We start from the raw sequence: 56080 nt of genomic DNA, 5'->3' as shown, positions 1-56080 counted from the left end.
CAGGGCGGGCGTGCTGCCGGAATTGCTGCAGGCGGCGAGCGCGCCCGCGCCCGCGGCGCCGAGTCCGGCCAGCAGGACGGAGCGGCGGTTCATGGTGTTCACAGAGGTGTCCTTCTTCTCGGTATCGCTTGTGCTGGACGCGCGTGTGGACGGCTGAGCGCACGAGTGAGTGCGCACAGCCGCAGGCGCGGCCTACAGCAGCAATCGAGAGAGGAAGGAGAGATCGGGCGGGGCCCGTCCCGTGGTTCCCGGGATGTCCCGGCTGACCGCGGCGCCGGCGCACAAGGCCGGGGCGCAGTCCACGGAAGGCTGGTGGGGAGGGACGAGCTTCATGCCGTCGGCCACGGCGGCGGAGCAGTGCTGCATCGCTGTGCCCGAGCACGCCCCGCCATCGTCGTGGGCCGAGGCCGGCGTGGTGACGCCAGGGGGCATGGCGTGCCCGCCCGCGTGGACGGACACCGTCGTCGTGGACGTATGGTGCATGCCCGCCATCGCCCCGGCAGGCGGCACGTGTGTGACGGCGGCGGCCGTTTCGTGGTGGACGAGAACCGCGAGCACCGCCGTCAGCGCGATGACGGCAGCATGCGTCCACCGCAGCACGGCGCCGCGAGGGCCGTCTGTCGGGTGGTCGGCTGTCGTCATGGCTTCCATCCGCGCTCGGGGTAGGAACGGCTGATCATCCGCCAATATACCCCGTAGGGGTAAGGCGGCAACTGAAACGGAAAGCGTGAGGGACCACCGCATGGTGGCTACAGACGCAGGCGCGGGCCGATGAGCAGGAGCCCGGCGCGACGGTAAGTACGGCAGGGGTACGGACAGCGACGGTTCGAGGGCGCCACGCGCGGCTCGCCTCCTTTGTCGGCTCACTCTCCAGCCTGTGTCCGACTATGCGCACCTGGTATGGGCGCAATGGCCCAATGGTCGTGGACCATCCGGCCCCAGACCGCCACGGTCGGCGAAGGGATGATGGAAACGAAGGCAAGAAGCCGCCGGGTGCCCCTCCGCATCTGGCCACGGAACAACGCCGAAGCAGGTGAGTGGCGATGCTGTTCTGGTACGACCATGGCGTCAGCGGCTGGGGTTGGTTCGCGATGTCGATCAGCATGATCCTTTTCTGGGCGCTGATCATCACAATCGCCGTGCTTCTCTTCCGAGCCATCAACCGGCCCCAAGAACACACCGCCACCCCGGCGACGACCTCGTCCGAGGAGATCCTCCGCGAGCGGCTGGCACGCGGGGAGATCGACGAGGACGAATACCTGCGCCGCTTGAACACCCTGCGCTCCGGGCCCCTGACAAAACACTGAAACCCGCGGGCCGCACCGGCTGCGGCCCTGCGCCCTCCGTGAAGGAGGCCAGTCATGAACCAGCGCAACTACGGCATGTACGCGCTCGCCGCCGCGATCGTCGTGGTCGGCACTGTGATGCTCGGCGCGTCGCTGGAATCCCTGGTCTGGCTCGCACTCGTCGCTGCATGCCCGCTGATGATGTTCTTCATGATGCGCAGCATGCACGGCCAGGACGCGCACAGTGGCCACGATCAACACCGTGACGACCGGGACGAGGACCCGCTGCACAAGCACGACCACCCCACCGGGCGCAGCCGGTCCTGACCATTCCGGGGCCGGGTGGGACGTGAGTGCCGTGATCGCCTTGTTCGCATGTGGACGACGCCCGCCCGCCCGTTCCCACTTCACCGCGGGAGGTCGCCATGGATGACGGCGCGTACGGGCTATGGCCGCTGGTGGTCCTCAACACCCTGCTCTTCATCGCGTTCGCCGCCAGCTTCTTCCATCCCACAACCCAACGGGACTGGCGTGCGATGGGCGCCTACAGCGCGTTTCTGGTCGCCCTGTTCACCGAGATGTACGGCATCCCGCTGACCGTCTATCTGCTGGGCAGCTGGCTCGGCTCCCGATTCCCGCTGCTGAAGGACACGCACGCCGGCGGGCACCTGTGGAACGACCTGGCCGGCTGGTCCGGCGATCCGCATCTGAGCCCCTTCCATCTGGCCAGCTACGTTGCCATCGGCACCGGCTTCTGGCTGATCGCCGCCGCCTGGAAACGCCTCCACGAAGCCGCCCAGCACGACGAGCTGGCCATCACCGGCCCCTACGCGTGGGTGCGTCACCCGCAGTACGACGGCTTCCTCCTCATTATGATCGGCTTTCTGCTGCAGTGGCCGACCGTCCCGACCCTGATCATGTTCCCGGCCCTGGTGTACGTGTACCTGCGCCTGGCCCGCAGCGAGGAACACGAAGTCGCCGCCCGCTTCGACGCACAGTGGACCGCGTACGCGGAGCGCACCCCGGCGTTCTGGCCGAAGCTGCGCCACAGGCCGACCCACGCCGACCGGTCGTCGAGGGATGCCCGCGTGCCGCACCGGACGGTCGCCAGGTGAGTGGTGGTGACGGCACTGACGTAGGTACTGACTGCTGCTGGCCTCGTGACCGGCGTGCGGGCGCACCACGTGGGAGATGTGTCGCGAGAATCGGCGATCGCCCTGGCGGTGGGTGCTGCGCTTGCTGGCGGGGCGCTCAGGGCCAGGTACATGCCGGCCATCGCACCTTTGAAGTGCCCGCAATGCGGCGGGAGCTACCCGGTCTGCCGTGGGCTGCGGCGGTGCACACGACGACCTAGGAGTGCCACAGCCGCGACCTTCAGGACCACGGCGCCCAGGACAGCGCCGACGGCCCAATTCGTCCAGCCTGGCGCGGACAACACCGCACCGACCGCGCCGAGGTGCACGGCCACCGCAAGGATGCCCAGGACCGTGACGCCTGCCCAGGTGAGGTGCCTGCGTCGCGCTGAAGCTGATGCTGCGGGTACGGCCGCTCCGCCGGTGGCCTCAATACGCTGGGCAGCAGGCTCCGACTCCTGCCACTTCACCCGCAGCTCTTCGCGTCGGCCGAACCTCCCGATATGTGCGGCCAGGAGATCTTGGACTCGACGCAGCCCCTGTTCGTCGTCGCCCTCGGCGCGCAGGATCAGCGCATCCGGCGTGGCGTCCAGGGTGCACCGCCCCCACGGCAGAGTCAGGACTCCACGGGTCTCGGTCCATTCGACATGGAGCTGATCCAGCCTGAGATCGGGCGGCATGTGCGTGGCGCCATCGCCATGATGTGGACGCGCGTTGCGGCCGAGGTGACGGCCCTTGTTACTGAAGTGCTTGCACAGCTGGACGAGATACCGGCTGGGCCGGTTGGTGGGTATACGGGCTTCGGCGCTCGGCATGGCGATCCTCGTGTCGGTGGTGCGCGAAGGGGTTCAGATCCTGGTTGTTGCGACGAGCCAGGCCTCGACATGGCCTGGGTCGGTGCTGATCTGGATGGCGGACGATCCGACGGAGTCGATCTGCCAGCCGTCGGCGAACACCGCATTGATGTCGTCACGCGTCACGTTGTGCACCGGCCCCCACGCGCCGCGCTCCCGGTCGCTGATGCAGAGCATGAAGTAACGCCCGCCCGGCCGCAGGACCGACCGCAGACCGTCCACGTACGCGATGCGCTCCTCGCCTGCGAAGACGTGGAAGAGCCCGCAGTCGAGGACGGTGTCGAACTGCTCGCCGAGACCGTCGAGTTCGAGGGCGTCATGGCACAGGAACCGCACTTTCCGGCCTCGGGCGCGCGCCTTCTCCTCGGCGATGTCCAGGGCTCGGACGGCAAGGTCGATACCGGTGGCGTCAAGGCCGAGAGCGCTCGCCATCAGCGTGTGCTCCCCCGTGCCGCAGCCGGCATCCAACACTCGACCCCGGATGACACCGGAGTCACCGAGCGAGACGAAGGCCCGCTGCGGACGGCCGATATCCCACGGCGGTGGAATGACGTACAGGTCATCGGGCGTGGATGGAGCTGTTGCTCCCGGGTGATGCGGTGAGACGGACATGGGTCCTCCCGTGTGCCGGTGGTCCAGATCTCTTGCCGGGATTCGGATCCGAGTGACGCGATCAGATTTATCGATACACGGTGTCTACGTCAAGTCATGGTGTATTCAATGGGGCGCTGCGTACACTGCTGGGGTGCCCAAGCTGTGGAACGAAACGATCGAGGAGCACCGTCGCGCGGTGCGTGACACGGTGCTGGAAGTGACCGCGGCCCTGGTGACCGAGCACGGGCTGCGCGGTGTGACGATGTCCCGCATCGCGGAGGGGACCGGGATCGGCCGCGCCACGCTCTACAAGTACTTCCCGGACGTCGAGTCGATCATGAAGGCCTGGCACGAGCGCCAGATCACCGCCCATCTTCAGCAACTGGCGGCGCTGCGAGACCAGCCCGGCAGTCCTGGCGAGCGGCTGGCGGCGGTCCTCTATGCCTACGCCTCCATACAGCGGCAGCGCCGGGGGCACGATGCGGAGATCGCTGCCGTGCTGCACCGAGGGGAGCACGTCGCCCACGCCGAACAGCATTTGCTCCAGTTCGTCACCGAGCTGCTCACCGAGAGCGCGGAGGCCGGCGAAGTGCGCAATGACATCGCGCCGCACGAACTCGCCGCGTACTGCCTGCACGCCCTGGACGCGGCAGGCGGTATGCCGTCCCCGGAAGCGGTGCGCAGACTCGTCCAAGTCACGGTGGATGGCCTGCGCGCCTCCCGCTGACTGCCCCGTTCACCACGACGCCCAGCGACCGGCCAGACGTGCGGTCCGGAAACTCGAAGAGCTCCCGGACCGCTCCGGGCGGCTTCAGCCTTGGATGTTGGCGGACAACCCGGCGGCCAATCGGGGTGCGGCGAAGCGGGTACCGCAGGTGAAGCGCATCAGCGGGCCGAAGGTGGCCGCTGCTTTGATGCCGGTGAAGTAGAGGCCCGGCACGGAGGACTGGAATCCCGCGTCAAGCGCTGGGGATCCTCCGGTACGGACCAGATCGGAACGCAACTCCGGGGCGAGGAAGCCCAAAGCGTCCAGTTGGACCCGGTAGCCCGTGGCGGCGAGGACGTGTCCGGCATCGATTGTCTGAACCGTCCCGTCGCCCCTCCGAGTTGTCAGACGAACGCCGTCGCCGTAGCGCTGGGCGCCGACGACGGTCTCTTCCAGGCGTACAGGGACGCCGTCCAACCGCGGCTTGAGCCACCAGGAACCGAAGGGCCCCAGCACTCGTTTGACCAGGCGCAACCGGGTCGACGCAGGCAGGAAGCGGAAGAGGGCTGCCTGATGGACGATCGCGTACAGGCCCCACGAGCGCCCCAACGGCGTGTCCGGCTGCCAGTGCGGTGGCGGTGTCGGCTCGGCGCCGAACACCAACTGCCGATCTCGGACGAGTAGCTGGACCTGCGCCCCTGCCTCCTTCAGCAGCGCGGTGCTCTCCTGAGCCGACTGCCCGGCCCCCACCACGACCAGGTCACGTCCCGCGAACTTCGCGAGGTCGGCGTGCTGCGAAGCGTGCGACACCAGCCCTTCCGGCACGAGCGGCGCCAGCACTCGGGGGACATGCGCCAATCCGTCCATACCGCTGGCCACGACCACGGCCGGCGCGAGCAGTTCCTCTCCGGAGGCCAGCTTGACGTGAAAGCCGTCGGTCTGACGGTCGACGCCGAGGACCCTGACGTCTTCCACCTCAGGCACCAACTGCTCGGCGAACCAACGCCCATACCGGACGAACATCTCCACGGGCACCGGCTCATGGCCGGTCAACCAGGCCTCGCCGGCCTCTCGGCAGTAGACGTCCAGGGTGAACCCGGCCCGTGGGGCCGACAGCACCGACGCACTCGGCGGCGACTTCAACAGCATGCCCGCGGGCATGTTCTCGTCCCAGCTCGCCATCGGCGAGCCGAAGACCCTCACGTGCAGGCCGCGCGCCATCAGATGCGCGGCGGTGGACAGGCCGTACGGGCCCGCCCCGATGACGACGACTGGCGCCATGGCAGTACCACGCGACACGTTGTTTCCCCCCTGACGCGGCACTCTCCTCGGAGCCCGCGCCCCGGCATGGTTGGGCACAGAACTTGTGATCGAGCACACCGGAGCCGCCCGAAGGCCGAAGTCAGGCCGCGAGCAGCAGGGAGAAGAAGGGCGGACCGCGCCGCACTACAGCGTCGGCCAAGAGGTCCACGGCAGGGGACGTACGGTCCTCGCCGTATCTGGGGCACCGCTCTGGGTCCGTGCTTGCGGCCAGTTCGAGCGGTGTGCACACGGGCGCGAACAGCCGTCGCAGCAGCTCCCGTCCGGCTGCCCTCAGTACACGTCGCCGGCACGTGTCCATGCCGTGCAACAGCACCGCAGACCATGCCGTCAGCACGACGTGCGCGATCGCGACCGGCCAGCTCGCGTGCACGGAGGACGGCCACACAGCATGGGCCGGCACGGAAACAGCGTCGTCCGCCCGCACGAACCAGTAGCCGATGACCACCTGAGCTCCGGCGGCGAGTGTCACCTGCCAGGCCAGTGGCTTCTCTCGTCCTGCCCCCGGTGCCCCCGGAAGAGCGATGGCGAAGAACACGAGCGCAGCGACGGCCCGCACCCCCCACGAGGGGCTGGAGTCGAATGCCAAGTGATGCATCGTGCTTGCAACCGCGGTACCGAGCACCGAGAACAACCCTGCCCGGACAGCCGCCACCGGCACCATACGCGGCACCCTGCCACGTCGGCACACACGGGACACATCCACCGAACCCCCCATGCCTCACCCATGATGGGGGCTTGGAACACGCCTGTGTCATCACCACGCTTCCCGCAGCCGTAGCGCGACGCCCAGGTCGCCGCTCAGCAACAGCAGGTACTGCGGTTCGCCACAGGTCGGCAAGATCGGCTTCGTGGGTGAAGACCCGATGCAAATTCCATCAACCTCATTTGATGTACTGTGGATGCCATGGCGTCTTTGGGCCAAGCCGTCCCTCCGTTCGTGCACCTGGCCGCTCACCCGGTGCGCTGGCGGTTGCTGGCCACACTCGCCCACAGCGATTACCGAGTACGTGAACTCGTGACACTCGTCGGCGAGCCGCAGAACCTGATCTCGTACCACCTGCGGCTCCTACGCAACGCCGGGCTGCTCACAGCGACCCGCAGCACCTTCGACGGCCGCGACACCTACTACCACCTGAATCTGGATCGCTGCGCGCAAGCCCTCTCCGACACGGGTGCTGCCCTGCACCCGAGGCTGCGCGCAGAACCGGCGCCACCACAGCTCGCCACTGGCCTCTCACGCCGTCCGTCGGTGCTGTTTCTCTGCACCGGCAACAGCGCCCGGTCACCGATGGCCGAAGCCATGCTGAACCACCGTGCCGCCGGTTCCGTCGAGGTCATCAGCGCCGGCAGTCATCCGAAATCCCGCCTGCACCCCAATGCGATACGCGTACTGCGCGACGACTTCGGCACCAACATCGCTGACCAGCAACCGCGACATATGAACACGGTGATCAAGCATCGGTTCGACCACGTGATCAGCCTGTGCGACAAGGTCCGGGAGATCTGCCCCGAGTTCCCGGAACGCCCGCGCCGAGTGCACTGGAGCATCTCCGACCCGGCCACCGCCGGAGACACGGACCAGGCCGGCTACCCCGCCTTCAAGCGCACAGCGGCCGACATCGACACCCGCATCCGTTACCTGCTGCCAGTCCTCACCCAGACACAGGAGGCCAAGCCGTGACGACCACCAGCGAATTCGCCGGCGTCCGCTACATCGTTGACGACGTCCAAGCGGCCATCGACTTCTATACGACGCATCTCGGCTTCACCCTGCGCACCAGCGCCGCACCAGCCTTCGCCGACGTCACGCGCGGGCCCTTGCGACTACTGCTCTCCGGCGCAGCCAGCTCCGGCGCCCGCGCCACCCCCGACGACTCCGCCACCGCCGGCCGTAACCGAATTCACCTGATCGTCGACAACCTCGACAACACCATCGCCCAGCTGCGCGCCGCCGGATTGACCTTCCGCAGCGACGTCGTCTCCGGCCCTGGCGGGCGCCAAGTCCTCATCGCCGACCCTGCCGGAAACCTCGTCGAACTGTTCCAGCCCGCCGATTCCTCGATCACAACCGCACAGACCAGGCCCTGACGCTCCACCATCGACCAAGTCACGATGGAGGGGGCGCGCAGCACCGACCGGCGCAGGGGGTGCTTCACCATGAGTCTGTCCGGGCGAGCAAACGTGTGCTGCTGCCAAGCCCGGCATCGGGATCGGTGTTCCGGCCACCGCGCCCCTGCCGATCTCGCGAGTCAGCCTTCGGAGGGACGCGGGGCGCGCAGGTGTGCCCGTTCCTTCAGCTCCTCCTCGTCGACCAACCTGAGCATCGGCTGACCCGGAGCGCACACCATGGTCACCACGAACTTGGTCGATGCGTCCGACAGGGCGTTGCCGTCCTGGTAGTGGATCACGTCACCGCCCGGTTCCCAGAACGTCCCACCGGCCTCGACCACACGCTCCGGCTCACCCTCGAGCTCGAACCGGAGAGCGCCCTCCATCACGTAGCCGAAGGACGGGCCCGAGTGGCGATGTGGAGGGAGCCCGGGGTGACCGGGAGGCCACTCGACGAGAATTGTCATCCCCGAACCACCTTCGGGAAAGAAGGGCGGTGTGACCTCCTGCAGCAACTTGACTTCGGGCGGCAAGGAGACCTCGTGGGCGGTCCCGTGCTCTGAGTTCTTCTCCGACATGTACCACACCTCCGTAGCCCTGCTCGGAATGGGCGATCTCGCGTCGGCCACCACATCCCGGACCCGTGTACCGACCCGCTCGTTCGGTGACCAAGTTCGCCAGTTTCCGGTCCACACAACTTGCTTCGCGATGAGGACAAGCCACGGGCCACATCGGTGAGGGGCCGTGCGCCTTACTCCTCGCCCAATCGCTCTCAAGACCACCCTGCCTCCCGTCGGCGGCCGTCACAATCCGAGAGTCAACGTTCGAGAACGCCTCACACCATGTCATCGACGGGCAGCTAAGCCAGGCAACGTCCGCCCTGCTCACGGCTGCGACTGCCGACAGCACGCCCGCCGATGGCTGGGCACGCATGACCCTCGCCGATGGTCACGCAAGCGTGTCTGTGGGGAGCTCGTCTGCATGTTCGCCTGTCACCAGGTAGACCACACGCTGGTCCACCGAAACCGCATGGTCGGCGAACCGCTCGTTGGCCGCTTGAGCCTGAGTCCATTGTCGATTCTGTGCACCCCACCTGACATGCATCGGCTACCGGTCACGCCCACGCGCAGCGGCGGATCCCGCGGCTGGCTCAGCCTGATGAGTCACGTCGGTCTGCCAAGCTCCGCATAGTTCGTGCGGTCCCTCGCTGGTGATCGCGACTGGACGTCGGCCATCGCGTCACCGGGCGGAATAACTTGTAGACCGGGATTGACCCAGGCCATCACGATGCCGCTGTTCTTCGGCTCCAACGCGCTCTACCCGGTCGCCGTCATGCCCGGCTGGCTCCAGGGCGTCAGCATGGTCAACCCGCTGAGCTACCAGGTCGACGCCCTGCGAGGACTGCTGCTCGGCACGCACGCCCACCTAGCCCTGGACTACGGCGTCCTGGTCGTGGCCGCGGCGCTCGGCATCCTGTCCGCCTCGTCCCTGCTCGGCCGGCTGGCCCGCTGAGCGGGTCCGCACCGCGTACCCGGCGCACGCCACGGCGCCGGGTCACGGCAGCGGCTGCTCGGCCCAGATCACCTTCCCGTCGGGCGTGTAGCGGGTGCCCCAGCGTTCGGCGAGCTGCGCGACCAGGAACAGGCCGCGTCCGCCCTCGTCCATGGACGCCGCGTAGCGCAGATGGGGTGAGGTGCTGCTCCCGTCGGAGACCTCGCAGATCAACGTGCGGTCGAGCAGCACACGGACCCGGATCGGGCCGTCGCTGTAGCGGATCGCGTTGGTGACCAGCTCGCTCAGGACTAGCTCGGTGGTGAACTCCATCTCCTGCAGCCCCCACTCCGCCAGTCGGCGGGTCACCGAGGCGCGCACCTCGCCGACGGCCGCCGGGTCGGAGGGGACCTGCCAGTCGGCGATCCGGTCCTCGCCCAGGGCGTGGGTACGGGCGACGATCAGCGCGATGTCGTCGCTCGGCCGGGCGGGCAGCAGCGCGTGGAGCACGGCGCGGCAGGTCTCCTCGGGCGAGCGGTCCGCGCCGGCCAGGGAGGTGCGCAGCAGTTCCAGGCCCTCGTCGATGTCCCGTTCCCGGTCCTCGACGAGGCCGTCCGTGTAGAGGACCAGCCGGCTGCCCTCCTCCAGGTCGAGCTCGGCCGTCTCGAACGGCAGGCCGCCGAGGCCGAGCGGCGGACCTGCCGGCACGTCCGGGAACTCCACACTGCCGTCCGGGCGCACCACCGCGGGCGGCGGGTGCCCGGCCCGCGCCACCGTGCACCGCCGGGACGTCGGGTCGTAGATGGCGTACAGGCAGGTGGCGCCGGTGACGGCGGACCTGCCCTCCTCGGACAGTTCGTCCTGGTCGATCCGGCCGACCAGCTCGTCCAGGAGGCCGAGGAGCTCGTCCGGCGGCAGATCCAGGGCGGAGAAGTTGTGGACCGCGGTCCGCAGGCGCCCCATCGTCGCCGCGGCCAGCAGCCCATGGCCGACCACGTCCCCCACCACGACGGCGACCCGGGCGCCGGGCAGCGGCAGCACGTCGAACCAGTCCCCGCCCACCCCGGCCTGGGCGGGGAGGTAGCGGTAGGCGATGTCGAGCGCGTTCTGCTCGGGCAGGTTGCGCGGCAGCAGGCTGCGCTGGAGCGTCACCGCCATCGTGTGCTCGCGGGTGTAGCGGCGCGCATTGTCGATGGAGACCGCCGCCCGCGCGACCAGTTCCTCGGCGAGGGCCAGGTCCTCCGAGTCGAAGGGCTCGGGCTTCTCCGAGCGCCAGAAGTTGACCACGCCCATCATCAGCGGGCCCACGCGCAGGGGTACGGCGATCAGCGAGTGGATTCCGTAGTCCACGACCCGCGCGGTGCGCTGGAGGTCCTGTGCGAGCCACCCGGGGGCGTCGCCGAGGGCGGGTTCGATGACCGCCTGCCCGGTGCGCAGGCTGTGGGCCTGGGGGGAGGAGGCCACGAAGCCGATGTGGTGGCCCACCGGATACAGCGGTGCGTCCCCGCGGATCCCGCCCGACGCCGTGCGGCGCAGACCGTTGACGGGGTCCGGCTCCTGCCCGCTCAGGACGGCTTCGGCGAGGTCCACGGTCACGAAGTCGGCGAAGCGCGGGACGGCCACCTCGGCGAGCTCTTCGGCGGTCCGCCGCACGTCCAGGCTCGTGCCGATGCCCACTCCGGCGTCGTACAGCAGCTTCAGGCGCTCGCGTGCCACCTCCGCCCGTCCGGACAGCGCGCGCAGCTCCGTAGAGTCGCGCAGGGTCGCGACGCTGCCCGGCGGGCCGCCCTGGAGGTCCGTGGGCCGCTGGTTGACGGCGAGCAGCCGGTCGCCGACCAGGTGCACCTCGTCGGTGACGACCTGGCCCGAGGCCAGCAGGTCCGCGGTGTCCGCGTCGAGGCCCAGGTCGAGCACGTGCCGGCCCTCGGCGTCCTCGGGCAGGTCGAGCAGCCGGTTGGCCTCGTCGTTGGCGAGCACGAGCCGTCCCTCGCCGCTGACGATGATCACTCCCTCCCGGACGGCGTGCAGCACCGCGTCGTGGTGCTCGTACATCCGGGTCATCTCGTACGGGCCCAGGCCGCGCGTCTGGCGCAGCAGCCGCCGGCTCACGAGCGCGGTACCCGCGGTCGCCAGGGCGAGTGCGACGCCCGCGGAGGCCAGGACGAGCGGCAGCTGCCGCTCGGCCACGCCGCCCACGTTCGCCGTGGTGATGCCGGCCGACACCAGGCCCACGACCTTGCCCCCCGGGTCCTCGACGGGCACCGTCGCCTGCACCAGCGGACCGATGGTGCCGTTGACCTCCTCGACGACCGATCTGCCGGCCACCGCGGGCGCGATCGTGCCGACGAACTTCTTGCCGATCCGGTCGGGCTTGGGATGGGTGTAGCGGATGCCGTCGGTGTTCATCACGACGATGAAGTCGACGTTCGAGGCCTTGCGGGCCGCCTCCGCGCTCGGCTGGAGGATGGCGGTGGGGTCGGGAGAGCTCAGCGCCGCCCGGGTGCCCGGAGCGTTGGCGAACGTCTCGGCCACCGCGAGGGAGCGGTTGCGGGCCTCCTGGGTGCTGTCGTGCCGCACCTGAAGCACCAGGGCCACCACTGCGGACACCACCAGCAGCAGCACGATCACGACCTGAAGGACGAACACCTGTCCGGCGACACTGCGCACACTGAGTGCCGACCGGGGCCCGGCGGACGCGCCGCGACGGTGCTTGCCCTCGTTCGACCCACGCTGAGGGAGCGGTGTGGTGGTGCGGCGGGTCGACTGAGCCCGGGTTCGACCCAATAGTCCGACCATGTGCTATGTCTACACTGCCCGGCGCCCGGAGGCGAGAGGCGTCACACTACGTGAGGGGTGGCGGATGCCGGTCCGCGCAACGGGCCCGGCCCTCCGTCGCGGGGGCGGAACTGCTGTTGCCGCCGGGGCGGGGCTGCCTTCACGAGGATCTGGCCGCATGATGGAGAAGGAAGTTTTTGCCCGCATTTGTGGCTTGAGCGCGGGAGGTCGTCATGAAGAACCCGGACCGTTTCCGGCTGTCCTTCACCCATCCGGGATCGGGCGGTGCCAGCGTCGTGACCGACGAGGTGGTCGTCGAGCGGACCGAGAGTCTCGGGCCGGGTGGCCACCCGGTGTACAGCGATCCCACAGGCATACTCCGTGCCGAGATCACCCCGGCGGGTGAGGTGCGCATGCTGGCGAGCGGCGCCTATCAGTCGCCGCGCAACCCGTCCGCCGAACCGATTCCCTGAATCTGCCGGAGGCTTCGGGGTGCCGAGGAGCCGGCGTCCCGAAGCTTTCGCACGTAACGAATCCCGGGGCGACCGCTCAACTCGACGTCGCCGACGGACACGAATCCCGTACGGGCGAGGACGGATCGTGAACCGGCGTTGTCGACGGTGGTCCTGGCCCGCAGTTCGCGCAGACCGTACTCCGCGACGGCCAGGGAGCAGACCGCGTGCACCGCGGCCGTCGCCAGGCCCCGCCCGGCCGCGCGTTCGGCGATGCGGTATCCCAGTTCGGCCGAACCGTCCGCCACGTCGACCAGGTTGACCCGCCCCAGGACCTCGCCGCCGTCGCCCACGACCAGGTGGTAGATGTCCAGGCCCGCCGCTTGCGTGGCGAGCAACTCGGCGTGGCGTGCGTCGAAGCGGGCGAAGTAGTCGTCGCCGCGGTCGGGGATCGACGCGGCGAAATACGCCCTGTTCTCCCGCTCGAACTCCAGGAGAGCCGGGGCGTGTTCGGGGCGGAGGCGTTCGAGTTCGGGCATCCGGTCATGCTAGGCAGCGGCGGACCCACCGGGCGACCGGATTTGTGCCGGCCGGCTCCACGCGGCGGGAACCTGTCGATTCCGCCGGTGCGCGTTCGTTCAGAGGGTGAGACGCCGGCGCCGTGCCGGTGGCGGACGAGGGCTGTGGTGAGGATGCGCGAGGTACGGACGCTGCTCGACGGGCGAGGACTTCTCGAATCGCCGCGCTGGCACGGCGACCGGCTGTACTTCTCCGACTGGACGGCGGGGGAGGTGGTCTGCGTCGACCTGGCCGGGCATGCCGAGGTGTTCGCCCGTGTGGCGTCGCTGCCGCTGTGCACCGCCTGGCATCCCGACGGCCGGATGGTGCTCGTCTCCTCGCCGGAGGGGCGGCTGCTGCGCCGCGAGGCCGACGGCTCGCTGACCACGTACGCGGAACTGGGCAGGTCCGGCTGGAACGACATCGTGATCGACGGGCGCGGCACCGCCTACGTGAACCGTGCGGACTTCGCCCCGATGGCGGGGGAGGACTTCAGGCCGGGCTGGGTCTCGGCGGTCGCCCCGGACGGCTCGGTGCGCAGGGTCGCCGACGACGTCGCGTTCCCCAACGGGATGGCGGTGACGTCCGACGACGCCACGCTCGTCGTCGCGGACTCGTACCGGCACTGCCTGCTGGCCTTCGACATCGCCCCGGACGGCGGCTTGTCCGGACGGCGCGTCTGGGCCGACCTGGGCGACGGCACCCCGGACGGCATCTGCGTCGACGCGCAGCGGGCGGTCTGGTACGCCGATGTGCCGAACCGCTGCTGCGTGCGCGTCGCGGAGGGAGGCAAGGTGCTGGATCGCGTCGACCTCGATCGCGGCGGCTTCGCCTGCGCGCTGGGCGGACCGGACGGCACGACCCTGTTCGTCGTGGCCGCGGAATGGCGGGGGATGACGGAGTCCGAGATGGTCACGCCCGGAAGCGGCCAGGTGCTGGCCGTCGAGGTCGAGGTGCCGGGGGCGGGCCGGCCGTGACCCTTGCGGGGTACGGCGGGGGAGCGGCGCGCTTCCAGGCGGCTTCCCGCGCCCCGGACCGCCGCGTGCCTACGGGAGCCGCGCCAGGGATGCGCCGGGCAGCGAGGGGCTGCGCGCCGACACGCTGTCGTCCCCCGCGGATCAGCCACCCTGCCCGGCAGGGGGACGGACGTCCACGACGACCGCGGTCCCGGCCGCGACCCGGGTCTCGTACATCGTGATCTCCTGACCCGGCTCGACGTGCAGCCAGCCTGACGGCACCAGCGGCACGAGCCGGACCCGGCCCTGTCCGCCCGGTTCCAGGAGGGCGGTGCGCTCCACCCACATCCCGGCGATGCGGACCGCCGGCTCACCATCGGCGGTCCGCTCTCCGAGGTCCCACATCGGGCGGAGTACGCCCGCGCCGGGGACGGGCCCGGTGCGTGGCCCCTCCGCGGCCGGACGCAGCGTCAGATCGGCCAGCACCACGCCGTTGCGGAGCTCGGAGCACCGCCAGTGGCACCAGGCGGCGCTCCGCTCCAGCCGCAGCCCGTCGGCGGCAGCGGCGAGCGATTCCCAGAACGGCACAGGAAGCGGCCCGGTGCCCGTCAGCTCCTCCAGCAGACCGACGGCGAGCTCCCAATCGTCGGCCGCGAGGTACTCCCACACGTCGCTCATCGTGACGTCGTTCCCGGACGCCCGGTCCTCGGGCACCAACAGCGCGGCGGATTCGAGCAGTTCGAGGACGTCCATGTGCCGATTGTCGGCCATCGCGCGGGTGTCCTGCCCCGGCGGGCGGTGGCGGAGAGAGGGTCCCTGAGGGGTGGGGCGTAGGGATAACCCTCGATCGCCCCTCGATCGACCGCAAGGCCATGTCATGCATCGGTCAACAGTGCAATCCTTCCCCCACCTGTCGCGCAGGCCTCACCCGGCCTGCCCACGGTCGCGTTCCCGCACGCCCCAGCTCAGCTCGTCCGGACAGCACAACCCCGTCTGCCCGGTCTGTCAGCGGCCGCCCCTACGCGGCCGAAGCAGTAGGAGTACGAGTGAGACGTATCCCCCGTCAGGCGACCGCGGCCGGAGCCCTGGTGGCCACCGCCGCTTTCCTGGCCGTCGGCATACAGACGGTCCCGGCAGCCGCCAAGCCCGCCCCCCACACCAGCCCCCTGCGCACCGGGGGACTGGAGGCCGCACTCACCCCGGCCCAGCACACCGCGCTGTTGAAGAACGCAACGCAGCGGACCGCGGCGACCGCCGACTCCCTCGGCCTCGGCGCCAAGGAGAAACTGGTCGTCAAGGACGTCGTCAAGGACAAGGACGGCACCCTCCACACCCGCTACGAACGCACCTACGCCGGCCTTCCGGTGCTGGGCGGCGACCTGGTCGTCCACACCCCGCCCGCCTCCCTGGCCTCCGGCACGGTGAGCACCACCTTCAACAACAAGCGCGCCATCAAGGTCGCCTCCACCACGGCGAAGGTCACCAAGTCGGCCGCCGCGGGCAAGGCGCTGAAGGCCGCAAAGGCCCTCGACGCGCACAAGCCCGCCGCGGACAGCGCCCGCAAGGTGATCTGGGCCGGTACCGGCACCCCGCGGCTCGCCTGGGAGACCGTCGTCAGCGGCCTCCAGGACGACGGGACACCGAGCAAACTGCACGTCGTCACCGACGCCACCACCGGCAAGGAGCTGCACCGCTACGAGGGCGTCCAGACCGGCACCGGCAACACGCAGTACAGCGGCACGGTGACCCTGAACACCACGCTGTCCGGGTCGACGTACCAGCTGACCGACGGCACACGCGGCGGGCACAAGACGTACAGCCTCAACAACGGCACGTCCGGCACCGGCACGCTGATGACCGACGCCGACGACACCTGGGGCACCGGGTCCGGCTCCAACACCCAGACCGCCGGAGCCGACGCCGCCTATGGCGCCCAGATGACCTGGGACTTCTACAAGAACACCTTCGGCCGCAGCGGCATCAAGAACGACGGGGTCGCGGCCTACTCGCGCGTCCACTACAGCACGGCGTACGTGAACGCCTTCTGGGACGACGACTGCTTCTGCATGACCTACGGCGACGGATCGGGCGGCACCCACGCCCTCACCTCGCTCGACGTGGCCGGCCACGAGATGAGCCACGGCGTCACCTCCAACACCGCGGGCCTGGAGTACTCCGGTGAGTCCGGCGGCCTGAACGAGGCGACCTCCGACATCTTCGGCACCGGCGTGGAGTTCTACTCCAACAACAGCAGCGACGTCGGTGACTACCTCATCGGCGAGAAGATCGACATCAACGGCGACGGCACCCCGCTGCGCTACATGGACAAGCCCAGCAAGGACGGCGGCTCCGCCGACAGCTGGTACTCCGGTGTCGGCAACCTCGACGTGCACTACTCCTCGGGCCCGGCGAACCACATGTTCTACCTGCTCTCCGAGGGCAGTGGCACCAAGGTCATCAACGGCGTCACCTACAACTCGCCGACGTCCGACGGTGTCGCCGTCACGGGCATCGGCCGGGCCGCGGCGCTGCAGATCTGGTACAAGGCGCTGACGACGTACATGACGTCCAGCACCAACTACGCGGGCGCCCGCACCGCTGCGCTCAACGCCGCCGCCGCGCTGTACGGCACCAACTCCACGCAGTACGCCGGCGTGGGCAACGCCTTCGCGGGCATCAACGTCGGCAGCCACATCACACCGCCGTCCTCGGGCGTGACGGTCACCAACCCGGGCAGCCAGTCCTCCACCGTCGGAACCGCGGTGAGCCTGCAGATCTCGGCCAGCAGCACCAACAGCGGCGCACTGTCGTACGCCGCGTCCGGCCTGCCCACGGGGCTGTCCATCAACAGCTCCACCGGCGTGATCTCCGGCACCCCCACCACGGCCGGCACGTCCAGCACGACCGTCACGGTGACCGACAGCACGGGCGCCACCGGCACCGCGTCCTTCACCTGGACCGTCAGCTCCTCCGGCGGTGGCACCTGCACCTCGACGCAGCTGCTCGGCAACCCCGGCTTCGAGTCCGGCAACACCACCTGGACCGCGACCAGCGGCGTCATCACCAACTCCAGCAGCCAGGCGGCGCACGGCGGTTCCTACAAGGCCTGGTTGGACGGCTACGGCACCACCAACACCGACACGCTGTCCCAGTCGGTGACCATCCCGAGCGGCTGCAAGGCCACGCTCACCTTCTACCTGCACATCGACTCCGCGGAGACCACGACCAGCACCCAGTACGACAAGCTGACGGTCACTGCCGGGTCGAAGACGCTGGCGACCTACTCCAACCTCAACAAGGCCTCGGGGTACAGCCTGAAGACCTTCGACCTGTCCTCGCTCGCCGGCTCCACCGTCACGCTGAAGTTCAGCGGCGTCGAGGACTCCTCCCTGCAGACCAGCTTCGTCGTCGACGACACCGCCCTGACGACCAGCTGACCGGCACCGCCTGAACCACCGCGCATCCGCCGCGGCGTGGGTCCTCCGTGCGGACGGCCCACGCCGCGGCTCTGCGTTGTCGGCCCGGGAGCGCCGGCTGCCGAGCCGTCACCCGCGAGCCCTGAGGCTCACTCGAAGCGGGAGGGGTCCCCCGCACCCAGGCGGACGATCTCCGGCCCCCCGCCGGAGAAGTCGATGACGGTCGTCGGTTCGGTGCCGCAGTCCCCGGAGTCGATGACCGCGTCCACCACGTGGTCGAGCTCCTCCTTGATCTCCCAGCCCTGGGTGAGGGGCTTCTCCTCGTCCGGCAGGAGCAGGGTGCTCGACAGCAGCGGCTCGCCGAGCTCGGCGAGAATCTCCTGGGCGACGACATGGTCGGGAATCCTGACCCCGACCGTCCGCTTCTTCGGGTGCAGCATCCGGCGCGGCGCCTCCTTCGTCGCCGGGAGGATGAAGGTGTAACTGCCCGGCGTCGCCGCCTTGATGGTGCGGAACGTGGTGTTGTCGAGGCGTACGAAGTGGCCCAGTTGCGCGAAGTCCTGGCACATCAGGGTGAAGTGGTGACGCTCGTCGAGCCGGCGGATCGAGCGGATGCGGTCGATCCCCTCCCGGTTGCCCAGCTGGCACCCGAGCGCGAAGCAGGAGTCCGTCGGGTAGGCGATGAGCCCTCCGGAACGGACGATCTCGGCCACTTGGCCGATGATGCGCCGTTGCGGGTTCTCCGGGTGCACGTCGAAGTACTTGGCCATACACCGAGCTTAGATCCGCCGCCGAGCCGCCAGGACGACCGGCGCACGGCCCGGACGCACCGGCCGCGCACAGCCCGGGACATTTCACCGCTCACGGCTCTATGAACCTCGAGGTCCTGTGGCTACCCTCCGCGCATGATTTCCACGGTGGTGTGGGGTACCGGAAATGTCGGCCGCGCGGCCATCCGCGCCGTCGAGGCGCACCCGGCTCTGAAACTCGCGGCGGTGCTCGTCCACAACCCCGGCAAGGTCGGCCGCGACGCGGGCGAACTCGCCGGACTCGACCACGGTCTGGGGGTCGCGGCGACCGATGACGTCGACGCCGTCCTGGCCGGCTCACCGGGGGCCGTGGTGTACGCGGCGACCGGCGACATCCGTCCCGACGAAGCCCTCGCCGACATCGGCAGGGCGATCCGCGCCGGCGCGGTGGTCGTCACCCCGGCTCTCTATCCGCTCTACGACCAGCGCAACGCCCCGCCGGAGTTCAGGGACCCGATGCTCGCCGCCGTCGCCGAGGGCGGCGGCTCCCTCTTCGTCTCCGGTGTCGATCCCGGGTGGGGCAACGACGTCCTGCCCCTGCTGATCAGCGGACTCGGCACCACGGTGGACGCCGTCCGCTGCCAGGAGATCTTCGACTACTCGACGTACGACCAGGAGGATTCCGTCCGTCAGCTCATCGGCATGGGGCACCCGATGGACTACGAGCCGCTGATGCTCGCGCCGTCCGTTCCCACCATGGTGTGGGGCGGGCAGATCCGGCTGATGGCCCGGGCGCTCGGCGTCGAACTCGACGAGATCCGGGAGACCACGGACCGGCGGGCGCTCACCGACACCGTGCGCACCCGGACGATGGGCGAGTTCGAGGCGGGCACCCAGGGTGCGGTGCGGTTCGAGGTGCAGGGGATCGTCGGGGGAGAACCGAGGATCGTCATCGAGCACGTGACCCGCATCCATCCGTCCTGCGCACCGGACTGGCCGATGCCGCCCGACGGCGACGGCGCCCATCGCGTGATCATCGAAGGCCGGCCGCGCATCCAGGTGACCGTCGAGTCCACCGACGAGGGCGAGAACCGCTCCGCCGGCGGCAATGCCACCGCCGTCGGACGGCTGGTGGGCGCCATCGACTGGCTGGTGGACGCGGACCCCGGACTCTACGACGCGCTCGACGTCCCGCTGCGTCCCGCAGTCGGCCGACTCGGAAGGAAGTGACCACGACCATGCACATCGACATTCCCGAGGGCCAGGAACCGATCGGCTACGTGTGGGGCGAGATGGTCCCCGGCATCGGTATGGCCGCCGCGAACTTCTCGCTGTCGGTGTACGAGCACACGACCCTGGGGCTGCGTGAGTTCGAGGCGGCGCGGCTGCGCATCGCACAGATCAACGGGTGTCTGTTCTGTCTCGACTGGCGCACCGAGCGGGACGGGCAGAAGGTCGAGGAGGAGTTCGCCGACGCGGTGACCCAGTGGCGTACCACCGACGCCTTCGACGACCGCACCCGGCTGGCCGCGGAGTACGCCGAGCGGTACGCACTGGATCACCACGGTCTGGACGACGAGTTCTGGACCCGGATGACCGCGCATTACAGCCAGCACGAGATCGTGGAGCTGAGCATGAGCATCGGCTCCTGGCTGGCGTTCGGCCGGCTCAACCATGTGCTGGGCCTGGACGCCGTGTGCGTGCTGCCCACCCACTGACGGGTCCGGGCCGCTCGGTCGGCCCGGTCACCGCTACAGGTCGGTGGCGATGATCTTCTCGATGTTGCGTTCGGCGAGCGCCGTGATGGTGACGAACGGGTTGACGCTGGTGTTGCCCGGGATGAGCGCGCCGTCGATGACGTACAGGCCCGGATGGCCGTGCAGACGGCCGTAGTTGTCGGTGGCCTTGTCGAGGACCGCGCCGCCCAGCGGGTGGTACGTGAGGTGGTCGCCCCAGATCTTGTACGTGCCGAAGAGATCGGTGCGGTAGATCGTCCCCTCCTTCGCGTTGATCTTGTCGAAGATCGACTTGGCCATGTCGATGGACGGCTGCTTCCAGGCGGTCTGCCAGTTCAGGCCGACGGTGCCCGTGCCGGCGTTCCACGAGAACTCGGCGCGGTTCGGGTTCTTGGTGATGGACAGGTAGAACGACGCGAAGGTCTCGATGCCGGTGGGCAGTGGTGCGACCTCGGCGAACGCGCCCCCTGCGGTCCAGTTGTCGATGCCGCCGCACGGAATGCTGGCCTGGAGCGCACCGGTCGGGTCCCAGAGGTGGTTGGCGCGACCGCACATGACGTTGCCGTTGTCGCCCCAGCCCTTGCCGATCTGGTCGTTCAGGCCGGGCAGTGCGCCGGTGGCCTTCAGCTTGACCAGCAGCTTGCTCGTGCCGACGCTGCCGGCGGCGAAGAACACCCGGTCCGCGGTCACGGTCTTGGTGGCGGTGGTGTCCCCGGTGGTGTTGATCTGGTCGATGAGGACCGTGTAGCCGCCGCCGGACGCCGGGGAGACCGAGGTGACCTTGTGCAGCGGTGAGACCGTGACCCGCCCGGTGGCAGCGGCCTGGGCGAGGTAGGTCTTCTGCAGCGACTTCTTGCCGTAGTTGTTGCCGTACAGGATCTCGCCGGCCAGGGCCGACTTGGGGACGGTTCCGGCGGCCTCCTGTTCCATGTAGTCCCAGTCGTACACGTCGGGTACGAAGACGAACGGGAAGCCGGAGCGTTGGGCCTGCTTACGGCCGACCCGCGCGTACTGGTAGCAGTCCGCGCTGTCGAACCACGCCGGGTCGACGGTGCCCACGCCGAGACCGGCGTTGGCGCGCGGGTAGTACGTCGCGTACATCTCGTCGGCGTTCACCGACGGGAGCACGGCGCCGAAGTTCTCCCGCTTGGGGGTGACGGCCATACCGCCGTTGACGAGCGAGCCGCCGCCGACGCCGCGGCCCTGGTAGACGATGATCCCGCCCATCTCCTCGGCGTCCAGGATCCCGGTGTAGCGGGGCACGTTCTTGTCGATCGGGAAGCCGAGGAAATTGCTGATGGGCTGCTTCGTCCTGGTCCGCAGCCAGAAGGACCGGTAGTCCGGGCTGGTCGTGTTGGCGAAGATCTTGCCGTCCGAGCCCGGGGTGTCCCAGGCCATGCCCATCTCGACCATCTGTACGTCGACACCGGCCTGGGCGAGGCGCAGTGCCGTGACGGATCCGCCGTATCCGGTGCCGATCACCAGGACGGGGACGTGGGCTCCTGAGGGGATCGGACCGGCGGCGGTGAGCGACCTCCGTGGCGCCGCGGCGGCATGTCCCGCGAGCGTCATCGCTCCAAGAATAGAACCAGTTCCAGTAATGAATCTTCGCCGCGAAACACCCCTGGATTCGTTGTTGTACTGGACAGTGTCACCCATGTGACGCTCCTCACTCTAGATGAGTGAGAACACGTTCTACTGTCACTTGCTTGTCAAGTCACTACATACCGGTTGGTAACTTGTGTCCGATCTTGGGGCATAAGGGGGCCGGTGTCCGTACCCCTTGACTTCACAAGACCCTCGCGCGACATTCCTGACTCCGCATCAGAAACCGTGACGGCAGGCGCCCCGCTGCCTCCCGGAGCACCCGCACGCCCCCACGTTCCCTCGCCCTGCTGGAGTGCCCTGCCATGTCGCCGAGCGCGGAACCCGCCAGACGTACCACCACCCCCTCCCCGGCGCCCGGGCCCTCACGGCGCCGTGTGCTCGGCGCCGCGACGGGTGCCGGGCTCGCGCTCGCGGCGGGCCTGCCGGGCACCGCCGCGGCGGCCGACCTCCCCGCGCTCGGCACCTTCGACGTCGTGGTGATCGGCTCCGGGGCGGCGGGCATGACCGCCGCGCTGACCGCCGCCCGGCAGGGGCTCAGCTGTGTGGTCGTGGAGAAGGCCGCCACCTTCGGCGGCTCGGCGGCACGGTCCGGAGCGGGCATCTGGATCCCGAACAATCCGGTCGTCCTGGCCGCCGGAGTCCCGGACACCCCCGAGAAGGCCGCCGCCTACCTCGCGGCCGTGGTGGGCCCCGAGGTGTCCGCCGAGCGCCGGCAGGCCTTCCTGGACCACGGACCCGCCATGATCTCCTTCGTCATGGCGAACAGTCCGCTCCGCTTCCGCTGGATGGAGGGCTACAGCGACTACTACCCGGAACTCCCCGGTGGACTGCCCCGCGGCCGGTCGATGGAGCCGGACCAGCTCGACGGCACCGTCCTGGGCGCCGAACTCGCGCACCTGAACCCGCCGTACATGCCGGTCCCGGCCGGCATGGTCGTCTTCAGCGCGGACTACAAGTGGCTCACCCTCGCCGCCGTGAGCGCGAAGGGCGCTGCGGTGGCCGCCGCATGCCTGGCCCGCGGCACCAAGGCGGCCCTCCTCGGCCAGAAACCCCTGACGATGGGCCAGTCGCTGGCGGCCGGCCTGCGCGCCGGTCTGCTCTCCGCCCAGGTCCCGGTGTGGCTGAACAGCCCGCTCACCGACCTGTACACGGAGGACGGCGCCGTCACCGGCGCGGTGGTCACCCGGAACGGAACTCCGGGCCTGGTCCGCGCCCGGCACGGGGTGATCGTCGGCTCCGGCGGCTTCGAGCACAACGCGGCCATGCGCGCCCGGTACCAGCGACAGCCCATCGGCACCGAGTGGACGGTCGGCGCCAAGGAGAACACCGGCGACGGAATCCGGGCGGGGGAGCGGGCCGGCGCGGCGCTCGACCTGATGGACGACGCCTGGTGGGGGCCGGCGATCCCGCTGCCCGACCAGCCCTACTTCTGCCTCGCCGAGCGCACCCTCCCCGGCGGCCTGCTGGTCGACGCGGCCGGTGCCCGCTTCGTGAACGAGGCCGCCCCCTACAGCGACGTCGTGCACACCATGTACGAACGGAACGCGACCGCGCCCGACATCCCGGCCTGGCTGATCGTCGACCAGAACTACCGCAACCGGTACCTGTTCAAGGACGTCGCGCCGACCTTCGCGTTCCCCGACGCCTGGTACACGTCGGGCGCCGCGTACAAGGCCTGGACGCTCGACGCCCTCGCCGCGGCCATACACGTGCCCGCGGCGGCCCTGCGCGCCACGGTCAGCCGCTTCAACGGCCTCGCCCTGAGCGGGCGGGACCCCGATTTCCACCGCGGCGACAGTGTCTACGACCACTACTACACGGACCCGGCGATCCTCCCCGACTCCTGTCTGGCCCCCCTCTGGCTCGCCCCCTTCCACGCCTTCCGGATCGTCCCCGGCGACCTGGGCACCAAGGGCGGCCTGCTTACGGACGCCCGGGCGCGCGTGCTGCGCCCGGACGGCTCGGTGATCCGCGGCCTCTACGCGGCGGGGAACGCCAGCGCGGCGGTCATGGGGCACAGCTACGCGGGCGCGGGCTCGACGATCGGCCCCGCGATGACCTTCGGCTACATCGCGGCCCTGGACATCGCGTCGGCCACCGCGCCCTGACCCGACGTACTAGTCGATACGGTTCGTCTCCTCCTCGCCCGGCGTCAGGAGCAGCATGGTGACGTCGTCGCGGATCGAGGGACAGAACCGGGTGAGGTCTTGCCAGACGCTGTCGACGAGTGAGGCGGGCGACTCCTCGGCGAGCGCGGTCAGCCGTTCGGCCAGGGGGTAGAAGGTCCCGTTCCTGTCCCGGCTCTCGGACACGCCGTCGGACGCCAGAAAAAGCCGGTCACCCGGCTCCAGACGGAGGGTGCGGGTCTTCGGCGGAGCGATGTCGAACAGCTCCGCCCCGAGCGGGGCCCCCGCTTCGAGATCGAGCTCGAACGCCTTCGTGCCGCGCAGCAGCAGGGGGTTCGGATGCCCGCAGGACACCAGCCGGACCGCGCCGGTCCCCGGCGGGAAGTCCAGGAGCAGAGCGGTGGCGAACATCTCGGCGGGATGGTCGCCCGCCGCGTCCACCACCAGTCTGCGTTCGAGGCGCGCCGCGGTGGCCTTGAGGTCCCGCTGGTCGAGCACGGTCTCCCGGAACGCCCCGAGTAGCGAGGCGACGGTGCCCACGGCCGACAGCCCGTGCCCCTGCACGTCGCCCATCAGGGCCCGCACACCGAAGGGCCCCGCCCGCACGTCGAAGAAGTCGCCGCCGACCAGCGTCTCGCTCTGCGCCGCCCGGTACAGACCCGAGCAGCGCACTGTCCCGACCCGCTCGGCCAGTGGCGGCAGAACGGCGAGCTGGGCGGCTTCCGCGACGCTCCGCACCGTGACCAGCTGCGCGTCCCGGCGAGTGCGCACCAGGGACACGAACACACTGAGTACGGCGATGAAGGTGATGGTCAGCAGATCGGTGTTGCCCGGTCGGTTCAGCCCCAGGGCGGGGACGTTCAGCAGCAGCACGACGGCGACTCCGAAGAGGGCCGTGGCCAGGGGGCCGTAGGAGAGCACGGCCATCGTCGGGATGACGCCGAGCAGAAAGCCGATGTCGAGCGGGTGGTCGATCCCGAGCTCGACCGCGCAGATCGCCACCAGCAGACCCGGCGGCAGCGCCCGCACCAAGCGCGGAGGCGGCGAGCCGCGCAGCCAGCCCTGCTTCCCGCCGTCCCGCCGCCCCGACCCGGCCCTCCCGGCCATAGCGCTCCTCCTCACCCACCACGCTCCACCATTCGGCCGGGGCGCGCATTCCGGTCGGTCGGCAAACGGGTGGACGGGGCCATGGGCGCCGGGCTCGCCCGGACGAGCCCGCGCAGGTGCGTCGTGTGCGGGAACGGCTGCGGTCCGTGACGACACGCGGCAGGGCGCCGCGCGGCGTCGGCTCGCCGCGGGTGGCGCCGGGAGCGCCCACCGCGGCGAGCCGCTGCGGCGTCAGCCGTCGATGCGGTGCGTGCTCCAGAAGGAGGTCAGGTCCGTGCTGGTGGCCGCCTGGGCGGCTGCCTTGAACTCGGCCGTGGTCGATACGCCGTACCAGTGCGCGGTGGCGTAGTCCTTCAGCAGCTTGGTCATGGCCGTGTCGCCGATGAGGCGCCGCAGATCGTGCAGGGCGCACTTCCCGTACCCGTAGACGACGGTGGAGTAGCGGGACGAGTGGGTGTCCCAGTACGCCATCGAGTTGGTGATCTTCTCCGCCGAGGAGGCCCAGGAGACGCTGTTCCAGCAGTTGGTGCCGGTCTTGTTCAGGGCCAGATCGGTGGCGTAGTCGGTGAACGCCTCGTCGAGCCAGGGACTGGTGTACTCGTCGTCGCCGACGATCCCGTACCACCACTGGTGGCCGATCTCATGGGTCAGCGCCGTGGTGCTGACCAGGTCGAGGACGAAGCCCGGATACTCCATGCCGCCGAACCAGTAGTTGTTGTCGATCACCGCGTCCAGCTCGCCGTAGGGGTAGGCGCCGAATCGCGAGGCGTGGGCGTCCACCGCGGACTTCGCCGTGGTGAGCATCGACTGCGCGTCGGCGGAGCTGATGGCCGAGACGGAGTACACGTTGATGCGGGTGCCGGCGGTGGAGGTGCCGGAGATCTTGCTGAAGGGGCCCGCCGCCCAGGCGAAGTCACGCACCTTGGAGGCGGTGGCCGTGGTGACCGTGCGTCCACTGGAGCCCGGGGTGTCGACCGAGGTGCCGGTCGCCGGGACCAGCAGGGTGCTCGGGTGGTCGAGGGTCACCTTGAAGTCGGCGGCCAGGGAGTAGAACGACTCGCCGTTGTTCGTGTACGGGTCAAGGTGCCAGCCGGCCCCGTCCTTGACGGCGAGGACGGGCAGGGCGTTGCCGATGAAGCTGAACGCGCCGTCGTGGCCGAACCGGTCGGCACCACTGGGGACGGTGATGCCCAGGTCGAAGCCGATCGTGGCGCTCTGGCCCTGCGTCAGCGGGGCGGGCAGGTCTATCTCCAGGGCGGTGCAGCCGACCGACAGGGCACCCGCGGTGCCGCCGGTGACGTTGCTGACCTTGATCGGCATGGCCGAGCAGGTGCCGTGGTAGTTGTCCCACAGCCTCAGGTAGACCTCGCTCAGCGGGGTGGACGAGGCGTTGGTGAAGGTGGCGCTCTCGTGGCCCGACCAGACCGTGCCGCTCGTGTCGCTGCTCAGACTGACGGTGTACGAGGGGGCGGCAGGGGTGCGGGTGGAGTCGGCGGGCGGGGTCGTACCGCCCGAGGTGTCGAGCGCGACGTCGTCGACGACGAAGCTGGACTGGAGGCTGGAGTCCTCGGTGCCGGTGAAGGCGAGGGTCACGGTCTGGCCGGCGAACGCCGACACGTCGAACGACTTCTGCGCGTAACCGGTGTTCTTGTCGAGGTTCGAGTAGGTCGCCAGGGTGGTGCTGCCGATCTTCGCCGTCAACTTGTCGTACGCGATGGACGACGTCGTCTCGGCGGTGTCGATGTGCAGCCAGAAGGTGAGGGTGGCGCTGCTGCAGCCGGACGGGACGGTGACGCTCTGCGAGAGCGTGTCCGTGTGGGTGCTGCCCACGCCTCCGAGCCACGCGAAGCTGGTGCCGCCGTGGGCGGTCTGGCCGGCGCGGTTGGTGATCACCCTGGTCGACGACTGGCTCCAGGGCGAAGTGCCGCTCTCGAAACCGCCGTTGGCGACCACCTGCGTCGGGGTGCAGGCGGCGGCCACGGGGGCTGCGGGCGGCGCGGCGGCCGCCGGTGTGCCGGGGAGCGACAGGGCGGCCAGCGCCGTGACGGCGAGTGCGCTCGCGGCGATGGCCTTGCGGGGGGTTGGTCTCACGCGAAACTCCTTTGAGGCGGCCGGGATCGCGGCCTGCTCGGTGCCGCCCGGACGGCGTGGGTGTGCCGTGGGCGGTCAGGGGCTTGTGCCTGACGGTTGCGTGATTGCTGGGGAGTTCTTCCGTGCCGCCCCGCAGCCGGGGCGACGACTGCGGGAAGCGTCGCAGATTTGACCGGGGCATGCCATCAGGTGCGGGTAAAAGCCGCGTACTTCTGACTTCTCCCGGTCCGGCCATGGGTGTTGCCGCATCGCTCGGGCCTCTTCGCGCTCCGGCCGCGGGCGTTGCCGCATCGCCGAGCCAACCGGCGCTGCCGGCCGGTGGTGTTGACGTATCGCCGCGCCGCCTCCGGGCATCGGCCGCGGGCTGCTGCCGCGTCGCCCGGGCCCGCACCCCGGTGACACGGCCGTCCTGCCTCGACCGTCACCCCGGCGCCATGGCGCCCCCTCCGGACGGTCACCCGAAGTGCCGGCCTCAGCCCTGCGGTTTGTCCAGCGCGGGCGTCAACCGGGACCAGGGATTGGGCAGTTCGCCCGTGACCGGTCCGCAGACCGCCGCGCCTCGGTCATGGGCGGTGCGGACGGCGAGCGGCACGAGGGCCTCGGGCACGCCGTACACGAGATGGCAGAAGTGGTCGGCGGGATGGCGGGAGGTCCACTCAGGTCTGCTGAACGCCGAGACGTACGTGGACCAGTGGCCCTCGAACGTGACGACCAGATCCGCGAGGCGCGCGTACCCCGGCGCCGGGTGGACGCCCGGATTGAGGACGACGGGAGTCGCGCCGAGCCGCCGCACCGTCCGTACCAGCCTTCTGACGGTGGACAGTTCGGACCGCCCCGACGGCACCCGGTCGAGGAAGCAGCCGTCCGTCGCGTACCACTCCCGGTGCCGGGCGACGTCGCCCGCGACCTCGTCCGGGTCCCTGGCGCCGTAGTCGGTGTCCACGTAGCCGAGCAGCCGGGCCCCCGCGTCCCGCAGCGCGCCGGCCGCCGCGGTGAACGCCGGATCGGGGTGCGGACCCGGTCCGTCGGCGGGGTTGAGGATCACCGCGTACGTCCGGTCCGCCGCGGTGATCAGACGGTGCCAGGCGGCCGGGTCCTCGCCCGGATGGACGTACAGCGGGATCAGCAGGCTCATGGTGTGCGGTCGCCCTCCCGCTCCTGGCCGGCAGGTTCCGTGACCGCGGCCCACAGCGCGGACAGCGACTCGTCGAGCGAGTACGACGGCCGCCAGTCGAGGGCGTCGGCGGTGGAGGCGATGTCGGAGCACTGCCACGACACGTCCCCGGAGCGCACGGATCCGCCGCCCTTCTCCTCGATGCGCCCCCGGAACCCGGCGATCCGGGCCAGCGCCCGCACCAGGTCGCGCACCGGAACGGCCTGCCCGCCGCCGATGTTGAGCACGCGGGGCAGCGGAGCGGGTGCTGTCGCGGCCCGGGCAGCCGCCCGCGCCACGTCCCGTGCGTCCACGAAGTCGCGGTGGGCGGACAGGTCACCCAGCCGGATCACCGCGTCCGGGTCCCCGCCGGCCTCGCGGAGCAGTCCGGCGATCCGGCCGGGCAGCCCCGCGGGCGGGGCGCCGGGCCCCACCGGGTTGCCCACGCGAAGGACCACCGCGTCGAGACCGGAAGCGGTCACCGTGACGGTCCCGGCGAGCTTGGTGGCCCCGTACGGCGTGACGGGGCGGGTGGCGGCCGACTCCGCGACGTCGACGTCCCGGGTGCCGGGACCGTACTCGGCGGCCGAGCCGAGATGGACGAGGCGTGCCGTGGGAGCGGCGTCGCGCAGGGCCGCGCACAGCACGGCAGGGCCGCGGGAGTTGACCTCGGCCAGCGTCACGGCGTCGCCGCCGGTCGCTCCCGCGCAATTGATGACCGCGTCGGGTGCTGCCGACGCCAGGGCCTTCGCCACCTGGTCCGTGCGGTCGGTGGCGAGATCGATGCCGACCTCGGCGGCGGCCGAGCGGCCGCCGCCGAGCACCCGCACGCCCGGAAGGGCGCGCAGGTGGTCGGCGACGTGACCGCCCAGATAGCCGGTGAGGCCCAGGACGAGAATGCGCATACGGTGGTCAGGCTCCCTTGAGCAGCAGTGACTTGCGGGTGGTGAATTCGGCGTTGGCCCGGTCGTAGTCGTCGGGGCGGCCGATGTCGAGCCAGTACCCGTCGAACTCGTAGGCGTGCGGGGGGTTCTGGATCCGGAGCAGATCGAGCACCAGCTCGTCGAAGCCGAGCGGCAGTCCCGGGGTGTAGCCGTCGAGCGTCGACCGCGACAGCCCGTACACGCCCATGGAGACGCGGTAGTCCATGCTCGGCTTCTCCGTGAAGGCGACGACCTTGCTCGCGTCGGTGGTCAGGACCCCGAAGTCGATGAGCACCTTGCGCGCGTACGTGGCGATCGTCAGAGGCGCACCGGAGGCGCGGTGCTGCCCCAGGACGTCGGCGTAGTCGAGGTCGGTGAGCACGTCGCCGTTCATCACGAGGAACGACTCCGGCAGACGCTCGCGCATGGTGAGGAGGGGGCCCATCGTGCCGAGCGGGCTCTCCTCGGTGGCGTAGTCGACGGCCATGCCCCACTGGGAGCCGTCGCCGACGTAGGCGCGGATGATCTCGCCCAGGTGGCCGATGGCGATGGTGCAGCCGGTGAAACCGGCCGTGGCGAGCTGGCGCAGCACGATCTCCAGGATCGCGTGCTGATCGCCGATGGGAACGAGCGGCTTGGGCAGTGCGGTGGTGTAGGGCCGCAGCCGGACGCCCTTGCCTCCCGCCAGGATCACTGCGTGCATGGGACTCCTCCTTCGTGGACGTACCGGTCGGTCAGATGTTGTAGATGCCGGTCTTGTAGCGGGCGAGGTTGGCCGGGTCGCGGAAGAACTCCACGGTGTGGGCCAGGCCTTGTTCGAGGTCGTGGGCCGGACTCCAGCCGGTGGCCGTGGTCAGCCGGGTCGCGTCGGCGACCAGCCGCATCACCTCGGAGTTGGCGGGCCGGATGCGCCGGGCGTCCTCCCGTACGTCGAGGGTGGTGTCCATCACCTTGCCGATCAGCGCGACCAGGTCGCCGACCGAGATCTCGCCGCCGGTACCGGCGTTGAAGGTCCTGCCGACGACCCGGTCGGCGGGCGCGGTGCCCACCGCCAGGAACGCCTGCGCGGTGTCCTTGACGTAGGTGAAGTCGCGGGTCGGGCGCAGATCGCCGAGGGTGAGGGTGCGTTCGCCCGCCGCGACCTGGCCGATGACGCTGGGGATGACGGCCCGCATGGACTGGCGCGGTCCGAACGTGTTGAACGGCCGCAGCGTGACCACGGGGGTGTCGAAGCTCGCGTGGTAGCTGTCGGCCAGCCGGTCCCCGCCCGCCTTCGAAGCCGCGTACGGGGACTGGGTGTTGATGGGGTGGTCCTCGGTGATCGGCACGGTCCGGGCGGTGCCGTAGGTCTCGCTGGTGGAGGTGTGCACCAGCCGGGGCGTGCCCAGCGCGCGCACCGCCTCCAGCACGTTGAGCGTGCCGGTGACATTGGTGTCCACGTAGCTGTGCGGTGCCCGGTAGGAGTACGGGATGGCGATGAGGGCGGCCAAGTGGTAGACGCAGTCGGCGTCTTCGACCAGACCCCGGACCGAGCCGGGATCGCGGACGTCGCCGAGGACGATCTCGACCTGGTCGAGGACGTCGGGGTGCAGCGTCTCCAGCCAGCCGTAGGAGGAGAAGGAGTTGTACTGCGCCATGGCCCTCACCCGGCACCCGGAGGCGACCAGCGCCTCGGTGAGGTGGGAACCGATGAAGCCTTCGGCTCCGGTGACGGCGGCGAGCGGTGCGGTGGTCAACTCTTGGTCCTTCCGGTCGGGTTGCGCAGGTGGTGTCCGCGTCTGGCAGCGGTGTCGCGGGCGTCCCGCGAGGGCCGCGGTCGTGTCCGGTCGTCCCGGCGGGGTGCCGGGCGCGACCCGTGCGACACGGCGGACGGGATGAGAAGTCGGACGGGGCGGGGAGCTTCAGGAGTGCGGTGCGGGCCGGCCCAGAAGCCGCAGCACACATGCCGTGAGACACAGCGCGGCAGCGCCGCAGCACAGCGACAGCGGTCCCGGGCCCTTCGGCAGGTGCGACAGGGTTGTCGCCGTGGCACCGGCCGCGGCGGCCAGGCACACCCCGGCGGGCGGCCACGCGGCCCCGAAGGCCTGGAGGAGCAGCGCGGTCCACAGCGTCGCCGCGAGCAGCAGCAGGGGTATCGGCTCGGCATCGGTCAGCAGCGCCGCGGGCAGCAGCGGCAGCAGATAGGCGCACAGGCACAGCGCGAGCACACCGGTGGACCGGAACAGGAAGGCGGCCGGCGTCGCGGTCGCCCGCAGCGCCGCGACCGACATCCCCCGGTACCGGTACAGCAGCCACTCGGCGGGCCCCATGCTGACCGTCAGCACGATCACGGCGTACGGGTGCTGCAGCCCCTCCAGCAGGACCAGCACCCCGGCGGCCAGGCCGAACAGCCCGTACGGCAGGGAGGGCAGCAGCGGGGGCCGGACGGCGCCCGGCGCGGGCGTGACCGCCAGCGTGGCCCGCAGCGCCCGGCCCGCAGCGCCGACGGTGCCCACGACGGACAGCAGCGGCAGGGCGACGCGGAGCACGGTGCCCGGCTCCCACCACGGCAGCACCACCGATCCGGCGACCACCGGGGCGAGCGCGGCCAGCAGCAGCCGTTCTCCGCCCAGCACCAGCAGGACCCCGGCCGCCGCGAGGTACACCGACTGCGCGGTCGCCACGGCCACCGCCGTGCCGCTGTCGGCGAACGGGGCCCCCGCGGCCGTCGCCACGGCGGCGCCCAACGGCGCGCCGGCCCGGAGGGTGAGACCCGCCTCGCGCCGTCCCGCGGCCATCCGCAGGTAGGCCCGGTGCCCGAGCGCCTGGCCCCAGGCCCACGACACCAGCCCGGCCACGACCAGGACGTCGGTGTCGCGCGCGGCGTGCCACAGCCGCGCGGTGAGCAGATAGGCGAGTCCCGGCAGGGCGAACAGCACACCGCGCAGGGCACAGCGCACATGGTCCGGCCGCCACGGGTCGGGTGGCGTCACGGGCTCGGGAAAGGTGCGCGGCACCCGCTCGTACAGCGCGGAGGCGAGGGAGAACAGGTTCCGGTGCCCGTACCGCTCCTGGATCACCTCGGCGGTCAGGCCCTCCGACTCCAGCAGCGCGGCCACCTCGTAGGGGTGGACGGCCGGGCCGATGCGGTCGGCCAGTTCCGCGGCGAGCCGGTCGACCGCGTCCTGTTCCGGGCGGTCCGCCGCCGAGGCCGAGGCCGCGGCGCGGTGGCCGGCGAGTCGCAGCGACAGCATGTCGCCCTCCGCGCCGCCGGGTTCGAGGGCCATCGGTCCGCTCATCCGGCCAGACTCCTCGGCAGGGCGGCCCGCGGCTCGCCCGTCGGAGCGAGGTCGGCGGCGGTGCCGGCCTCCCACGGGTCGCGCAGGGTGAAGCCGCCGAGTGCCGACAGCTCCAGATAGATGGAGCGGAAGGTGTCGACGGTCTGGCGCAGGGTGAACTGTTCGACCACCCGGAGCCGGGCCCCCTCGCCCATCGTGCGGCGCCGCCCGGGATCGCCGAGCAGTTCCAGCGCCGCCGCGGCCATCGCGGCGGGATCGCGCGGCGGGACGACCAGTCCGGTGTCGCCCACGGCCTCCCGTACGCCGCCCACGTCCGTGGAGACGGTCGCCCGCCCGCACGACATGGCCTCGATCAGGGTGAAGGGGAATCCCTCGCTGATGCTGGACAGCATCACGACGTTGCCCGCCGCGTACGCGTCCTTGATGTCGTCGACGCGGCCCTCGAAGGTGACCGCGTCCGCGTGCCCGAGCTCGGCGGCCAGGGCCTCGCACCGATCACGGTAGGCCTCGCCGCCACGCGGGGTGCCGCCGAACAACCGCAGCCGCGCGGCGGGCAGTTGCGCCCGGACGAGCGCGAACGCGCGGATGAGGGTCTCCAGGTCCTTGATCGGATCGACCCGGCCCGCCCAGCTGAGCGTGGGCTCCTCCGGCTCGGGACCGGCCGGCGGGAAGGCGCTCGGGTCCACGCCGTTGTAGACGGTGCGGATGGACGCCGGGTCGGCGCCGCCCTGTTCCTCCCACAGCCGGTTGTAGCGGTTGCCCGGCGTGATCAACGCGGCCCGCCGATAGGTCTCCTCGGCGAGCAGCCGGAAGAAGCCCAGGACGACGGCCTTGACCGGCCAGCGGTAGGGAGCGGTGCGGTAGCCGAGGTAGCGCTCACGCAGATACACCCCGTGCTCCGTCAACAGCAGGGGCACACCGTGCTGTTGGAGCGCGGCCAGTCCCGGCAGGACGGCGACGCCGCCGCTGACGGCGTGCGCCACTCCATGTTCGGGCGGCGGCGCGGCCAGCGGACGCAGGGCGTGCTCCAGCAGGGCGGTGGCGGTGATGGCGTCGTGCAGGGTCGGCCGGGCCTCGCGCACGGCGAGCCCCGGGCGGTTCCACACGGAGGCGAGGATCGCGATGGCCCGGTCGCCGCGCAGGAAGGGACTCAGCTGCCCGTCGGCAGCCACGGACGCCATCTCGTAGAGGGCGGTGCCGAACCGGTCCTCGGCACACGGGTCGAGCAGAGCGGTCAGGAACTGTTCGTAGGCGGCGGACAGCCGGTCGCGGCGGCGCCCGCGCGGCGGACTGCCCTCGGGCGGTGGTCCCCACATGGGGACCCCGACGACGCGCGCGACGTGGTCGGGCACGTCCCAGACGATCGGTTCACGCCCGGTGCCGGTGACGGCGATGACGTCGAAGTCCATGTCGGGCATGCCGACGACGAGTTGGTCGCACCAGACGCTCACGCCGCCGTGACTGTGCGGGTAGGTGCCTTCGGTGAGCAGGGTGACGCGCGTCGCGCTGGGGCGTCGCGCGGCGTGGGGAACGTGCATGGATGTGCTCCACGGCCGAGGTGTGGGGTGGTCGGGCCTTCCCTGCCGCCGTGTGCGGCCGGGACCTTCGGTCGGTGCGCCGTTCAGTTGTGCGGGGCGCAGGGCACCTGCTCGGTCACTCCGGCGGGTACCCGTGTGCGTGGAGCTCTGCTGGTCGTGTCCTGCTCGGGAACGTCGGCGGTTGCGCCCGGTTCGGACGCGATGGCGCCGGTGGCCGGGCCGCCGTCACTCACGACCAGCACCCGCAGGTCGATGCGCGGTGCGGTGGTGTCGGCGTGCGCCGCCTCGGCCGGTGAGCCGAGCGGGGCGATGCGTGCGCCCACGCTGAGCGCGGTCGAGCCAATGGTCCGCTTCATGCGGTGAAGTTCCCTCCCCGGGCAGGGGTGAGCACTGCTCCCATGGAGCGGACGCACCCCCTTGCGTGACGCCGTCGCCCCCCTCAGACGTCGGTCGTCAACGCTTTCGTCGCGTCACATAGTGATGGCTCTGTGTAGTTTTCGTGTGCCTGCTGCGGAACATGACGGAAAAGAGCAGACGACCGTCTGGTCGTGATCGAGCTTGTCGCACATGTGCGGCGGTTGTCGCGATGTATCTGCCCCGGTCCGCGGTGAAGGTCCCTGGGCTGGATCGCTGTCCGAGCCGGAGTGGAAGTGGAGTGGTCACGTCCTGGCAGGCGACTGCCAATGGTCGAGACCACCAGCCGATTCCGGGGATGATCTGTTTTTGGACACCGGGGCGACGCAGAGCCGGAGCGGCCGCTGCGCGAGGCCCGCGCTGACCGGCCTTCGGCGGGTCCTCGGGGCGCCGGGTGGGCCGAGGCGCTGCTCACTCGGAGCCGGGGCGCCGGGTGGGTCGACGCGGTGCTCACTCGGAGCCGGGACGCCGGGTGGGTCGACGCGGTGCTCACCCGCCCGGACGCCGGCTCGTGGTCAGGAGCAGAGCACGCGGGTCTCGGGCGCGTACACCGGGCCGCCGCTGGTGTCGGTGCTGTCGGACGGGCTCCGCGCGCCTCGGCCCGGAACAGACCGCGATGGGCGAGGGTTCACCTCGACGTACGACCAAGCCGCTCGGACCGCGTCCCGACCCGGACGCCGGCCACGCCGAACCAGCCGGCGACAGGCACGGAGCGGGAGGAACGGGAGACGAGCATGCCGCCGACGGCGCCCCACCTGACCGGGCGGACCGAGTGCGGCTCGGACATGCACACACCGCTGCGCGATTTCCTGCGCACGGAGACGGGCAGCGCCGCCGTCCTGCTCGCCGCCGCCCTCGCCGCGATGGCCTGGGCCAACCTCGCCCCAGGTGCCTACGAGACGTTCTGGGGGACGGAGCTGTCCGTCCACCTCGGCGCGCGAGGGGTGGCCCTCGATCTGCGCGAGTGGATGAACAGCGGTCTGATGACGCTGTTCTTCTTCGTCGTCGGCCTGGAGGCGCGGCGCGAGTTCGACATGGGCGAACTGCGCGAACGCAGACGGGTCACCCTGCCGGTCATCGCCGGACTGGCCGGCATGCTCGTGCCGGTCCTGATCTACCTCGCGCTCAACATGGGCGCGTCCTCCGCGCAGGGCTGGGGCGCGGCGATGTCGACCGACACGGCCTTCGCGCTCGGCATGCTGGCACTCCTCGGCGGACGCCTGCCCGCCGGCCTGCGGGTCTTCATCCTCACCGTCGCGGTCGTCGACGACTTCGTGGCACTGGTCGTCATCGCCGTCGCCTACAGCGGCCCCATCGACTGGCCGGCCCTGTGGACCGCCCTCGGTCTGTTCGTCGTGATCCTCGCGGTGCGGGCCGCGCACGTCCGGCGCGGCGCGGTGTACGCGGTGCTGGCCGTCGCGACCTGGGTGGCCCTGGAGAGGTCCGGCGTCGACCCGGTCGTCGTCGGACTGGCCATGGGGCTGCTGACCTACGCGTACCCGGCCAGCCGCAGCGACCTGGAGCGGGCGAGCGGGCTTTTCCGGCTGTTCCGCGAGCAGCCGACGCCTGAGCTGGAACGGTCGGTGCGACTCGGTCTCGCCTCGGCGATCTCGCCCAACGAGCGGCTCCAGCGGATGTACCACCCGTGGACCAGCTACGTGATCGTTCCGCTGTTCGCGCTGGCCAACGCCGGGATCACCGTCGACGGCGGCCGGCTCGCCGAGGCGTACACGTCGCCGATCACCCTGGGCATCCTGGCCGGCTACGTGGTGGGCAAGCCCGTGGGTATCGTCGGTGCCTCCTGGCTCGTTTCCCGGTTCAGCCGCGGGAATCTGCGCCCGCCGGTCGGCTGGGGCGCGACCACCGCAGGAGGGGCCATCGCCGGGGTCGGGTTCACGGTCTCCCTGCTGATCGCGACCCTCGCCTTCTCCGGAGAGCGCCTGACCCAGGCCAAGATCGGCGTACTGAGCGCGGTCGTCTGTTCCTTCGCGACGACGTGGCTGGTCACCTGGATCGTCGGCCACCTGCCGGGTCAGGCGCGCTCGCGTGCCCTGCTCGGCACCGGGGCGACGATCGTCGACCTGGTCCCGCCGGTCGACGTCGACCGCGACCACGTCCGCGGTCCGCTGCTCGCGCCCGTGACGGTCGTCGAGTTCGGCGACTTCGAATGCCCGTACTGCGGGCTCGCGGAGCCCGTCATCCGTGAACTGCTGGCCGACTACGGAGACGTCCGCTACGTCTGGCGCCACCTGCCCCTCGACGACGTCCACCCGCATGCCGAACTCGCCGCCGAGGCCGCGGAGGCCGCCGCCGAACAGGGCGCGTTCTGGGAGATGCACGACCTGCTCCTCGACCACCAAGGCGCCCTGCGGGCGGTCGACCTGCTCCGGTACGCCGAGCAATTGGGCCTCGACACCGACCGCTTCCACAAGGCCCTGCGCCTCCACTCCGGTGCCGCGCGCGTCGCCGAGGACGTCGAGTCCGCCGACCTGAGCGGTGTCTCGGGGACGCCGACGTTCTTCGTCAACGGCCGCCGCCACCACGGCGCGTACGACATCGAGAGCCTCTCGGCCGCGGTGCACGCGGCCAAGGAGCGGGCCCGGCTGAACCGCCCGGCCGACTGAGGGCGGCACCGGAGGCACGCGCCGCCGGGCCCGGGCGTCGACGACCGGACAGGCGTGCGGGCGCAGGCACGAAAAGGTAACGAAGGACGCGTATCGCGTGACGGAACGACCGCGAAGCGTAACGTCCTGCCTCCTGGGGCTCGTGGGGGAGCCTTCAGGTGGGGGAGGGGATGTCATGTCCGTCAGGACAGGTGCCGCCGGGCTGCCCGGATCCGTCCGGACCCGGCTCGTGGCGGCCATAGGTCTGGGGATTCTGTGCGCGGCGCTGACGGCGTGCGGGAACGGAGAACCGGGCGGCCGGGGTACGTCGGCTGCCGCGGCGAGCACGATCGCGGCCACGCCACCGTCCTCCGGTCCGCCCTCGCCGAGCGCGACCCCCGAACCGACGCCCTCGATCAGCGACACGCCGACGACCGAAGCCGCCGACACGGTCACCGACACACCGGACGAGGAGACGCTCGCACAGGGCGACGGGGAGGCTTCGGCGCTCTGGGGCAAGAAGTACAGCGGGACCGCCGACATCTCCGTCCGCGTCTACGACTACTGCAATGCCGACGGCTCCCGCCGCCTCGCGGACAACCAGACCTATTCGGCGAACAGCACGCTCGATCTGAGCCGACCGCGCACGGGCGGCGACGAGACCGAGGACAACCCGTTCTCCCTGCTGTTCGCCGCGGGCGACCCCGCCCAGGCCGGCGCCGTGTCCTTCTGGTCCTCCGCCGTCAGCACGACCAGCGGCCAGGACCTGGCGGGCAACCCCCGTGATCCGCACCTGCTGCTGACCTACTGGGACGTGGACTGGTCCGGCGGCGAACTCGACGCCAGGCTCACCGACCCGCACACCCGGGAAGCGGTCGCCCTCAACCTCATCAACTGGTCCAGCCCTGTCGTGGCCTGCCGCAACGACCTGGGCTCGCTGCCCGGCGGCTACCCGCACGCCCTGGCCAGCGGCACGACCTTCCGGGGCCCTCTCGACGCCTCCACGGCATCCCTCACGGCGGAGGGCACCAGCACGGACGGTCTCGTCGAGTTCCGCATCGAGTTCGAGGGGACGGCGTCGTGACCCGCGGGATCCCGCACATCCGACACCGGGAGGCGGCATGACGGCGACCGCACTCCTCGACCGGTGGGGCGTCCGGATCGCCGAGTGGGCCGCGCCCGGCGAGTCCGCACTGGCCGCGCAGACCGCACGGACGTACGCGGCGGGCGGCGCCCCGCGCCGTGGCCTCTTCTCCGGCGGACGTCCCGCACCCGGCGGCATGGGCGGCGGCACTGTCTCCGTGCTGCCCGACGTCCTGGACGCGCTGGCGTACGCCGCTGATGCCCTCAAGTCGGCTTTGGGCAGCCCGCAGTTGAGCAACGTGCTGTCCGTCTCCGGTCTGGTGATCGGCCTGCGCGCGCAGCGTTCCGCGGGCGCCTCACCGGACAACGGGACCGATCCGCCGCGGCCCGCGCCGGCGGACGACGGCGGCGCCCGGACCGACGGAGAGCCGGAACCGGAAGAACCGGAGAGCCTTCCCCGGGCTTCGGGCGCGTCCGCGTCCGACAGCCCTGCCGGGGCCGCGGCCGACTCCCGGCCCGGAGACCCCGCTTCGTCCGGGACCGCTCCTCGGCCGACGCCCTCGCCCGCACCCGCCGTCGAGGCCGTGCGGGCCGCCCTGAGGATGAGCGAACGGCTCCGGGCCCGGGGCATGGACCCGGCCGCGGCCGACGAACTTGCCGCCGAGGTGACCGCACGGCTGCTGGCGGAGGGCGAACCGGACGAGACGGCGGCGTTCCTGGACGCCCTCGTGGGCGAGGAACCGCCGCGGCCGACCTCGCGTGGCATCCGTCCGCGTCTGCGCCGGCTCATCTCCGCCGCACCCGGCCTGCGTTCCCGGACCCGTCGTCCGCGCGCCGGGGCCGATCCGCGACCCCCGCAGGACCCGGACGGAGCGGGCCGCGGATGACCGAGGTCGTGCCCGGAGGCACCCGCGGACCGGGCCGGGCGCGGCGACCCGCGCGACCGAACCGACCGGTGTGGGCGTCCCCGCCTCGGCCCGGGCGTCTGATGGGCCCGACCCGGCCGAACCGACCGGTGGGGGCGTACCGTCCGACCCGACCACGGCGCCGGATCCGGTCGGGCGTGGTGACCCGACAGCGTCGCGCGATGTCATGAGCGGGCCGACAGCCGCCCGGCCGTCGGTGCGTGCGTGGGAGCCGCCCCCGTGGCTGTGGGTGACCCTGGTCCTCTTCGTGGTGCAGGTCCCCGCACTGATCGGCCACGCCTTCGGAGTGGGCGACGGCCTGGGCCGGCTCGACGCGGCGGGCCGGGGCCGGTTCGTCACCGCGATGCTCAGCCTGGTGCAGTTGTTGCCGCTGTTCTTCCTGCTGGCCGCCGTCCTCGCGCTCCTCTTCCCGACGGTCCGCTGCCGCGCCATCGAGTGGCGCCACGGACTCCTGCCCCCGGATCATCCGCTGGTCGCTCCGACGCCAGGACCCCCGCCCGCACCGACCGGAGCGCCGGCGGAGCCAGGCGCGGCGCCGTTCGGAGCGCCGACGGAGCCAGGCGCCCGGCCGACACCGTCAGGTACGCCCGCACCGCACTTCCACCGGCAGATGCAGGCCTTCCTGGACGAGCACGCGCCGGGCGCCCGACTGCGCATCAGCACACGGTCCGGCCTGTCCGCCCGCGTCTATCCGGGCGACCGGCGGGCGACACGGGTCGGGGTCTTCGCCCCGCTCGTGCATCTGTGGGAGACGGACGCGGCGGCGGCCCGCGCGGTACTCCTGCACGAGCTCGGACATCTGCGCCGCGGCGAGCAGCATGTCGCCGGTCTCGGCAGCCCGTTCACCGCCTTGGTCCGCGTCTGGCCGTACGTGCTGGTGGTGTTCGTCGTCGTCCCCGTCGCCCTGCTCTTCGCCACGGGCAACGCGACCGCCACGCTGACGCTCGCCGAGGTGGTCCTGGTGCTCTTCAGCGTGCCCAAGGTGCTGCTCCTCGTCGTGGCCGCGCTGTGGTCGGCGGAGCTCGACGCCGACCGATGGGCCGTGCGTACCGCCGGTCCGGACGCCCTCGTCCGCGCCCTGCGCCGTCTGGAGCAGGGCGACCACGGCGGCCTGGCCCGGCTTCACCACCCGCCCGTACGGCTGCGGATCTGGTGCGCGACACGGGAGGAGAGCGGCGCGGTGCAACTCCTGTCCGCGCTGCTCTGGCCGAGCGCCCTCCTCGCCCAGCTCCTCCTGGCCGTGCTGGGCGCCGTACCGGCGTACGAACTGCTGGGCGCGTCAAGGGAACGCGCCACCCGGGAGGCGCTGGCGCTGGCCCATCACGCGCTCACCGCCGACCCCGCATGGTGGGTGACACTCGCCGTCGTCCTGGTGTGGCCACTGGTGAGGCGCGTCCGCGTCGCCTCCGGCGGCCGGATCGCGGTCATCTCGGCCAGGGTCCACGCGGCGGCGGTCCTGTTCCCCGCGACGGTCCTGCTCGTCGGACTGCTGCCCCTGGTGTCCCGCCCTTCGGGAGGAGTGTTCGCCGACGACGCGGACGAGCGCCGCTCGGCGCGCACGGGCGGGCCGAGCGGAAGGGCCGGCGGGGCGGGCGGGACCCCCACGGCGTGTCCCAGCCCTTCGGCACCGGCCGCGCCGCCGCGCCCGCGGGGACTGCCGTCCTTCACCGACGGGCCGTCGCCGGCACCGGGGAGCACGGTGTCGCCGTCGGCGGACGCGACCCGGACCTTCCACACCGTCGCCGTCACCTCCCTCGAACCGCTGTCGGGGACCCGGGCCCAGCAGGCCGCGGCCTTCGGGGACCGCATGCGGCAGGCACACTGGACACTGCACGACGACGGCCGTCTCACCGCCGACGTCCCGGAGGTGCCCGCTCTGCGCAGCACCGGTGTGCGCGGCGCGACCCGATGGCTCACCGGGCGGCGCACGGACCACACGGACGTGAGCGCGACCGCGACCTGGGTGGAGGCCCGGCTCGTCGTCGCCCGGGACGGTACCCCCGTACGGCTGGACCTCGTCAGAGCGGCGTCGCAGTCGCTGCGGGCGGTGGTCGACTGCCAGGAGTTCACCACGACTTCGAGCACCGGCGTACGGCTGTCCCTGACGCTCGGCCAGGAGTGAGCCCGCCTTCCCTAACTGAGGATTAAGGGCGCATTAAGGCCCCCGGGAGACCGGGACATAGTTCAAATATCCACGTTCCGGGCTGACTTGAGGGACAGGACGAAGGGTTGGCCCGGGGAGACCTCGTGCGTAGCATCGGGGCCCATCGGTGGCGCTCACCCCACGTTTGAGAGCGCTCTCAATGGTCCCCCCACCGCCTCGCAGAGGCACAAGTACCAAGGAGCACTGCACACATGACGCCTCGTCACCAGCGCAACCTCTCCCGCCGCAAGCTGTTCGTCGCGCTCGGCGGCATGGCCGTGGCGGCACCGGCGATCGCCGCCGTCGCGCCGCACGCCCTGGCCGGGACGACGGACCGCACCACGAAGGCAGCCGCGGGCTCGCTCCCGCTGACGATCGTCAACGACAGCGGCTCCTTCGACAACGCGTCCGTGCACGTCTACATCGTCGGCAACCAGGACGGACAGCAGGTCCGTGTCACCCAGGACGGCACCCTGGCCCCCATATCCCTCTCGGACAACGGCGCGGACGGCTTCACGGACTACGCGCTCAGCCTCTCCGCCGGCGGCGAGACCCGACTCTCCCTGCCGTACATGTCCGGGCGCGTCTATGTGTCCCTCGGCGAGAAGCTCAAGTTCAAGGCCGTGGCGGACGGCAACGGCAACGCGGCCCTCCAGTACCCGGCCGGGTGGGTCGCCTCCGACCCCAACTACGGCGTGCTGCACGACTGTGCCGAGTTCACCCACAACCCGTCCGGGATGTTCTGCAACACGACGATGGTCGACATGTTCAGTGTGCCCCTCAGCATCCGGCTGACCGGGGACGAGCAGCAGACCACGGGCACCCTGCGCGAGGGCGGACGAGCCGCCGCCTTCGCGGCCGTGCGCGAGGCCGACGAGTTCGCCCCGCTGGTCGTGGACGACGTGCGGGTCATCGCTCCCGGACACGGTCTCGACGCCGGTCTCTTCGGCAAGGACTACTTCGCCCCGTACATCGACGAGGTCTGGAGCACCTACACCGGGAAGGACCTCACCGTCACCACGAACGCCGGCACGTTCACCGGCCGGGTGCGCGCAGACAAGTTCACCTTCGACGGGCCCGCCGCGGTGTCCTTCAGCAAGCCCACCACCCGCGACGTCCTGTTCTGCGACGGCAACCTCGCCGCACCCAACGACGGCACGACCGGTCCGGTCGCGGCGGTCCTCGGTGCCGGATTCAACCGCTCCACCCTGCTCAGCGTGCCGGCCCAGCCAAGCACGGCCGCGAGCGACTTCTACCGGACCGACCTGACCAACCACTACGCCAAAGCGATCCACGCGGCGACCGAGGACGGCAAGGCCTACGGCTTCGCCTTCGACGACGTCGCCGACTTCGCCTCGTACGTCCAGGACACGGCCCCCACGGAGATCCGGCTCACCCTGACGCCCTTCTAGAGCTCCGGGGCGGTCCCCGGGCTGCTCCGCGCGGGTGTGCCACGGCCGCCCCGGGAGGCCCGGGCCCGTGCCGGAGGGCATGGTGGAGGGGTGACTGTGCTGGCTGTGCTGTTCGCCCTGCTGGGGGCCGCGAGTAACGCGATGGGGACGGCGTTCCAGCGCAAGGCGGCATCCACCGTCCCGACCGGCGGCGGTCTGCGTCTGCTGATCGCACTGGCACGGCAGCCCGCGTGGCTGATCGGCATCGCCGGAGTGATCGGGGCCGCGGCCTTCCAGGCCCTGGCCCTCGTGAACGGGCCACTGGCACTCGTGCAGCCCCTGTTCATCCTGGAACTGCCCTTCGCCCTGCTGTTCGCCATCCCGTTGCTGCACCGGCGTCTGCCCCGCGCGGGGTGGTGGGCCGTCGCGGGAGTGGTCGTGGGCCTCGGACTGGTCCTCGGCTCGGCCGCGCCGTCGGGCGCGACACACCAGGCGCCGATGACGCGGTGGGTCCCGGTGCTGGTGGTGTGCCTCGGAGCCGTCGGCTGCGCGATCGCACTGGCCCGGCCGGGGCGACCGCCGCTGTTCCGGGCCGCCGTGCTCGGCTCGGCGTCGGCCGTCAGCAACGCGCTGACGGCCGCGCTGCTGAAATCGTCCGCCGGGGCGCTCGCCGACCACGGTCTCGACGCCTTCCTCGGCGCGTGGCAGACGTACGGCTTCGCGGTGACCGGCGTCGGCGCCATCCTGCTGCTGGAGAACGCCCTGCAGGCGGGCCCCCTCGCCGCGTCGCAGCCCGCCCTCACCATCGGCGACGCGACGGTCAGCCTGCTGCTGGGCGTCGTCCTGTTCGACGAGAGCGTCCGCACCGGCTGGTGGCTGCTGCCCGAGGCCGTCGGCGTCGGGCTGATCCTGTGGGGTGTGGTGAGGCTGACCCGGGTCGTGCCGCACATCGGGGATCTGGCCCACTGACCGACACGCCGGAGAGAGCGTCCGGCACGGTCCCGCGCGGCGCGCCGCACACGCACGCATACAGCCGTCGGCCGCCGCCCCGACTCGGGGCGGCGGCCGACGGACCGGTCGTCGCGTGCGGACCTCAGATGACGGAGGGGTCGAGCAGTCCGGCGCGCAGCCGCTTGAGGATGCGGGTGATCAGGCGGGACACGTGCATCTGCGAGATGTTGAGCTCCTCACCGATCTGGGCCTGCGTGCGCTCCTCGACGAACCGCATGTGAATGATCCGGCGCTGACGCTCGTCGAGTTCGGCGATCAGCGGTGCCAAGGAGTGGAAGTCCTCGACGAGTTCCAGCGACGGGTCGTCCTCGCCGATGAAGTCCGCGAGGACGGCCTCGCCGTCCGCCCCGCCGTCGGCGGTGAGCGCGGCGTCGAGGGAGGAGGAGTTGTAGCCGTTGGAGGCCTTGCGGGCCTCGATGACCTCTTCCTCGGACAGGGACATCAGCTCGGACAGCTCGCGCGTGGTCGGAGTACGGCCTAGGCGGGTGCGGAGTTCCTCCGTCGCCTTCGCGAGCTCGACCCGCGCCTCCTGGAGACGGCGGGGCACATGGACGGCCCAGCTCGTGTCGCGGAAGAACCTCTTGATCTCACCGACGATGTACGGCACCGCGAAGGAGGTGAACTCGACCTCGCGGGACAGCTCGAAGCGGTCGATGGCCTTGATGAGGCCGATCGTGCCGACCTGGACGATGTCCTCCATCTCGCCCTGGCTGCGGCTGCGGAAGCGCGCCGCCGCGTACCGCACGAGGGAGAGGTTCATCTCGATGAGGGTGTTGCGCGCGTACTGGTATTCGTGCGTGCCTTCTTCCAGCACGGCCAGTCGGTCGAAGAACGGCCGGGACAGTTCGCGGGCGTCCTTGGGACTGATCTTCAGCGGCTCGTCGATCTGAGGAAGGATCGCCTCCTCTGCCGTCACTGCCTGCTGTGCCGTGTCCGTCGCGTTCGCCTCCGCCACGGCTGCCATGCCGTCCACCCCATATCTCCGAAGGAATTGATGACAGGGCGCGTCTGCCCTGCTTCATGTGGGTCATGCCTGCCGGTTCCGGAAATTCTCTGGAAGACGATCTTCCGTGGACGTCCCGGAGCCGGACCGATCAGTGCTTCTCCACGAAGCCGTCGTCCGGATGCAGTTCGCGCAGTGTCTTCCGGCGGGCGCGCCGGACGGTTCGGTGGACAGGTCCCGGGGCAGGGGAGCGCCGGGGCGCACCATCGGCGGTGCGCCGGAGCCGCCGGGCGACAGAACCGGGGCAACGGTCGCCGCGTAAACTGGGTTTCGGGGTGAGCATGTGGGCATGGAGCAGCGAGAAGTCAGCGTTCCGCCACTTCTGACCCTTCTGTGCCTCGGTATCGAGCCGCTCGCCCCGCGCGGCTGGAAGCAGGCCCGCACCGCCTTGTCCGGCCGCGGAGTTCACCGAGCGGCGCACTTCAGCGGTCGTGGTCCTTCCGTGCGGGCGCGGTGCGACGGTCGGGCGGCGAGGGCGGTGACATGACGCCCGCGACACCGCCCGCCGACCTCTTCGCCCACCCCGCTCTCCTCTACGACGGCGACCAGGAGTACGTCGACGGCACCGCTCCCTTCGTGCGGGAGGGCCTGGCCGCCGGGCATCCGGTCGCCGTGGCCGTGCCGGTCCGACGGCTCGGACTGCTCCGGTCCGCCCTCGGCGCGGACGCGGACCACGTCCGCTGGATCGACATGACCCAGGCGGGACGGAACCCCGGCCGGATCATTCCCTCGGTGCTGCGCGCCTTCGCCGACGCCCACCCGGGCAGGCGCGTGCGCATCGTCGGCGAGCCGATCTGGGACGGTCGGACGTCCGAGGAGTACCCGGCCTGCGTCCAGCACGAGGCGCTCATCAATGCGGCGTTCGGCGGACGCGACGTCACGATCCTGTGCCCGTACGACGCACGGGCCCTGTCCGAGGGCGTGATCGCGGACGCCCACGCCACGCACCCCGTCGTGATCCGTGCGGGCCGGGCCGGTGTCAGCCACGCCTACGACCCCGACGGCGTGCTCGCCCGCTACAACGAGGCGCTGCGGCATCCGCCGGGAGCGGCGGCGGTCCGGTTCGACGCGGAGTTCCTCCCGGCCGCGCGGGACTTCGCGGTCGACGAGGCGCGCGAGCGGGGGATGGGACCGGCTCGCCTGCAGGACCTGAACCTCGTCGTCGCCGAGCTCACGACCAACAGCGTTGTGCACGGGGGCGGTTCGGGGACGCTGCGGATCTGGGCCGAGGACGACCGGATCGTGTGCGAGGTGCAGGACGAGGGGCGCCTGTCGGACCCGATGGCCGGGCGGCGCCCGGTGCGGCCCGACCAGATCGGTGGGCGCGGACTGTTCCTCGTCCACTTCGTCTCCGACCTCGTCCGAGTGCACACCGGGAGGTCCGGGACCACCGTGCGCAGCTATCTCGCCCGCACTTGACCTCTTTCGCCGCCCGCTTCCCCACGGGCGGCCCCGCTTCGCCAGGGTGCCCCGACGTGTGCGGACCGGCTTCGCGATTGCGCCAAAAGGGTTGTGAGAGGGGGTACTTGTGAATGAAGGGGCGACAGGCGGGCACACGAAGGCCAAATGGAGAGAGGAGCCCTCGCCGTGCTCGTGCCCGACCCGAAGGTAGTGCGGAGGCTGTTGACCCGCTACGCGTCACTGAAGATCGCGTACGCCGAGAAGGAGACCCTGGAGACAGCTCGCGCGCTCGAGGACGTCACCTACACGCTCTGTGTGATGACCGGGACCAACCGCGTCCATGACGCCGTGGCCGCGGCGGACGCCCTGCTGGTCGCCGCGGGCGGACAGCGCGGACCCGCCGACGACGAGGGACGGGATCAGCCCCCCTTCCCCATGGCGCGTGTACGGCCGCCCGTCGAGGCGGTCGCCGCGCACGGCCGGCCGGCCACCGTGCCCGGCAGCCGGGGCGGCGCCGTGCCCGGGACGCTCGTCTGACGGGTCGTGCCGTTCGCATCGTGCTGGTGAGGGGCGTTGTCGCCACCCCCGCGGGGGTGGCGACAACGCCCCTCACCGGTTGCCCGTCCTCAAGTGCCCGGCGTGCCCGTCGCGTCCTCGGGCGAGGCATGCGCCGCCCGGGCGTCCACATGTGCGAGGGCCTCGTCGACGCTGTCCGCGAGCGACACGGTGAGACTGACTCCGGTGAGGTCGAGGATGCGCCGCACGGCGGGTGTGGGAGCGATGACGTGCACGCTGCCCGCCACTTCGCGTGTCTCCTGGTAGCCCCTCAGGATGACGTTCATCCCCGACGAGTCCATGAACGGGACGCCCGACAGATCGAGAAGGAAGTGCCGGCGTCCGTGATGGAGCTGATTGGCCAGATGGTGGTGCAACTCCGTCGCCGTGTCGATGTCCAGGAAACCGTCCACGGCCAGCAGGGCGGCGTCCGCACGGGGCACGGAGACATCGATGGACAACGGATTCTGGGCTCCGGACATGGATTCCTCCCACAGGTAGGACAAGTAGGAGGCCTGGTAACCCGTTTGTTCGATTCGACGCATCGCGGACACGGATCTTTTTCGTCCGGGCCGCTACTCGCCTCGATGCCGCCAGTACCAGACGAGGCCCGTGGCGGCCGCGCAGAGGAAGATCACGGGGAGGATCAGCCCTGGGATGCGGTCCGCCGTCATGACGGGGTCCCGGTGGACGGTCGGGCCGAGGAGTCCCCGGTGTCGGGCATTGCGTTCCGTTCGCGACGAGGCGTGGGCCCCCGGGGTGCGCGCGGCGACGGGAGCAGGACGTGCGACGCTCGCACCCCGGGTGGCGTGAAGTCAATGATGGCGGCAGGAACCCCGTCGAGTCCCGGTCCGCGGAAGCGGACTTGTGTGCGAGGGAGTCCCACGGCGCACATCGCTCCGCTGCGAGCCGAGCGCACCCTCGGCGCCGGTCGGCGGAGGTCAGTGCCGTCCGCGCAGCCTGCCGAGGAGCCGCTGCGCCTGTGCCCGGCGACGGGGGTCCGCCGCGGCCCGGCGCACCTCCTCCGTGGCGCGCCGGCCCTGCGGGCTGCGCGCGAACTGCTTGATCCGGTCCACGATTCCGGGCATGACGGTCCTCCAGGCAGGGGTTCGCGGTGGTCGCTCGTACCGTGCGGCTACCCCGTCCCCGCCGGTGCAGGCCCGCGCGTCGGGGCGCGGCGGGCATCGACCCCGCGCCCCGGTCCCGGTCGTCTCCCGCTCGACCGCCGGGCGGGCGAGCGGACGCGACATCTCTGGGCAGGGCCAAAACGCATGGTGACCGCCACGGATGTTCCCGGAGGGACTTGGGGTGAGCGACTTGCAGTCGTACCACCGGGCGCGAGATGGTTGTCGGAAGGAAACAATCCCAGTCGACCGGAAAGGTGGTGGGCCCGCCTCCGCGGTCCCTTGCTCGTGGACACTTCCCAGCAGCCCCCTGCCAGCCCGCGCAGTGTCGGCCTCGGCGCGACGTGGGGATCCGCCCCCTACCCCGTGGTGGTCGCGGACCCATCCGGTGGCGTGGTCGAACTGAACGCGGCGGCGGCCGCGCTCTTCCCGGGTGCGGTCACCGGCTCCTGGCTGACGGACGTGACCCCGGCGTGGATCGCCGACGCCCATGCCCGCGTCCGGACCCGCCCGGAGGGCGGCGAGTTCAGGTGGCCGGCCCACGGCGCGGTCGGGGACCGGACCTTCGAGGCGCATCCCACCTGCGCCGACGACGGCGACGTGATGTGGTGGCTGGTCGACGACACCGACCGGCGGCTGGCCGAGGACGCCCTCAAGAACGAACGCGAGCGCACCGCTTTCCTGGCCGGCGCGTCCAGTGCCCTGCTGTCGTCGCTGAACGTCGAGCGCTGCATGGAGGTCACGGCCCGCCTGGCCGCCGAACACCTCGCGGACGCCGCGGTGATCGTGGCGCCGCCGCGCGGCAAGAACGTACCGCTGACGTACTGCGGGCCCGACGGAGCGGTCACGCATCGTACGGTGCAGGAGAACATCGACCTCCTGCCGGGACTCGGTGACGCCCTGCGCGGATTCCCGCCCGTCCCGTCCCGCTGGATCGATCCGGCCACCGTTCCGGCCTGGGCCGTCCCCGACGGCTTCGCGCAACCCGTCGGCTCCGCCGTCGTGACACCGCTGCCCGGTCACGGGGTTCCGGCCGGCGCGCTCGTCCTGCTCCGCGCCTGCGACCGGGCGGCCTTCTCGGAGGGCGAGGAGATCTTCGCCCGGCTCTTCGCCTCGCGGGCGGGCGCGGCCATGTCGGCGGCCCGCATGTACGCCGAGCAGGCGGCCATCACCACCACGCTGATGCGTGAGCTGCTGCCGCCGCAACTGCACAGCGTGCACGGCGTGGAGTTCGCCGGGAAGTACCGGCCCTCGGGCCAGGCCGACCGGGTGGGCGGCGACTTCTACGACGTCCACCCCGGTGCGGACGCGGACCAGGAGTCCCTCGTCGTCCTCGGGGACGTGTGCGGCAAGGGGCTGGAAGCCGCGGTGCTGACCGGCAAGATCCGCAACACGGTGCAGGCGCTGCTGCCGCTGGCCGACGACCATCAGCGGCTGCTGGGCCTGCTCAACGGAGCGCTGATGAACTCCCATCACGCCCGGTTCGCCACCCTGGCGCTCGCCTCCGTCGTCCGCCGCGGCGGCAATGTCCGTCTGCGCGTCACCAGCGCGGGCCATCCCGCGCCGCTGATCGTGCGCGCCGACGGACAGGTCGAACAGGCGCCGACACGCGGGACGCTCGTCGGCGCGTTCTGGGACATCAGCTCCACCACGGCGCACCTCGAACTGGCCCCGGGCGAGACCTGCCTCTTCTTCACCGACGGCATCACCGAGGCCCGCGGCGGCCCGCTCGGCGACGAACTCTTCGGCGCCGAGCGACTGGAGGCCGCGCTCACCCAGTGCGCGGGCATGCCCGCCGAGGCGGTCGTGGAGCACGTGCAGATGCTCGCGGCCCAGTGGGTCGGACGGGGCGGCCACGACGACATGGCGACCGTCGCCGTCACCGCACCGCACCACGCGCACCTCAGTGCGGTGAACGGCCACACCCGGGGCAGGTACACCGCATGACGAGACGTTCCGCCCACGCCGACGGCGGCGTGGCACTCGACGACGCCCGGGAGCGTCTGTGGTCCGCGGTGCACGGCGGCGACGAACACGGCGCCGTCGCCGTCGTTCTCGACGCCGCGAGATCCTCCGCCGACCTGGAGGCGGTGCTGCTCGACCTGATCGCCCCCGTCCAGGCGAAGGTCGGCGTGGAGTGGGCGGCGAACCGGCTGACCGTCGCACAGGAGCACACCGCGACCGCCATACACGAGCGCGTCATCGCGGCTCTGGCCCACCACCCCGACCACCGCACGCGCGTACCGGCCGGCCCCCGCGTCACCGTGGCCTGCGTGGACGGCGAATGGCACGCCCTGCCCGCCAGGCTGCTGTCCGAGGTGCTGCGGCTGCGCGGCTGGAACGTCGACTTCCTCGGCGCCCACGTGCCCACCCCGCACCTCATCGCACATCTGCACCGGACGGGCCCCCAGGCGGTCGCCCTGTCGTCCTCCATCCCCACCCATCTGCCCACGGCACACAGCGCCATCACGGCCTGTCAGGCGACCGGCGTCCCCGTCATCGCGGGCGGCGCGGCGTTCGGGCCCGACGGCCGCTACGCCCGCGCGCTCGGGGCGGACGCCTGGGCCCCGCACGCCAGGGAAGCGGCCACGCTCCTCGAAAGGGGCCTGAGCCGCCGCGATCCGCTGGCCGCCCACCAGGCCGTGGACGACCTGCCGCATCTGGCCGACCAGGAATACACCATGGTCGTGCGCACCACGCACCAGCTCGTCAAGGGGACGCTGACGGAACTGGAGGACCGGTTCGCGCCGATGCGCGGCTACACGGAACGCCAGCGCCGGCACACCGCCGAGGACATCGCCCACATCGTCGAGTACCTGGCCACCGCGCTGTACGTAGCCGACGACGAGCTGTTCGCCCGGTTCATCCTGTGGACCGCGGACATTCTCACGGCCCGACGCGTTCCCGCCCGCAGCCTCGACCCCGCTCTCGACCTGCTGGCCGCGCAGCTCAAGGATTTCCCGCGCGCCTGTCACGCACTGGCCCACGCACGGGAGGCGCTCAGGTCCCGAACGCCAGCACAGAAGATCCCCGGCCCCGGAAAGCCCGCATGACCACTTCACATCCTCCGTCCTTCTCGCTCACCGTCGAGGTCGAGACCACCGAAGCCGTGGTCCGCGTCGTCGGGGATCTCGACTACGAGACGTGCGACGAGTTGGTGAGCACCGTCCGACAGACCCTCGCCGGCCGGGCCGGTTGCCCGCACGGCGTCCAGGGGCTGCACGTGGACTTCGCCGGACTCGACACCATCGACTCCATGGGCCTTTCCGCCCTGCTGATGATCCGGCGTCAGACGGACGCCGCGGGGGTCCGTCTGCATCTCGACGAGCGCCCGGCCGGCCTCGAGCGGCTCCTGGACATCACGGGAACGCTCGCCCACCTCACCGCACCCTGCGACGTGGGCCGAGGCGAACAACGCCCCGGAGCCGGCTGACTCCTGGGCGCGGACCCCGGACGGGACAGGGGCGTGCGGGCATGCCCCTGGCGCGATCACGGCAAGGGAAAGTCCACCGAATGCAGGCCGGACGACGGGGTAATTGCAGCCCTGGAGCGCGACACGGACGGATTTCCCCCCACCCGGCCTCCACCTGCCGGTTCTCGCCCAGGGCGGGAACCGCCGGTGGCGATGCCGGCGACACAGAAGGAGTACACGGTGACTGTCGACAGAATCTGGTCCTACGCCCCCGAGTTCGGTCATCCCGAGGCCCATGAACTCACCGGATACTCCGTCGAGGCGACCGACGGGACGATAGGGCATGTCGACCGGCAGGCCGACGACTCCGGCATGCGTCACCTGATCGTCGACACGGGTGTATGGGTGTTCGGGAAGAGCGTGCTAGTTCCCGTGGGTGTCGTGGCCGGAATCGACACCGAGAGTCAGAAGATCACCGTGTCGTGCACACGGGAGGAGATCAAGTCGGCCCCCGTGTTCAAGACCGACCGTGAGACGTTCGACCCCGCATACTTGGCCGACGTCGGCAGCTATTACCGAAGCCTGCCGGCCGGAAGGCCAGACTGATGGGCAGCGCGAGGCGTGCCCCTGACAGAGCAGACCGGAAAGAGTGTGCAGATGCCCGACGAGTTGCAGGCCACGGTCACGCACGGGGCGGCCCAAGACGCCTTCGTCGTACGCGTGGGCGGCGACATCGATTACGAGAGCGCCCCTCGACTGGAGGAGGCCCTCGACGAGGCGCACCGGGTGGGCGCCTCACGCACGGTCGTGGATCTCTCGGAAGTGGCCTTCGCGGACTCGTCGGTCCTGCACGTCCTCCTCGAAGCACAGCGTGCCCACCGGTCCCGTGAAACCGTCATGGTGGTGTGCGGACCGTTCAGCGACATCGTTCGGAGGCTGTTCGAGGTGACAGGGACCGAGGACTTCTTCGTCCTGGTGGACAGCGTGCAGGCGGCCTTGGCCCTCCCGGACCCGGCGACCGAGCGATGAACCACATCAACGGCCTTCCGGCAGCCCACGAGAACCTGGCCTCGCTCCCGGTGGACGGGCACGCCATCACGAGTGCGGCGGCGGCACGCGACCACGTCCGGTCGTTGCTGCGCGATCACTGGAGTCCACCCCAGGGCGGGGTGGGCCCGGACGCCGTCACCGATCTCCTCCTCGTCGTCTCCGAACTGGTGACGAACGCCATTCGGCACGGCGGGGGGCTGGCCGGCTTCACCGCGACGGTGATCGACGGCGGCATACTGCTCGACGTGCGCGACAACAGCGACGTCGTCCCCACCCCGGCCCACGGCACCGGGGAGTTCCCCCAGGGACACCAAGTCAGCGGCTACGGCTGGCCGTTGATCATCCGGCTGTCCCGCGACATCACCATCGAACCGGGTCCGCGGGGCGGCAAGACCGTCAGGGTCTTCGTCCCCCTGGCGTGAAGCGGAGGGCGGTCAGGCCCGGCAGGTGGCCCGCGGTCACATCGCCATGGGCAGGCCCCACCCGCGTTCGACGGCCACGGCGTGGGCGACGTGCGCCGCGGCGACGTCCAGGGCGGCATGGCCGGTCGACTTGAACAGCGTCAGTTCGCTCTCGTCCCGGCGGCCGGGGTGCCGTCCGGACAGGACGGAACCCAGCAGCGCGACGGTTTGCCCGGCCGGGAGGTCCTGCAACTCGTGGGCGCCGGACGGCGGCCGGGTGTCCGCGGCGCCGGGCCACTCGGCGAAGAGAGTGGCGTCGCGCACGGTGTCGGCGTCCACCTCGGGACCGTGGGATCCGCCCACGGAGCTGATGTGCGTGCCGGGGGAGAGCCAGTCGCGACGGATCACCGGCCGCACGGCGCCGGTGCAGCAGAAGACCGTGTCCGCTTCGCGGACGGCCGCCTCGACGGTGTCCGCGGCCCGAGCGGCCGGATGCGGCGCGGCGGCGCTCTCCGCGCGTCGCCGGTCGCGTCCGGCGACGACGACGGGGACGGTGGGGTCGAGCGCCGCCAGCAGGCCCACCTGCGCTCGGGCCTGCGCGCCGGTCCCGACGACGGCGATGCGCTCGGGCCGGGGCCGGGCCAGCGCGCGGGCGCTGACGGTGGCGACCGCCGCCGTGCGGATCTCGGTGAGCGGCTCGGCGTCCATCAGGCAGAGCGGGCTGCCGTCCTCGGCGTCGAAGAGGGCGACGATGCCGCGGTGGCTGCTGCGCCCCGGCCGTGCCGGATCACCGAACACGGAGACGAGCTTCGCCGCGAGGCCGAGCCCGGGAACGTAGCCGGGCATGGCCCCGAGCAGACCGCCGGGGGCACGGGCCGCGATCCGGGGCGGCGCGGAGGCCTCGCCCCGGCCGACGGCGATCAGGGCCGTCGTCACGGCGTCCACGACACGCCGCGGGTCGAGCGACGCGCGCGTCCGTGCGCCGTCGAGGAAGAGCATCTCGCTCATGCCGTCCCCTCCGCCGTCCCGGACGGCCCCGCCGAGCCGGTGAGGAGCGAGGACAGTGCGTCCGTCGCGTCGCGCAGGGCCCGGCGCAGTTCGGGCAGACGGGTCTCGTCGAACTCCGCGGCGAGGCCGACCACGGTCACCGCGCAGACGGGCCTGCCCGGTTGGGGCACGACCGCCCTGCTCAGCGAGGCGACGGGTTGTTCGTTGCGTCCGTACTCGACGGCGAATCCGGTGCGTTCGGTGCGCTCGACGTCGGCCAGCAGCCCCTCCGGACCGGTCAGCGCGTGACCCGCTTCCTCGGCGACGCCCAGATACGGGGCCCGCTCCGCGGGGGTCAGTGCGGCGACCAGAGCCAGCGGTCCGGCGAACCGGTGCACCGGCAGGGCCTCGCCCATCAGGCGGGTGATCATCGAGAGACGGTCGGGGCGTACGACGTCGATCACCCGGGAGCGGTCGGTCTCCGGCACCTGGAGATTGACCATCATGGCGGTGCGCTCGGCCAGTGGCGTGAGGACCGGCCGGGCCAGGGCGACGAGCGAGTTCCGGGCCGCGGACGACGACAGCTGGAGGACCGCGGTGCCCGGCAGATAGCGGTCGCCCGCCCGCAGCACCCAGCCGCGGCGCACCAGGTCGAGCAGCACGCGATAGGCGGTCGCCCGGTGCAGGCCGACCTCCTCGGCCAGATCGGTCAGGCGCAGGGGATGCGGTGAACGGGCCACGGCCTCGACCAGGTCCAGGGCCTTGTCCACGGCGGTGCGCGGTGCTTCCGGCAATGCCCACCCCTCCTTGTGGTGTCCGCGGCGGCGAGCGTACGGTAACGCATGTTTCGGCAAGCGATACAGGTGTTACGTACAGCGTAACAAGCGACGATGCGAGGTGAAGATGGCGGACGAGACTTCGGGCGCTCCGGTCCCGTACGCGCCCCCGGCCGCGGGAACCGTGGCGGTGTATCGGGGAGCCACCCTGTTCGACGGAACCGGGAGTCCGGCCCGGCCCTCCACGTCGATCGTGACCGACGGCCAGTACATCCTCGCCGTCGGCGACGACACCGAGATCTCCGCCGAACTGCCCGCGGGCGCCGAGGTCTTCGACCTGGACGGCCGCTTCGTCGTCCCCGGCCTGATCGACTCGCACCAGCACCTCGCGACGCCCCCCGACCGGCCGGCGGCCGAGGCGGTGCTGCGCCGGCTCGTGTACAGCGGCGTCACCGCCGTCCGGGACATGGCCGACGACCTGCGGCAGGTGGGAGACCTCGCACGGGCCTCGCTCGTCGGTGAGATCCCCGGCCCGGACATCCGGTACGCCGCGCTGATGGCGGGCCCGGGGTTCTTCGACGATCCGCGCACCCACCAGGTCACCCAGGGAGAGGTGCCCGGGGCGGTGCCGTGGATGCAAGCCGTCACGCCCGACACGGACCTGCGCCTGGCGGTCGCCCTGGCACGGGGCACGCATGCCGCGGCGATCAAGGTCTACGCGGATCTCGACCACGGCACCGTCGCCGCGATCACCGAGGAGGCGCACCGCCAGGGCATCCCCGTGTGGGCACATGCCGCCGTGTTCCCCGCCACGCCCCGACAGGTCGTCCTGGCCGGCGTGGACAGCGTCTCGCACGTCACCCTGCTCGCCTTCGAGGGCCGGGACGCCGAGTTGACGAGCTACAAGCACAAACCGCCGGTCGACCACGAGCGGTTCGCCGCCGGCGACGACCCCGGTGTCGAGGAACTCTTCGCCCTGATGCGCCGACGCGGCACCGTGCTCGACGCGACCGCCGGAATGTGGGCGAGCGACGCGCTGGCCGGAGACGGGCCCGAGGCCGCGGCCAAGGCGGCGGCCGACTCGGAACTCGCCGCCCGCCTCACCGCGCAGGCCCACCGCGCCGGAGTCGACATCTGCACGGGCACGGACTACGAGACCGACCCCAACGACCCGTTCCCCGCCCTGTACGAGGAGTTGGCCTTCCTCGTGGACCGCTGCGGAATGCCCCCCGCGGACGTGCTGCGCTCCGCCACGCTGCTGGGCGCCCGGAGTGCCGGCGTCGAGGACATCAGGGGCAGCGTCGAAGCCGGCAAGCTGGCCGACTTCGTCGTCCTGGACGCCGATCCGCTGGCCGACATCGGTCATCTGCGCAGCGTGTCGCTGACCGTCAAGCGCGGACGCCGCTTCGAGCGCAGCGACTTCGTCCCCGAAGCGCCGCCGACGGAGGCATACCACCGCACCCCGACCCCGGGCGACCGGCAGCCCCACCGCGTCGAGGAGACCCGATGACCACCACCCCCATGATCATCAACGCGCTCGGTCAGCTCGACAATCCCAACGCGCCCCGGTCGGCCGAGGCCGCCGCCGAGCTCAACCCCTCCAGCGAACAACTCACCGTCGACGCGCGGACCCTGGCCGACGCCCATGCCTCCGGCCTCACCGCGGTCAACGTCACCCTGGGATACACCATGGGCGACATGCCGCCGTACGAGCACACGCTGCACGAGATCGCCGTGTGGGACCGCATCGTCCGCGACAACGAGGCCGACCTCCTCAAGGTCCGGACCGTCGCCGATGTGCGCCGGGCCCACCGCGAGGGCAGGATCGGCGTCATCTA

Annotated in this window: 54 protein-coding genes and 2 pseudogenes (1 of these 56 cut by a window edge); 29 read left to right on the top strand and 27 right to left on the bottom strand. The window is 71.2% G+C overall.

Annotated elements, in window-relative coordinates; translation table 11 throughout:
• Window positions 1-102 carry the beginning of a multicopper oxidase family protein gene (locus BKI49_RS00440; RefSeq protein WP_095932120.1) on the bottom strand. The gene continues 1521 nt to the left of window position 1, outside the view, so the window shows 102 of its 1623 coding nt (coding positions 1-102); its start codon is at window positions 100-102; the stop codon falls past the left edge of the window.
• A 90-nt stretch (window positions 103-192) separates the two neighbouring features.
• Window positions 193-651, bottom strand: a complete 459-nt coding sequence (locus BKI49_RS00435) for a hypothetical protein (RefSeq protein ID WP_095932119.1) — start codon at window positions 649-651, stop codon at window positions 193-195.
• Window positions 652-1043: 392 nt separating this feature from the next.
• Here BKI49_RS00435 and BKI49_RS00430 point away from each other — a divergent pair, with 392 nt between their 5' ends.
• The 3 genes from BKI49_RS00430 (at window position 1044) to BKI49_RS00420 (ending at window position 2401) form a co-directional block, all read left to right on the top strand.
• Window positions 1044-1307: an SHOCT domain-containing protein gene (locus BKI49_RS00430; protein ID WP_179332279.1), complete on the top strand. Its 264-nt coding sequence runs from the start codon at window positions 1044-1046 to the stop codon at window positions 1305-1307.
• Between the two features lie 54 nt (window positions 1308-1361).
• Entirely contained in the window at window positions 1362-1613 is a 252-nt protein-coding gene (locus BKI49_RS00425) for a DUF2933 domain-containing protein (protein WP_095932118.1), read from the top strand.
• A 98-nt stretch (window positions 1614-1711) separates the two neighbouring features.
• Entirely contained in the window at window positions 1712-2401 is a 690-nt protein-coding gene (locus BKI49_RS00420) for a methyltransferase family protein (protein WP_095932117.1), read from the top strand.
• Window positions 2402-2595: 194 nt separating this feature from the next.
• Here BKI49_RS00420 and BKI49_RS00415 read toward each other — a convergent pair whose 3' ends face one another.
• Both BKI49_RS00415 and BKI49_RS00410 read right to left on the bottom strand, forming a co-directional pair.
• Window positions 2596-3234, bottom strand: a complete 639-nt coding sequence (locus BKI49_RS00415; protein WP_095932116.1) for a DUF2218 domain-containing protein — start codon at window positions 3232-3234, stop codon at window positions 2596-2598.
• 33 nt (window positions 3235-3267) lie between these two features.
• A complete protein-coding gene (locus tag BKI49_RS00410) occupies window positions 3268-3885 on the bottom strand; it encodes a class I SAM-dependent methyltransferase (protein WP_095932115.1) in 618 nt (205 codons plus the stop codon).
• 133 nt (window positions 3886-4018) lie between these two features.
• Between BKI49_RS00410 and BKI49_RS00405 the strand changes: the two genes are divergently transcribed.
• The gene (locus tag BKI49_RS00405) at window positions 4019-4594 is read left to right on the top strand and encodes a TetR/AcrR family transcriptional regulator (RefSeq protein ID WP_095932114.1); all 576 of its coding nucleotides are present in this window, start codon (window positions 4019-4021) and stop codon (window positions 4592-4594) included.
• Between the two features lie 84 nt (window positions 4595-4678).
• On the opposite strand, the gene BKI49_RS00400 is transcribed toward BKI49_RS00405, so the two are convergent.
• Together BKI49_RS00400 and BKI49_RS00395 are read right to left on the bottom strand one after the other, a co-directional pair.
• Window positions 4679-5854, bottom strand: a complete 1176-nt coding sequence (locus tag BKI49_RS00400; protein ID WP_095932113.1) for an FAD-dependent oxidoreductase — start codon at window positions 5852-5854, stop codon at window positions 4679-4681.
• 121 nt (window positions 5855-5975) lie between these two features.
• Entirely contained in the window at window positions 5976-6482 is a 507-nt protein-coding gene (locus BKI49_RS00395; protein WP_143658337.1) for a hypothetical protein, read from the bottom strand.
• A gap of 318 nt (window positions 6483-6800) precedes the next feature.
• On the opposite strand from BKI49_RS00395, the gene BKI49_RS00390 reads away from it, so the two are divergent.
• Both BKI49_RS00390 and BKI49_RS00385 read left to right on the top strand, forming a co-directional pair.
• Complete coding sequence (locus BKI49_RS00390) at window positions 6801-7577, top strand: arsenate reductase/protein-tyrosine-phosphatase family protein (protein WP_095932111.1); 777 nt, start codon at window positions 6801-6803, stop codon at window positions 7575-7577.
• Window positions 7574-7984, top strand: coding sequence for a VOC family protein (locus BKI49_RS00385; RefSeq protein ID WP_095932110.1), 411 nt, complete (start codon window positions 7574-7576; stop codon window positions 7982-7984). The genes BKI49_RS00390 and BKI49_RS00385 overlap by 4 nt, the downstream gene beginning before the upstream one ends.
• Window positions 7985-8145: 161 nt before the next feature.
• Here BKI49_RS00385 and BKI49_RS00380 read toward each other — a convergent pair whose 3' ends face one another.
• Together BKI49_RS00380 and BKI49_RS00375 are read right to left on the bottom strand one after the other, a co-directional pair.
• Window positions 8146-8583 (bottom strand): cupin domain-containing protein, encoded by a 438-nt coding sequence (locus BKI49_RS00380; RefSeq protein WP_095932372.1) that lies wholly within the window; start codon window positions 8581-8583, stop codon window positions 8146-8148.
• Window positions 8584-8953: 370 nt separating this feature from the next.
• Window positions 8954-9052 (bottom strand): annotated as a pseudogene (locus BKI49_RS00375) (phosphate signaling complex protein PhoU); the annotation flags it as partial.
• Between the two features lie 219 nt (window positions 9053-9271).
• On the opposite strand from BKI49_RS00375, the pseudogene BKI49_RS00370 reads away from it, so the two are divergent.
• Window positions 9272-9517: pseudogene (locus tag BKI49_RS00370) on the top strand (ABC transporter permease); the annotation flags it as partial.
• A 42-nt stretch (window positions 9518-9559) separates the two neighbouring features.
• Here the strand turns inward: BKI49_RS00370 and BKI49_RS00365 are convergent.
• Entirely contained in the window at window positions 9560-12292 is a 2733-nt protein-coding gene (locus tag BKI49_RS00365) for a SpoIIE family protein phosphatase (protein WP_095932109.1), read from the bottom strand.
• Between the two features lie 212 nt (window positions 12293-12504).
• Between BKI49_RS00365 and BKI49_RS00360 the strand changes: the two genes are divergently transcribed.
• Window positions 12505-12744: a DUF6296 family protein gene (locus BKI49_RS00360; RefSeq protein ID WP_179332278.1), complete on the top strand. Its 240-nt coding sequence runs from the start codon at window positions 12505-12507 to the stop codon at window positions 12742-12744.
• Here the strand turns inward: BKI49_RS00360 and BKI49_RS00355 are convergent.
• The gene (locus tag BKI49_RS00355) at window positions 12705-13262 is read right to left on the bottom strand and encodes a GNAT family N-acetyltransferase (RefSeq protein WP_095932108.1); all 558 of its coding nucleotides are present in this window, start codon (window positions 13260-13262) and stop codon (window positions 12705-12707) included. The genes BKI49_RS00360 and BKI49_RS00355 overlap by 40 nt on opposite strands.
• 153 nt (window positions 13263-13415) lie before the next feature.
• On the opposite strand from BKI49_RS00355, the gene BKI49_RS00350 reads away from it, so the two are divergent.
• Entirely contained in the window at window positions 13416-14258 is an 843-nt protein-coding gene (locus tag BKI49_RS00350) for an SMP-30/gluconolactonase/LRE family protein (protein ID WP_095932107.1), read from the top strand.
• A gap of 141 nt (window positions 14259-14399) precedes the next feature.
• Here the strand turns inward: BKI49_RS00350 and BKI49_RS00345 are convergent, their stop codons facing one another.
• Complete coding sequence (locus BKI49_RS00345; protein ID WP_257004555.1) at window positions 14400-15008, bottom strand: hypothetical protein; 609 nt, start codon at window positions 15006-15008, stop codon at window positions 14400-14402.
• A gap of 275 nt (window positions 15009-15283) precedes the next feature.
• On the opposite strand from BKI49_RS00345, the gene BKI49_RS00340 reads away from it, so the two are divergent.
• Window positions 15284-17674, top strand: coding sequence for a M4 family metallopeptidase (locus BKI49_RS00340; RefSeq protein ID WP_179332277.1), 2391 nt, complete (start codon window positions 15284-15286; stop codon window positions 17672-17674).
• A 128-nt stretch (window positions 17675-17802) separates the two neighbouring features.
• Here BKI49_RS00340 and BKI49_RS00335 read toward each other — a convergent pair whose 3' ends face one another.
• The gene (locus BKI49_RS00335) at window positions 17803-18423 is read right to left on the bottom strand and encodes an L-threonylcarbamoyladenylate synthase (RefSeq protein WP_095932105.1); all 621 of its coding nucleotides are present in this window, start codon (window positions 18421-18423) and stop codon (window positions 17803-17805) included.
• A gap of 135 nt (window positions 18424-18558) precedes the next feature.
• Here BKI49_RS00335 and BKI49_RS00330 point away from each other — a divergent pair, with 135 nt between their 5' ends.
• Together BKI49_RS00330 and BKI49_RS00325 are read left to right on the top strand one after the other, a co-directional pair.
• Window positions 18559-19632 carry an NAD(P)H-dependent amine dehydrogenase family protein gene (locus BKI49_RS00330; protein ID WP_095932104.1) on the top strand — a complete coding sequence of 358 codons (1074 nt, stop codon included), beginning with the start codon at window positions 18559-18561 and terminating at the stop codon, window positions 19630-19632.
• Window positions 19633-19640: 8 nt separating this feature from the next.
• Window positions 19641-20120, top strand: coding sequence for a carboxymuconolactone decarboxylase family protein (locus tag BKI49_RS00325; protein WP_095932369.1), 480 nt, complete (start codon window positions 19641-19643; stop codon window positions 20118-20120).
• A gap of 33 nt (window positions 20121-20153) precedes the next feature.
• On the opposite strand, the gene BKI49_RS00320 is transcribed toward BKI49_RS00325, so the two are convergent.
• Window positions 20154-21797: a GMC oxidoreductase gene (locus BKI49_RS00320; protein WP_095932103.1), complete on the bottom strand. Its 1644-nt coding sequence runs from the start codon at window positions 21795-21797 to the stop codon at window positions 20154-20156.
• A gap of 251 nt (window positions 21798-22048) precedes the next feature.
• Between BKI49_RS00320 and kstD the strand changes: the two genes are divergently transcribed.
• Complete coding sequence (kstD, locus tag BKI49_RS00315; protein WP_095932102.1) at window positions 22049-23854, top strand: 3-oxosteroid 1-dehydrogenase; 1806 nt, start codon at window positions 22049-22051, stop codon at window positions 23852-23854.
• Between the two features lie 9 nt (window positions 23855-23863).
• On the opposite strand, the gene BKI49_RS00310 is transcribed toward kstD, so the two are convergent.
• From BKI49_RS00310 to BKI49_RS00270, 9 genes are all read right to left on the bottom strand, one after another.
• Complete coding sequence (locus BKI49_RS00310; RefSeq protein WP_095932101.1) at window positions 23864-24979, bottom strand: PP2C family protein-serine/threonine phosphatase; 1116 nt, start codon at window positions 24977-24979, stop codon at window positions 23864-23866.
• 231 nt (window positions 24980-25210) lie between these two features.
• The gene (locus BKI49_RS00305) at window positions 25211-27070 is read right to left on the bottom strand and encodes a M1 family aminopeptidase (RefSeq protein ID WP_095932100.1); all 1860 of its coding nucleotides are present in this window, start codon (window positions 27068-27070) and stop codon (window positions 25211-25213) included.
• Window positions 27071-27542: 472 nt separating this feature from the next.
• Entirely contained in the window at window positions 27543-28205 is a 663-nt protein-coding gene (locus BKI49_RS00300) for a spherulation-specific family 4 protein (protein ID WP_095932099.1), read from the bottom strand.
• Window positions 28202-29128, bottom strand: a complete 927-nt coding sequence (locus tag BKI49_RS00295) for an NAD-dependent epimerase/dehydratase family protein (protein WP_095932098.1) — start codon at window positions 29126-29128, stop codon at window positions 28202-28204. The genes BKI49_RS00300 and BKI49_RS00295 overlap by 4 nt, the downstream gene beginning before the upstream one ends.
• Before the next feature lie 7 nt (window positions 29129-29135).
• Window positions 29136-29849 (bottom strand): nucleotidyltransferase family protein, encoded by a 714-nt coding sequence (locus BKI49_RS00290; protein ID WP_095932097.1) that lies wholly within the window; start codon window positions 29847-29849, stop codon window positions 29136-29138.
• A 31-nt stretch (window positions 29850-29880) separates the two neighbouring features.
• Window positions 29881-30882 carry an SDR family NAD(P)-dependent oxidoreductase gene (locus tag BKI49_RS00285; RefSeq protein ID WP_095932096.1) on the bottom strand — a complete coding sequence of 334 codons (1002 nt, stop codon included), beginning with the start codon at window positions 30880-30882 and terminating at the stop codon, window positions 29881-29883.
• Between the two features lie 165 nt (window positions 30883-31047).
• Entirely contained in the window at window positions 31048-32424 is a 1377-nt protein-coding gene (locus BKI49_RS00280) for a hypothetical protein (RefSeq protein WP_095932095.1), read from the bottom strand.
• A complete protein-coding gene (gene pelF, locus BKI49_RS00275; RefSeq protein WP_095932094.1) occupies window positions 32421-33962 on the bottom strand; it encodes a GT4 family glycosyltransferase PelF in 1542 nt (513 codons plus the stop codon). Before pelF ends, BKI49_RS00280 begins: the two co-directional genes overlap by 4 nt.
• Window positions 33963-34045: 83 nt before the next feature.
• Window positions 34046-34318: a hypothetical protein gene (locus BKI49_RS00270; RefSeq protein ID WP_095932093.1), complete on the bottom strand. Its 273-nt coding sequence runs from the start codon at window positions 34316-34318 to the stop codon at window positions 34046-34048.
• Between the two features lie 792 nt (window positions 34319-35110).
• On the opposite strand from BKI49_RS00270, the gene nhaA reads away from it, so the two are divergent.
• The 6 genes from nhaA to BKI49_RS00240 all read left to right on the top strand — a co-directional run bounded on the left by nhaA (window position 35111) and on the right by BKI49_RS00240 (window position 43491).
• On the top strand, window positions 35111-37000 hold the full coding sequence (nhaA, locus tag BKI49_RS00265) for a Na+/H+ antiporter NhaA (RefSeq protein ID WP_095932092.1): 1890 nt from the start codon (window positions 35111-35113) through the stop codon (window positions 36998-37000).
• 175 nt (window positions 37001-37175) lie between these two features.
• Window positions 37176-38063: a hypothetical protein gene (locus BKI49_RS00260; RefSeq protein ID WP_095932091.1), complete on the top strand. Its 888-nt coding sequence runs from the start codon at window positions 37176-37178 to the stop codon at window positions 38061-38063.
• A 37-nt stretch (window positions 38064-38100) separates the two neighbouring features.
• Complete coding sequence (locus BKI49_RS00255) at window positions 38101-38949, top strand: hypothetical protein (protein ID WP_095932090.1); 849 nt, start codon at window positions 38101-38103, stop codon at window positions 38947-38949.
• A 205-nt stretch (window positions 38950-39154) separates the two neighbouring features.
• Complete coding sequence (locus BKI49_RS00250) at window positions 39155-41110, top strand: M48 family metalloprotease (protein WP_095932089.1); 1956 nt, start codon at window positions 39155-39157, stop codon at window positions 41108-41110.
• 233 nt (window positions 41111-41343) lie between these two features.
• A complete protein-coding gene (locus BKI49_RS00245; protein WP_095932088.1) occupies window positions 41344-42543 on the top strand; it encodes a beta-1,3-glucanase family protein in 1200 nt (399 codons plus the stop codon).
• 90 nt (window positions 42544-42633) lie between these two features.
• Window positions 42634-43491, top strand: coding sequence for a DMT family transporter (locus BKI49_RS00240; protein WP_095932087.1), 858 nt, complete (start codon window positions 42634-42636; stop codon window positions 43489-43491).
• A gap of 124 nt (window positions 43492-43615) precedes the next feature.
• Here the strand turns inward: BKI49_RS00240 and BKI49_RS00235 are convergent, their stop codons facing one another.
• Window positions 43616-44497, bottom strand: coding sequence for an RNA polymerase sigma factor SigF (locus BKI49_RS00235; RefSeq protein WP_095932368.1), 882 nt, complete (start codon window positions 44495-44497; stop codon window positions 43616-43618).
• Window positions 44498-45019: 522 nt separating this feature from the next.
• Here BKI49_RS00235 and BKI49_RS00230 point away from each other — a divergent pair.
• Both BKI49_RS00230 and BKI49_RS36230 read left to right on the top strand, forming a co-directional pair.
• Window positions 45020-45955: an anti-sigma factor RsbA family regulatory protein gene (locus BKI49_RS00230; protein ID WP_095932086.1), complete on the top strand. Its 936-nt coding sequence runs from the start codon at window positions 45020-45022 to the stop codon at window positions 45953-45955.
• A 147-nt stretch (window positions 45956-46102) separates the two neighbouring features.
• Window positions 46103-46474 (top strand): DUF5133 domain-containing protein, encoded by a 372-nt coding sequence (locus tag BKI49_RS36230; protein ID WP_373557505.1) that lies wholly within the window; start codon window positions 46103-46105, stop codon window positions 46472-46474.
• An 89-nt stretch (window positions 46475-46563) separates the two neighbouring features.
• On the opposite strand, the gene BKI49_RS00220 is transcribed toward BKI49_RS36230, so the two are convergent.
• Window positions 46564-46974, bottom strand: a complete 411-nt coding sequence (locus BKI49_RS00220) for an STAS domain-containing protein (protein ID WP_095932084.1) — start codon at window positions 46972-46974, stop codon at window positions 46564-46566.
• 459 nt (window positions 46975-47433) lie between these two features.
• Complete coding sequence (locus BKI49_RS35160) at window positions 47434-47580, bottom strand: hypothetical protein (protein ID WP_179332276.1); 147 nt, start codon at window positions 47578-47580, stop codon at window positions 47434-47436.
• Between the two features lie 324 nt (window positions 47581-47904).
• Here BKI49_RS35160 and BKI49_RS00215 point away from each other — a divergent pair, with 324 nt between their 5' ends.
• From BKI49_RS00215 to BKI49_RS00190, 6 genes are all read left to right on the top strand, one after another.
• Window positions 47905-49563 (top strand): PP2C family protein-serine/threonine phosphatase, encoded by a 1659-nt coding sequence (locus BKI49_RS00215; protein WP_373557504.1) that lies wholly within the window; start codon window positions 47905-47907, stop codon window positions 49561-49563.
• Complete coding sequence (locus BKI49_RS00210; protein WP_095932082.1) at window positions 49560-50669, top strand: cobalamin B12-binding domain-containing protein; 1110 nt, start codon at window positions 49560-49562, stop codon at window positions 50667-50669. Before BKI49_RS00215 ends, BKI49_RS00210 begins: the two co-directional genes overlap by 4 nt.
• The gene (locus tag BKI49_RS00205; protein WP_095932081.1) at window positions 50666-51049 is read left to right on the top strand and encodes an STAS domain-containing protein; all 384 of its coding nucleotides are present in this window, start codon (window positions 50666-50668) and stop codon (window positions 51047-51049) included. Before BKI49_RS00210 ends, BKI49_RS00205 begins: the two co-directional genes overlap by 4 nt.
• A gap of 192 nt (window positions 51050-51241) precedes the next feature.
• On the top strand, window positions 51242-51634 hold the full coding sequence (locus BKI49_RS00200; protein WP_257004572.1) for a PRC-barrel domain-containing protein: 393 nt from the start codon (window positions 51242-51244) through the stop codon (window positions 51632-51634).
• Between the two features lie 51 nt (window positions 51635-51685).
• The gene (locus BKI49_RS00195; protein ID WP_095932367.1) at window positions 51686-52057 is read left to right on the top strand and encodes an STAS domain-containing protein; all 372 of its coding nucleotides are present in this window, start codon (window positions 51686-51688) and stop codon (window positions 52055-52057) included.
• Window positions 52054-52500 carry an ATP-binding protein gene (locus BKI49_RS00190; protein ID WP_107469303.1) on the top strand — a complete coding sequence of 149 codons (447 nt, stop codon included), beginning with the start codon at window positions 52054-52056 and terminating at the stop codon, window positions 52498-52500. Before BKI49_RS00195 ends, BKI49_RS00190 begins: the two co-directional genes overlap by 4 nt.
• Window positions 52501-52536: 36 nt before the next feature.
• On the opposite strand, the gene BKI49_RS00185 is transcribed toward BKI49_RS00190, so the two are convergent.
• Together BKI49_RS00185 and BKI49_RS00180 are read right to left on the bottom strand one after the other, a co-directional pair.
• The gene (locus BKI49_RS00185) at window positions 52537-53487 is read right to left on the bottom strand and encodes an ornithine cyclodeaminase family protein (RefSeq protein WP_095932080.1); all 951 of its coding nucleotides are present in this window, start codon (window positions 53485-53487) and stop codon (window positions 52537-52539) included.
• Entirely contained in the window at window positions 53484-54260 is a 777-nt protein-coding gene (locus tag BKI49_RS00180) for an IclR family transcriptional regulator (protein WP_257004553.1), read from the bottom strand. Before BKI49_RS00180 ends, BKI49_RS00185 begins: the two co-directional genes overlap by 4 nt.
• A 109-nt stretch (window positions 54261-54369) precedes the next feature.
• On the opposite strand from BKI49_RS00180, the gene BKI49_RS00175 reads away from it, so the two are divergent.
• A complete protein-coding gene (locus BKI49_RS00175) occupies window positions 54370-55752 on the top strand; it encodes an amidohydrolase family protein (RefSeq protein ID WP_095932365.1) in 1383 nt (460 codons plus the stop codon).
• On the top strand, window positions 55749-56080 hold a 332-nt coding region (locus BKI49_RS00170; RefSeq protein ID WP_179332275.1), incomplete at its 3' end, for a membrane dipeptidase. The genes BKI49_RS00175 and BKI49_RS00170, both read left to right, overlap by 4 nt.

The organism is Streptomyces sp. Tue6028 (genome assembly GCF_002300165.1).
Lineage (GTDB): Bacteria > Actinomycetota > Actinomycetes > Streptomycetales > Streptomycetaceae > Streptomyces > Streptomyces siamensis.
The sequence above is the reverse complement of the archived record's forward strand: the minus strand, read 5'-3'. Positions and strand labels throughout refer to the sequence as shown.

Coding starts and splice junctions, on each gene's coding strand:
- BKI49_RS00435 (WP_095932119.1), bottom strand. CDS start 651: ATGGAAGCCATGACGACAGCCGACCACCCGACAGACGGCCCTCGCGGC.
- BKI49_RS00430 (WP_179332279.1), top strand. CDS start 1,044: ATGCTGTTCTGGTACGACCATGGCGTCAGCGGCTGGGGTTGGTTCGCG.
- BKI49_RS00425 (WP_095932118.1), top strand. CDS start 1,362: ATGAACCAGCGCAACTACGGCATGTACGCGCTCGCCGCCGCGATCGTC.
- BKI49_RS00420 (WP_095932117.1), top strand. CDS start 1,712: ATGGATGACGGCGCGTACGGGCTATGGCCGCTGGTGGTCCTCAACACC.
- BKI49_RS00415 (WP_095932116.1), bottom strand. CDS start 3,234: ATGCCGAGCGCCGAAGCCCGTATACCCACCAACCGGCCCAGCCGGTAT.
- BKI49_RS00410 (WP_095932115.1), bottom strand. CDS start 3,885: ATGTCCGTCTCACCGCATCACCCGGGAGCAACAGCTCCATCCACGCCC.
- BKI49_RS00400 (WP_095932113.1), bottom strand. CDS start 5,854: ATGGCGCCAGTCGTCGTCATCGGGGCGGGCCCGTACGGCCTGTCCACC.
- BKI49_RS00390 (WP_095932111.1), top strand. CDS start 6,801: ATGGCGTCTTTGGGCCAAGCCGTCCCTCCGTTCGTGCACCTGGCCGCT.
- BKI49_RS00380 (WP_095932372.1), bottom strand. CDS start 8,583: ATGTCGGAGAAGAACTCAGAGCACGGGACCGCCCACGAGGTCTCCTTG.
- BKI49_RS00365 (WP_095932109.1), bottom strand. CDS start 12,292: ATGGTCGGACTATTGGGTCGAACCCGGGCTCAGTCGACCCGCCGCACC.
- BKI49_RS00360 (WP_179332278.1), top strand. CDS start 12,505: ATGAAGAACCCGGACCGTTTCCGGCTGTCCTTCACCCATCCGGGATCG.
- BKI49_RS00355 (WP_095932108.1), bottom strand. CDS start 13,262: ATGCCCGAACTCGAACGCCTCCGCCCCGAACACGCCCCGGCTCTCCTG.
- BKI49_RS00350 (WP_095932107.1), top strand. CDS start 13,416: ATGCGCGAGGTACGGACGCTGCTCGACGGGCGAGGACTTCTCGAATCG.
- BKI49_RS00345 (WP_257004555.1), bottom strand. CDS start 15,008: ATGGCCGACAATCGGCACATGGACGTCCTCGAACTGCTCGAATCCGCC.
- BKI49_RS00335 (WP_095932105.1), bottom strand. CDS start 18,423: ATGGCCAAGTACTTCGACGTGCACCCGGAGAACCCGCAACGGCGCATC.
- BKI49_RS00330 (WP_095932104.1), top strand. CDS start 18,559: ATGATTTCCACGGTGGTGTGGGGTACCGGAAATGTCGGCCGCGCGGCC.
- BKI49_RS00325 (WP_095932369.1), top strand. CDS start 19,641: ATGCACATCGACATTCCCGAGGGCCAGGAACCGATCGGCTACGTGTGG.
- BKI49_RS00320 (WP_095932103.1), bottom strand. CDS start 21,797: ATGGGTGACACTGTCCAGTACAACAACGAATCCAGGGGTGTTTCGCGG.
- kstD (WP_095932102.1), top strand. CDS start 22,049: ATGTCGCCGAGCGCGGAACCCGCCAGACGTACCACCACCCCCTCCCCG.
- BKI49_RS00310 (WP_095932101.1), bottom strand. CDS start 24,979: ATGGCCGGGAGGGCCGGGTCGGGGCGGCGGGACGGCGGGAAGCAGGGC.
- BKI49_RS00300 (WP_095932099.1), bottom strand. CDS start 28,205: ATGAGCCTGCTGATCCCGCTGTACGTCCATCCGGGCGAGGACCCGGCC.
- BKI49_RS00295 (WP_095932098.1), bottom strand. CDS start 29,128: ATGCGCATTCTCGTCCTGGGCCTCACCGGCTATCTGGGCGGTCACGTC.
- BKI49_RS00290 (WP_095932097.1), bottom strand. CDS start 29,849: ATGCACGCAGTGATCCTGGCGGGAGGCAAGGGCGTCCGGCTGCGGCCC.
- BKI49_RS00280 (WP_095932095.1), bottom strand. CDS start 32,424: ATGAGCGGACCGATGGCCCTCGAACCCGGCGGCGCGGAGGGCGACATG.
- pelF (WP_095932094.1), bottom strand. CDS start 33,962: ATGCACGTTCCCCACGCCGCGCGACGCCCCAGCGCGACGCGCGTCACC.
- BKI49_RS00270 (WP_095932093.1), bottom strand. CDS start 34,318: ATGAAGCGGACCATTGGCTCGACCGCGCTCAGCGTGGGCGCACGCATC.
- nhaA (WP_095932092.1), top strand. CDS start 35,111: ATGCCGCCGACGGCGCCCCACCTGACCGGGCGGACCGAGTGCGGCTCG.
- BKI49_RS00260 (WP_095932091.1), top strand. CDS start 37,176: ATGTCCGTCAGGACAGGTGCCGCCGGGCTGCCCGGATCCGTCCGGACC.
- BKI49_RS00255 (WP_095932090.1), top strand. CDS start 38,101: ATGACGGCGACCGCACTCCTCGACCGGTGGGGCGTCCGGATCGCCGAG.
- BKI49_RS00250 (WP_095932089.1), top strand. CDS start 39,155: ATGAGCGGGCCGACAGCCGCCCGGCCGTCGGTGCGTGCGTGGGAGCCG.
- BKI49_RS00245 (WP_095932088.1), top strand. CDS start 41,344: ATGACGCCTCGTCACCAGCGCAACCTCTCCCGCCGCAAGCTGTTCGTC.
- BKI49_RS00235 (WP_095932368.1), bottom strand. CDS start 44,497: ATGGCAGCCGTGGCGGAGGCGAACGCGACGGACACGGCACAGCAGGCA.
- BKI49_RS00230 (WP_095932086.1), top strand. CDS start 45,020: ATGACGCCCGCGACACCGCCCGCCGACCTCTTCGCCCACCCCGCTCTC.
- BKI49_RS36230 (WP_373557505.1), top strand. CDS start 46,103: ATGGAGAGAGGAGCCCTCGCCGTGCTCGTGCCCGACCCGAAGGTAGTG.
- BKI49_RS00220 (WP_095932084.1), bottom strand. CDS start 46,974: ATGTCCGGAGCCCAGAATCCGTTGTCCATCGATGTCTCCGTGCCCCGT.
- BKI49_RS35160 (WP_179332276.1), bottom strand. CDS start 47,580: ATGCCCGGAATCGTGGACCGGATCAAGCAGTTCGCGCGCAGCCCGCAG.
- BKI49_RS00210 (WP_095932082.1), top strand. CDS start 49,560: ATGACGAGACGTTCCGCCCACGCCGACGGCGGCGTGGCACTCGACGAC.
- BKI49_RS00205 (WP_095932081.1), top strand. CDS start 50,666: ATGACCACTTCACATCCTCCGTCCTTCTCGCTCACCGTCGAGGTCGAG.
- BKI49_RS00200 (WP_257004572.1), top strand. CDS start 51,242: ATGCCGGCGACACAGAAGGAGTACACGGTGACTGTCGACAGAATCTGG.
- BKI49_RS00195 (WP_095932367.1), top strand. CDS start 51,686: ATGCCCGACGAGTTGCAGGCCACGGTCACGCACGGGGCGGCCCAAGAC.
- BKI49_RS00190 (WP_107469303.1), top strand. CDS start 52,054: ATGAACCACATCAACGGCCTTCCGGCAGCCCACGAGAACCTGGCCTCG.
- BKI49_RS00185 (WP_095932080.1), bottom strand. CDS start 53,487: ATGAGCGAGATGCTCTTCCTCGACGGCGCACGGACGCGCGCGTCGCTC.
- BKI49_RS00175 (WP_095932365.1), top strand. CDS start 54,370: ATGGCGGACGAGACTTCGGGCGCTCCGGTCCCGTACGCGCCCCCGGCC.